We start from the raw sequence: 46,151 nt of genomic DNA, 5'->3' as shown, positions 1-46,151 counted from the left end.
CTCAGAAGTGAAACGCGGTAGCGCCGATGGTAGTGTGGCATTCGCCATGCGAGAGTAGGACACTGCCAGGCACCCAACACGAGAAACCCCGCTCATCGAGCGGGGTTTTTTATTTTCCAAAATCAGCAATTTATGGCTATAAACTGCTGATTTCTCTGCTTTATGTCTGCCCTTGACTGGCGCAGGGCAGCTCCATGTTGACCACCCCATCTTCCAGCTGGATATCGATCTTGAAGCCAAGCCGTTTGGCCAGGTTGATCATGCCGCGGTTGCTGGGCATGGTCATGCCCGACAGCTGGCCAATGCCGCGTTCTCTGGCATAGCGCACTATCTTCTCCATCATCAGCTTGCCAAGCCCCAATCCTTTCAGGTCGGAACGCACCAGGATGGCAAACTCTGCATCAGACAGGTCCGGGTTGGAAATGGCGCGTACTACCCCCAGGATCTGCTGGTCGAACGGACCATCCTGCCCCACGGCGACAAACGCCATCTCCCGGTCGTAATCGATCTGGGTCATGCGGGCCAGCTCTTCATGTCCCAGCTCCCCCACATCGGCGAAGAAGCGCTTGTACCTGTCTTCGTCCGATACCTTGAGTACAAACTGCTTGTGTGCCGGTTCATCCTCCGGCCGGATCGGGCGGAGCAGCACATGGCTCTGATCCTTGAGCCAGGCCCCCTCTTCCAGTTCGGTGGGATAGGGGCGGATAGCCAGTCTGCAGCGGCCTTCTTCAGCAGGTTGCAGAGTCAGGCTGGCATCCAGTACCACCATTTCGGCACCGCAGGCCTGCAGTGGGTGCAGATCCAGCTGCTGGATCTCGGGGAAGGCGAGCAGCAACTCCGACAATTGGCACAACACCTGGCCGAGGGCATCGATATCGAGTCGCTCCGGGCTGGCCTGCTCGCGGATCTTGCGGCTCTTGAGCGCCCCGATGATCTGGTAGCGTGCCAGTGCCTGGTTCAGCGGCGGCAAGGCCGCCATCATCTCCTGCGGCTCGGCGCCTGACTCGCCAAGCAGGATGACGGGGCCGAATACGGGGTCTTGTTGCAGCCGAATCCGCAGCTCCAGCCCCCCACTACGGCGCGCCATGCGCTGCACCAGCAGGCCTTCGATACGGGCGCCGGGATCGTGCTGCCTGACTCGATCCAGAATGGCATCCGCAGCCTGGGCGACTTCGGCCGAGGTCCGCAGGTTGAGCATGACGCCGTGTACCGCCGACTTGTGAAGGATGTCCGGCGAGCGCAGCTTGACTGCCACCGGATAGCCGATCTGCTCCGCGGTGAGGGTGGCTTCGATGGCATCGGAGACGATCCAGGTCGGCAGGGTGGAAAGCCCAGCGGCCTGCAAAATGGGGTGTGCCAGATGGGTGTCGAGGGTGAGCTGTTTGCGTTCCAGCGCCTGTCGAATCAACTGTTGGCACAGCTCGAGATTGAGCCTGTCACCCTGCAGGGAGGCGGGGGTCTCCATCAGCTGCTTCTGGTTGCGCCGGTATTCCACCATGTGCATGAAGGCGGCGACCGCGCTCTCCGGGGTGCGGTAGGTGGGGAAGCCTGCCTCGCTGAACAGACGACGCCCCTCCTGGGCGGAATATTCCCCCGCCCAGTTGGTGAGAATATTGAAGCGTCTGGCCCTGGGATGCTGTTTGACGTAGCCGATCAGACTGCGCGCCAGGGCGGCGCCACGGGCGGTGAGTGAAGGGGCATGGATGAGCAGGATGGCGTCAGCCTCATCCCCTTGCAGCAGGTCGTCGAGAGCCTGCTGATAGTCATTGATGTCGGCATCGCTGCCGATGTCCCGAGGCGGCATCGCCAGCTTGCCGCCCCGCTCCAGCAACTTGTCGATCGCCATGTTGGCCAAGCCACGGCCATTGGAGATGATGGCGAGCCGCTCCCCCTTGAGGGTCAAGGAGTGACTCAGGGTTTCGACGGCGGCAAACAGTTCGTGGGTATCCCGCACCCGCAGCATGCCGGCCCGACGGATAGCGGCGTCATAGACGTTGTCGAGCCCGTTGTCCGGCTCATGGCGGCCGCTCTTGAGCACCAGGATGGGTTTGTTGCGGGAGGCGGCGCGGGCGGCCGAGAGAAAATGGCGGGCGTCCTGCAGCTTGTCCATGTAGAGCAGGATGGCGCGGGTCACGCTGTCGCGGGAGAGCTGATCCAGCAGCTGGCCGAAGTTGATGTCGCAGTGATCGCCAAGGGAGATGAAGGCCGAGAAGCCGAGCTCATGTTGCTTGGCCCAATCCAGGATGGTGGTGCTGACGGCGGCCGACTGGGAGAGAAAGGCAACCTGACCGGGCTTGGCGGCAATCGGCGAGAAACTGGCATTGATGCCCTGGCCCGGCAGCAGCATCCCCATGCTGTTGGGGCCGAGCAGGCGGATGCCGTATTGCCGGCTGAGCTGCTGCAGTTGCTCCCGCTCCGGCACAGTGAAGTCTGCCGCCAGTATGATGGCGGCGCCCGTTCCACGCTTGCCAAGCGCTTCGATGAGGGTCAATACCCGTTCCCGCCGGGTACAGACGATGGCGAGATCCGGGGCCAGCGGCAGGCTGTCGATATCGGCATAGGCCAACACGCCGGCAACGGCCTTGCTGTGCGGGCTGACTGGCAGGATGGGGCCTTTGAACTGGCCCGCGAGCAGGTGTCTTATCACCACGTGACCCGCCTTCTGCGGGTCGGTTGAGGCACCGATGACGGCGATTGACTGGGGTTTGAAGAGCCGATCCAGGCCGCTTGGTTTCATGGGCACTCCCGTGGGTGGCGGATGGTGCCAGTGTAATACGCTTTCAGCGCCGGTTCTGTGACCGGTTGCGGATCACTGCCTGGTCAGAGCGCTGGCTCGCAGGTAAAACTTCAGCTCACCCTGGATCTGGCGTACCGCAGCCAGATGGCGCTCCTGCAGATAGATATCCTGCTCCTGATCAAGCTGTGTTTGCGGTACTCCCAGGCTCTGCAGGTACTCATCGAACAGCAGCGAGCTGTTGATTTCGATCAGATGGGGCATCATGGCGCGGCTCCTTGTTCCATTCAGGCTGAACATCCAGTCTAGTCGGTGAATCGCTCCTCAGGCTGACCAGTGTCAGATTTGACACGAAGTGGCTCACACATCTGCGGCGTCTTGCATCAAGGGGGCCAGGACTGAGGTTATAGTGAATGGATGGAGGGGGAGGTGCGCGATGATCAGGATCTGGTTGTGTTGCGTCATGTTGTTTGCCGGCAGCGTGGCGGCGGCAGAAGTGCCCATCAGGGCCTGGAACCTGCTGCTGGACCATCCCAATCCCGCCGTGGCCGGTCTGCTGCGACTCTCGCTCGATCTGACCGTACCCGAATACGGTCCCTATCGGCTGATTGCCAGCCCGCCGATGGAGCAGGGACGGGCGGTCAAGGAGTTGCAAAGCGGCGAGCTGGTGCAGATCGGGGTGTTTGCCCCCGACGAGGAGCGCGAGCGTACCCTGCTGGCCATCCATGTTCCATTGGCAAAAGGGTTGCTGGGCTGGCGGGTGTGCCTCATTCGGCAGGGGGACGAGGGGCGGTTCGCCAACATACGATCGCTGGCCGACTGGCAGCAGGCCGGGCTTCGCATCGGCCAGCACAGATCCTGGCCTGATACCCGTCTGCTCAAGGAGAACGGCCTCAACGTGGTGGTGGGCAGCCTCTACGACGCCCTGTTCAACATGCTGCGCAAGCAGCGCTTCGACTGCTTCTTGCGTTCGGTCATCGAGATCGAGGAGGAGCTCAAGCAGCACCCTGAGCTGGCCATCGAGCCGCACCTGGTGTTTCGCTATCCGCTGGCGCTGCTGTTCTTCGTCTCCCCCAAGTACCCGGAACTGGCCAAGCGCATCGAGCTCGGCCTGCAGCGAGCCCGTCAGTCCGGTGACTATGAGCGGGTATTCGAGGCGGGTTTTGGCAGCACCATCCGGCGGCTGCAGCTCGATCGGCGGGTGATGCTGGAGCTGAGCAATCCGGATCTGCCGGCCGGCAGCCGCGCCATGATGCAGGATCCCTCGCTCATTTATGCTCCGGCGCTGCCCGCCGTGTCAGCGCAGTGAGCCCTGGCCCCGTGCCGTATCCCAGAAGGCGCGGATCAGCGGCTCTTCCAGCCGCTTCTTGAGCACGGCGATGCCGACATCGAACGGTTTGAGCGCCGGCTTGGGCTCGACGATGCGCACCTTTTCGCCCATGGGGCTGTGGTCGATCACCGCCGCCGGCACCAGCCCCACTCCGAAGCCGAGCGCCACCATGGCGACAATCCCCTCGTTGCCCGCCACTTCGGCATAGATGTTGGGGGCGATCCCCTTGTTGCGCAGCCACTGATCGCAACGTTTGCGGGCCAGCCCCTGCTCCGAGAGGATCAGCGGCAGCCGCTCCCAGTCTGGCTCTCCCTGAGAGAACCACTGGCTCTGCTGCGGTGCGGTGCGAGGGGCGATGAACACCAGCGGCACCTGCTGCAGGCTGGCAAACTCCAGCTTGGCGGAGAGGGCATCCGGGCGGGCGGCGATGGCGAGATCGGCCTCGTCGGCCAGGATCTTGTCCACCGCCAGCGCCGGATCGCCGGTCTCCAGCTTGATCTCCAGCTGGGGATAACGGCGGCGAAAGCGCTCCAGTACCTCGGGCAGCAGAAAGTAGCTGGCGGTGACCGAGCAGAACACCCGCAACCGACCCTGCAGCGGCTCATCGCTGCGTTTGAGCTCCTGCTTGAGCTGACGCCACTCCTGCAACAGGGCGCCGCCAAATTCCCGCAGCTTCTCGCCCGCCGGGGTGAGTCGCACCGAGCGGTTGTCCCGCTCGAACAGCACGCAGCCGGTCTCCTGCTCCAGCCGCTGGATGGCGCGGCTGAGGGTGGAGGGGCTGACCGCCATGGCATCGGCGCTCTTGCCGAAGTGGAGGGAGTCGGCGAGGTGGAGAAACAGCTCGAGATTGCGAAGGTCCATCTTTTCAACTCTTGGTGCGGCATCGCTGCCCGAGATCCTGGGCGGCTGGCATCTGCCACTAGATCCTGACGGCGATGATGAAGGGTTAATGTTTCAATTATTGCAACGTACTGTTTCGAATATATCAGTTCAGGCAATAAGTGTCCCGCGCTATAGTGGTTTCGACAACGCCGCCATCCGGCATGGAATCAATCGAACGGAGCAATCACCATGGCTAACTATTTCAACACCTTGAACCTGCGTCAGCAGTTGGCCCAGCTGGGCAAGTGTCGTTTCATGCAGCGCGAAGAGTTCGCGGACGGCTGCAACGTGCTGAAGGGCAAGAAGGTGGTGATTGTGGGCTGTGGTGCCCAGGGTCTGAACCAGGGCCTGAACATGCGTGACTCCGGGCTGGACATCTCCTACGCCCTGCGCAAGGCCGCAATCACCGAGAAGCGCGCCTCCTGGCAGAAGGCCACCGACAACGGCTTCGCGGTCGGCACCTATGAAGAGCTGATCCCTACCGCCGATCTGGTGCTGAACCTGACCCCGGACAAGCAGCACTCCGACGTCGTCAAAACCGTGATGCCACTGATGAAGCAGGGCGCTGCGCTGGGCTACTCCCACGGCTTCAACGTGGTGGAAGAGGGTCAGCAGATCCGCTCCGACATCACGGTCGTGATGGTGGCGCCTAAGTGCCCGGGCACCGAGGTGCGCGAAGAGTACAAGCGCGGCTTCGGTGTACCGACCCTGATCGCCGTTCACCCGGAGAACGATCCCAAGGGTGAAGGCATGGCCATCGCCAAGGCGTGGGCCTCCGCCACCGGCGGCGACCGTGCCGGGGTGCTGGAGTCCTCCTTCGTGGCGGAAGTGAAATCCGACCTGATGGGCGAGCAGACCATCCTCTGCGGCATGCTGCAGGCCGGTTCCCTGCTCTGCTACGACAAGCTGGTTGCCGAAGGGACCGACAAGGCCTATGCAGGCAAGCTGATCCAGTTCGGCTGGGAGACCATCACCGAAGCCCTGAAGCAGGGCGGCATCAGCCTGATGATGGACCGTCTGTCCAACCCGGCCAAGCTGCGCGCCTTCGAGCTCTCCGAGCAGCTCAAGACCCTGATGCGCCCGCTGTTCGAGAAGCACATGGACGACATCATCGCCGGTGAGTTCTCCCGCGGCATGATGGCCGACTGGGCCGAAGACGATGCCAAGCTGTTCGGCTGGCGCGAAGAGACCGGCAAGTCCGCCTTCGAAAACGCGCCGGCGTTTGCAGGCAAGATTGCCGAGCAGGAGTACTTCGACAATGGCGTGGTGATGGTGGCCATGGTCAAGGCGGGTGTCGAGCTGGCGTTCGAGACCATGGTGGCCTCCGGCATCTATGAGGAGTCTGCCTACTACGAATCCCTGCACGAGCTGCCGCTGATCGCCAACACAGTTGCTCGCAAGCGTCTGTACGAGATGAACGTGGTCATCTCCGACACCGCCGAATACGGCAACTACCTGTTCGCCAACGCCGCCGTGCCCTTGCTGCGCGAGCACTTCATGCCGACTCTGAAAGCGGGCGACCTGGGTGCCAGCAAGGCGGAAGGGCAGAGCGTCGACAACCTGGCGCTGCTGGCGGCCAACGAAGCGACCCGCAACCACCCCATCGAAGCGATCGGTCAGGTACTGCGTGGTTACATGAAGGACATGAAACGCATCGCCGTCGGCGGTTAAGCCGGCATAGGGCAGGATGATGAAGGGGCGGGGATGACGATCCTCGTCGCCGGTCGGGCTGGACACCCGACCGGCCAGCCAGAAAATCCGGCCACAAAAAAGCCCCGCTCATCGAGCGGGGCTTTTGCATTCAGAAAGGCCGGCTAAATCAGGCTTTCCACGCTTTCCAGGTGTTGATCAGACCGTTGGTGGAGCAGTCGTGGCTGGTGACCGCCGCATCGGTGTTGAGCTCCGGCAGGATCTTGTTGGCCAGCTGTTTGCCCAGCTCCACGCCCCACTGGTCAAAGCTGAAGATGTTCCAGATTGCGCCCTGTACGAAGATCTTGTGCTCGTACATGGCAATCAAAGAGCCAAGCGTTTTCGGGGTCAGGCTCTTGAACAGGATGGAGTTGGTCGGGCGGTTGCCTTCGAACACCTTGAACGGCACCAGATCCTTGACCTGCTCCAAGGTTTTGCCAGCCGCCAGGAACTCGGCTTCGACCTGTTCCTTGCTCTTGCCGAACGCCAGCGCCTCGGTCTGGGCGAAGAAATTGGCCAGCAGTTTCGGGTGGTGGTCACCGATAGGGTTGTGGCTGATGGCCGGCGCCAGGAAGTCACAGGGGATCAGCTTGGTGCCCTGGTGGATCAGCTGGTAGAAGGCGTGCTGGCCGTTGGTGCCTGGCTCACCCCAGATGATGGGGCCGGTCTGGTAGTCAACCGGCTTGCCGTTGCGATCCACGTACTTGCCGTTGGACTCCATGTTGCCCTGCTGGAAGTAGGCAGGGAAGCGGTGCATGTACTGGTCGTACGGCAGGATGGCTTCGGACTCGGCACCGTAGAAGTTGTTGTACCACAGGCCGATCAGCGCCAGCAGCACCGGCACGTTCTGCTCATAGGAGGCAGTGGCGAAGTGCATGTCCATCTCGAAGGCGCCTTGCAGCAGGGCTTCGAAGTTCTCGAAACCGACGGACAGGGCGATGGGCATGCCGATGGCAGACCAGGAGGAGTAGCGACCGCCAACCCAGTCCCAGAACTCGAACATGTTGTTGGTGTCGATACCGAACTCGGCCACGGCTTTGCCGTTGGTGGAGAGCGCAGCGAAGTGCTTGGCAACGTGGGCCTTGTCACCGGCGATCTTGATGAACCAGTCGCGGGCGGTCAGGGCGTTGGTCATGGTCTCCTGAGTGGTGAAGGTCTTGGAGGCCACCAGGAACAGGGTGGTTTCCGGATCGATCTTCTTCAGAGTCTCGGCGATGTGGGTACCATCGACGTTGGAGACGAAGTGCATCTGCAGGTGGTTTTTGTAGGGGCGCAGCGCTTCGGTGATCATCACCGGGCCGAGATCGGAACCACCGATACCGATGTTGACCACGTGCTGGATTGCCTTGCCGGTGTAGCCTTTCCACTCGCCTGAGATGATCTTCTCGCAGAAGCCCTTCATCTTGGCCAGTACGGCGTTCACTTCCGGCATCACGTCCTTGCCATCGCTCTCGATGGGGCGGTCGGAGCGGTTGCGCAGGGCCACGTGCAGCACCGAGCGGCCTTCGGTCATGTTGATCTTGTCACCGTTGAACATGGCGTCGATCGCGCTGCGAAGATCGGTCTCTTTGGCCAGATCTACCAGCAACTTGAGGGTTTCTTCGGTGATCAGGTTCTTCGAGTAATCGACCAGGATGTCGCCGCCGAAGGTGAGGGAGAATTTGTCGAAACGCTGGGGATCCTGGGCAAACAGATCCTTGAGCCGGGTCTCTTTGTTCGCTGCAAAGTGGGCTTCCAGTGCCTGCCAGGCCTGGGTCTGGGTTGGATTGATGTTTTTCATAGGATTATCAGTCTTCCAAGTTGTGTATGAACCTTGCAGGCAAGGCTCCCGCCAAACCTTATTATTCGAGCATTATACCGGGCCAGCTGCGCCGCCCGTGTAACAGAGCTTTACCAATTGTCTGCCATCGACCGAGTTTACAACCAAAACGCTGCGATTATGAGTCACTGATGGCGGCCGGATCTTGCGTTTGCGCATACTTGGTCGGGCTTGCCGCCGCTGAAAGGGCTTTCAGGGGGAGGGGATGCAGCGAGTGGGGTGGCAGTTTGGCCTGGCAGCCAAAAGAGTATTCGAAAAGCGCCTTTTTGCTCATTTCATGCGCAGGCGCAAGTTGTTGGTAGTGGAGGCTGGCTAGCATATGAGCGAATGGACGAGATCTCCCAGGGATGGCCACTGTCTGGAATGAGGAGATCGCTATGAAAGCTGTGTTGTCCCTGTTTGCTCTGAGCCTGATCGCCACCGGCCTCATCGGCCTGCTGACCATGGTGCTGACCAGTGCGGCGCCTACCTTGCCGTTACGGGTGCTGGCGGTGATCGGTGCCGTGCTGGGAGGCTATGTGCTGGTGCAACCGCTGCTCAACCGGGTGGCTCGTCGGCTGGTGTAAGTCGACGTCCCGGCATGCTGAAACAAAGTCCGGCCCAGGGTGGCCGGATTTTTTATGCCCGTCAGGGGGCCGGAAACGACAATGCCAGCCCGGAGGCTGGCATTGTGTCATTCAGGAAAAGGCTCAGGCCTGCGGCTTTTGCATGTGCATGACCATCTGCGGGAAGGGGATCTCGATACCTTCGGCATCGAAGGTGAGCTTCACCTTCTCGTGGAAGTCGAACCAGACTCCCCAGTAGTCGCCGGTCTTGACCCAGGGGCGCACCACGATATTGACCGAGGAGTCGGCCAGCGCGGCGACGGCGATGGTGGCGGCCGGCTCCTTGAGGATGCGCGGCTCTTCGCTGACCAGCCGCTCCAGGATCTGCTTGGCCTTGCGCAGATCGGAGCCATAGCCGATGCCGAAGGTCATGTCGACCCGGCGGGTATCCATACGCGAGTAGTTGACGATGGTGCCGTTGAGGATGGCGGAGTTGGGCACCACCACCATCTTGTTGTCACCGGAGGTGAGGGTAGTGGTGAACAGCTGAACGGATTGCACCACGCCATTGGTGCCTGCCACCTCGATGAACTCACCCGCCTTGATGGGGCGGAAGATGATGAGCAGGAAGCCGGCGGCGAAGTTGGAGAGCGAACCTTGCAGCGCCAGACCGATGGCCAGACCGGCGGCACCGATGATGGCGACGAAGGAGGCGGTCTGTACCCCGACCCGGCCCAGCGCGGCGATCACCACGAACACCAGGATGGCGTACTTGAGGATGCTGCCGACGAAGTGGGTGACAGTGGTGTCCAGCTTGCGGGCCTGCATCACCTTGACCACGGCGCTGCTGATGAGGTTGGCGGCGATGTAGCCGACCAGCAGGGTGATCAGGGCGGCCGCGATGTTGACGGCATACTCGATCAGCAGGCCCTGGTTGTTGACCAGCCAGGTCTGCGCTTCGGTGATGATTTCGGGTTCCATAGGGTGTCCTGTCAGGCGATAAAAGGTTTATGACGCATGAATCTAACACTGGAATGCGACAATCCGGGTCGCATCTGGTGCTCATCGCTTCTTTTGTGCCATAAAAAACAAGGGAGGCCAAGGCCTCCCTCTTTACTGCAACCCGTCTGGAGCGGCGTTGCCGCTACTGATTGCAAATTGAGCGTGTCAGCTCTGTAGCAGCTGGCTGCGGATAAACTGCCACTGATCTTCAAACCCGGCGGTGGGCTTGATTTTGAACTCGGAGCGGACGAACTGGCTGATACGCCCCTCGGTGTAGGCCAGCAGCAGGTTGGCCAACATGGTCTCGTCGAGCTGGAAGCCCTGGCCTTCGCGCAGTCGTTTCTCGCGCAGCACCTGCTTGATCTGGGTCTCCAGCTTGTCGAACAGGACGCTGATGCGATCCCGCAGCCGGTCGTGCTCACCCAGCAGGGCATCGCCATTGAGGATGCGGGTGATGCCGGGATTGCGCTCGGCAAACACCAGCAGCAGCTGCAGTATGTGGTGGCAGCGGGCCATGGTGTCCTTCTCTTCGGCCATGATCAGGTTGACCCGTGACAGCAGGGAATCCTCGATAAAGTCGATCAGCCCCTCGAACATTCGCGCCTTGCTGGGAAAATGTCGATAGAGAGCGGCCTCGGATACCCCCACCTCAGCCGCCAGACGGGCCGTGGTGATGCGCTGGCCAGGGCTGGTCTCCAGCATGTGGGCGAGCGCCTGCAGGATCTGATCGCGCCGACTCTGTTTCTGATTACTGCTTGCCATGGATTCCCCTAAAAAAACAATGGCCTGATTCTGTTATTAGGCACCGCCGCGCGGGCTGGTGTGGTCTGTTATTGGCGACCAGAAGAACCAAAACCGCCTTCACCCCGTTCGCTCTGATTGAACTCATCGACCAGTTGGAAGCTGGCCTGAACGACCGGCATGATCACCAGCTGGGCGATGCGCTCGCCGGGCTGCATGGTGAAGCTGTCATTGCCACGGTTCCACACCGAGACCATCAGCTGGCCCTGGTAGTCGGAATCGATGAGGCCGACCAGGTTGCCCAGCACGATGCCGTGCTTATGACCGAGGCCGGAGCGGGGCAGGATGGTGGCACACAGGCCCGGATCCTGAATGTGGATGGCCAGCCCGGTCGGTACCAGGGTGGTATCACCCGGGGCCAGGGTCAGCGGGGCATCCAGCAGGGCGCGCAGATCCATGCCGGCGGAACCCGGTGTGGCATAGGCGGGCAGCGGGTAATCGGTGCCGATGCGGGCATCCAGAATCTTCAGTTCAATTTGTGTTGTCATAAATCGTTTTTAATGGAGTGGAGGTGGTCGATTGACTGGCTCAGTGCCGGTAGTGGTTTGCAATCAGGGCGATGAGATGACGAGCCAGCGTCAGCTTATCGGCCAGGGGCAGGGGGGCTTGACCCCCTTGCCAGAACACGGTCAGGGCGTTGTCATCGGCGTTGAAGCCCTGGCCCGCACGAGATACGTCGTTGGCGGCGATCATGTCCAGCCGCTTACGCTGCAGTTTGTCGAGGGCGTATTGTTCCACATCCACGGTTTCTGCGGCAAATCCGACGGTGAAGGGCTTGTCTGACAAAGCCCCCACGGCGGCGATGATGTCGGGGTTTTTGACCAGGGTCAGCTGCATCTGGTCGTTGTCACCGGTCTTCTTGATCTTCTGGTTGGCTACCTGCGCGGGGCGGTAGTCGGCGACGGCGGCGCAGCCGATGAAGAGGTCGCACTGGCCGACCCGGCTCATCACCGCCTGATGCATCTGCTCAGCGCTCTCCACGTCAACACGGGTGACGCCCGCCGGGGTGGCCAGTGCCACCGGGCCGCTCACCAGAGTCACCTCGGCGCCCGCTTCACGGGCGGCGCGGGCGATGGCGTAGCCCATCTTGCCGGAGCTGTGGTTGCTGATATAACGCACCGGATCCAGCGCTTCGCGGGTCGGTCCGGCGGTGAGCAACAGCCTGACCCCGGCCAGCAGTGGCTCGGCGGCGAGTTGCTGGCAGCAGCGCTCAACCAGTTCGAGGGGATCCAGCATCCGGCCCGGGCCTACGTCACCGCACGCCTGGCTGCCGGAATCCGGCCCCCACAGCAGGATGCCGCGGCTGGCCAGGGTCTTGAGGTTGGCCTGGGTGGCGGCGTTGAGGTACATCTGCTGGTTCATGGCGGGTGCCAGCGCCACCGGTGCCGGCGTGGCCAGGCAGAGGGTGGTCAGCAGCTCATCGGCCATGCCGGCGGCCATGCGGGCCATCAGGTTGGCGCTGGCCGGGGCGATCAGCACCAGATCGGCCCACTTGGCCAGCTCGATGTGACCCATACCCGCCTCGGCGGCGGGATCCAGCAGACTGTCGGCCACCGGGTGGCCGGAGACGGCCTGCAGGGTGAGCGGGGTGATGAACTCCTTGGCGGAACGGGTCATCACCACCCGTACCTCGGCCCCCTGATCTTTCAGGCGGCGTACCAGTTCGGCACTCTTGTAGGCGGCGATCCCGCCGCTGACACCCAACAGGATGCGTTTATCGGCCAATCTCATCTGCTGCTTCTCTTCCGGCTCACTCTGACTGGTCGGCTAAGATACCACAGGCAGCGGACGACGACAGAGGCTGACATGGGGGACTTGTGGTCGGGCTCCCGCGATTTTTTGCTATGTTTTCTCTCAATAGGCATGAGGGAGAGACAAATGAGCATCAAGGAGTGGCCGGAAGATGAACGCCCGCGCGAGAAGCTGTTGCGTCAGGGGCCTGGCGGTTTGTCCGACGCCGAGCTGCTGGCGATCTTCCTGCGCACCGGGGTCAGCGGTCTGAGTGCGGTCGATCTCTCCCGCCATCTGTTGCAGCAATTTGGTTCGTTGCGGGCGTTGCTTGGCGCTGAACAGCGGGCTTTTTGCGCGGCGCACGGCCTTGGACCGGCCAAATATGCCCAGCTGCAGGCGGTGCTGGAGATGGGCAAGCGCCATCTGGCCGAGCAGTTGCAAAGGGGCGATCCGCTCACCTCGCCCCAGTTGACCCGGGACTATCTGCAGGCTCAGCTGCGGGATCGACCGCGGGAGGTGTTTGCCCTGCTGCTGCTCGACAACCAGCATCGAGTGATTCAATTCGTTGAACTTTTTTACGGCACCCTCGACTCGGCGAGCGTCTGGCCCAGAGAAATCGTGCAGATCGCACTCAAACATAATGCAGCCGCCGTGATTCTGGCGCATAATCACCCGTCCGGCGTCGCCGAGCCCAGTCGGGCCGACCGCCAGATCACGGATCGGATCACGGCCGCCTTGGCCCTGATCGATATCAGAGTGCTGGATCACTTGGTGATCGGTGACGGCATCACGGTTTCTTTCGCCGAGCGCGGTTGGTTATGACTGTGCTCTGGCGCCGTATTAGTTGATCTTTGATCACGGATGCTGTATAAAATGCCGCCTTCTGTTTGCCCCGCAATCGAAGGCCAGCGGGGCAGATATTTGCTCGAGCAATGAAGTAAGATTTGGAGAGACTGACATGTCTAGAGTATGCCAAGTAACCGGCAAGCGCCCGGCAGTTGGTAACAACCGTTCGCACGCTAACAACGCTACCAAGCGTCGTTTCCTGCCGAACCTGCACACTCACCGTTTTTGGGTTGAGAGTGAAAAACGCTTCGTAAGCCTGCGCGTATCCGCAAAAGGCATGCGTATCATCGACAAGCGTGGCGTTGAAGTGGTTCTGGCTGAACTGCGCGCCAGCGGTGTTAAGGTATAAGGAATTAGATCATGGCTAAAGGTATTCGCGAGAAAATTCGCCTGAACTCCAGCGCCGGTACTGGTCACTTCTATACCACTACCAAGAACAAGCGCACCATGCCCGAAAAAATGGAGATCAAAAAGTTTGATCCCGTTGTTCGTCAGCATGTGATCTACAAGGAAGGCAAAATCAAGTAATTACTTGATGCTGCATTCCCAAAAACCCGGCCTAGTGCCGGGTTTTTTTATGGCCGAAATTCAGTACACTGCCGGTTCTAAGGGAGGCTTGCCATGTTCAAACTGAGCCGCAAAGGCTGGAACAACGTGATCATCGTGGTAGTGCTGATCGTGATCACCCTGTTGCACCGGCTGGAGCTGGCCCAGCAGGAGAACAGCGCCAAGCGGGCGCGTCCGCTGCTGCCTGACAGCGCCGTGGTGCTCACCTGGCAGGGGCCGAGCTGGCAGATCGAACGGATCGGGCAGGGCTGGCGCAGCGGGCCGGATCTGGGGCTCAGCAGTGCCCAGCTGGCGGCGCACATCGAGGCCTGGCAGGGCTGGTTGCTGCCGCCCGGCGAATCCGTGCGCGGCAACCCGGTTACCCTCAAGATCTGGGTCGCCGGCCAGAGCGATCCCATCGAGGTGGGCCTCTATCAGGACAGCGGCAAGTTTGCCGCCCTGCTGCCCCCCTCGACTTGGCTCAGCCTGAGCCAGGAGCAGTACCGCAGCCTGCTGCGTCCCGCTCCCTAACCCCTTTTTCAGCGTCAGCACGAGGATCCCATGCCTGAATTACCGGAAGTCGAAGTCAGCCGTCAGGGCATCTCGCCCTGGCTTACCGGCATCAAGGTCACCCGAGTGGTGGTGCGGGACGGCCGTCTGCGCTGGCCGGTGCCGGGGGAAATCCAGGAGCTGGTGGATCTCACCATCCACCGGGTCAGCCGCCGCGCCAAGTACCTGCTGCTTGAGACCGACTTCGGCACCGCCATCCTCCATCTGGGCATGTCGGGCAGCCTGCGGGTGCTGAACATCGGCACCCCGGCCGAGAAGCACGATCACGTGGATATCGAGCTGGCCAACGGCAAGCTGCTGCGGCTCAACGATCCGCGCCGTTTCGGCGCCCTACTGTGGACCCGCGAGCCGGCCGAGGCGCACGCGCTGCTGGCCAAGCTGGGGCCGGAGCCGCTCACCGACGCGTTCAACGCCGATTACCTGCGTGAGCGCGCCAAGGGGCGCAGCACCGCCATCAAGACCTTCCTGATGGACAACCAGGTGGTGGTCGGGGTGGGCAACATCTACGCCAACGAGGCGCTCTACGCCGCCGGCATTCATCCCAAGCGCGCGGCGGGTAACATCAGCGCCGAGCGGCTGGGCACCCTAGTGGCCGAGATCAAGCGGGTGCTGGCCGAAGCCATCCGGCAGGGCGGTACCACCCTCAAGGATTTCACCAGCGCAGACGGCAAACCGGGCTATTTCGTGCAGCAGTTGCAGGTGTACGGGCGGGGCGGCCAGCCCTGCTTCCACTGCCACACCCTGCTCAGTGAAATCCGGCTGGGGCAGCGTACCACCGTGTTCTGTTCCCACTGCCAGCGCTGAATCGCGGTTTTTTTGGCCTGACATGGCCAAGTTGTAAGAGAGTATTTCCAGTCTGTTGAAGATTTGCTCGCCTGTCACTACTATCTCGACCGTTCAGGCGGTTTGAGAAAATAAAATGACAGCTAAATCAATAGACTGGGACCATTTGTCCCGGCAGGGGCACTATTGTGCCCAAAAAATGGCGCGCTTCCTCTATCCCGACGACAGCGCCCGCAAAACCTTCAATCGCGCCAAGTTCGTGCTGCGCAGCCTGCTCTATCGGCAGCAGCTGAGCCGGGTGTTCGAGCTGTTTCAGGCCGAACCGCTAAAGGCCCTGCCTGCCCACTATCCCGAGCTGCTCGACAAGCCGATGCGGCCCTATCGCTTTGCCGGCTCCACCGCGACCGAGCGGGCCGAGATGCTGGAAAACCACTATCGGCTGATGCTGGCCCGCTACCCGGATCTGATCGACCCGCTCTATCTGGGGGATGGCATCGAACTCGGCCGTTATCCCGAGAGCGGCTGCCGCATCGTGCTGCGCCACGACGGCACCTTCCGCCGCGAGGCGGAGCTCGCCCTCTCCATCGTCGACCCGCAGGGCAAGCGGCTCTATAGTTGCGCCTTCTCGCTGGCTGGTACCCCCAACCGGCTGGCAGTGGTGATCGGTTCGGTACAGGGCCCGGAGCCCTGCATCGAGCAGGCACAGGACAAGGTGCGTGCGCTGACCAAGGAGGGCCACGGTCTGCGGCCCAAGTCGCTGGTGGTGATGCTGGTGATGCAGCTGGCCGAGGCGATGCAGGCCGAGCACATCTCGGCGGTGCGGATGAAGGCCCACATTTATCAGGCCCGCCGTTACAGCAAGAAGAAGAAAGCCTGTCTGCAGGCGGACTATGACGAGCTGTGGCAGGAGTTTGGCGCCATCGATCTGGATGACAACTTCGTGCGGCTGCAGCCCGCTCAGCGCAAGCCGCTGGAGGAGATCGCCTCCAAGAAGCGGGCCATGTACCGGCGCCGTTACGAGTGGCTCGATCAGCTGACCCTGGCGAGTCAGCAACTGCTGGGCCCGCGTCTGGCGGGCTGAGCCGCGCAGACCCCCAGCAGCAAACAGGCTACCCTCGGGTAGCCTGTTTCGTTGTTACTTGGTCTGTTTGGCTTTGATGGCGGCGGCCACGACGGGGTCGACGAACTGGCGGATGTCACCGCCGTGCAGGGCCACCTCCTTCACCAGGGTGGAGGAGATGAAAGAGTTCTCCTCGGCCGGGGTGAGGAACACGCTCTCCAACTCCGGCATCAGGCGGCGGTTCATGTTGGCCAGCTGGAATTCGTACTCGAAGTCGGAGACGGCGCGCAGACCGCGGATCAGCACGTTGGCCTGCTGCTCCCTGGCGAAATCCACCAAGAGGCCTGAGAAGCCGACCACCTTGACGTTGGGCAGATGGGCGGTCACCTGGCGGGCCAGCTGCACCCGCTCGTCCAGATCGAACAGCGGCCGCTTGCTCGGGCTGTTGGCCACCCCGACCACCACTTCATCAAACAGTTTGGCGGCCCGGCCGATGAGGTCGGAGTGGCCGTTGGTGACGGGATCGAAGGTGCCGGGATAGATTACCTTGTTGGTCATGCTGCTGATTCCTGCAACCGGGAAATTTGGTCGCATTATAGGGTCTGTTGGGGGATTGGCGCGACCGCCTTGGGGCGAGTTTTGGCGCCCCGATGCCGGCTTTGCCGATCCAAATCGGGGTCACCGGGTCTCTTCGCTTGAGAATAGCGATACATCAGGCAAGAATACCCGCACCGCGCATCAAGCCTCCTTGCATTGGTGACAGGGAGCAAAGGGATTTTTTATGAAACGTATTCTGGTAGTCCGCAATGACAAGATTGGTGACTTCATGCTGGCCTGGCCGAGCTTTGCCATGCTCAAGCGCTCCATGGAGTGTCATGTGACTGCCCTGGTTCCTGCCTACACGGCGCCGTTGGCCCGCCTCTGCCCCTGGATTGACGAGATCATCCTGGATCCGGGCTCACGGGCCGACAAGGAACAGCAACGCGCCTTGCAGGCGCGCATCAAGGCTGCCGCCTTTGATGCCTCCATCTGCCTCTTCTCCAACTCCCGCAACGCCATGCTGGTGTGGAAGGCGCACATTCCCTACCGGTTGGCACCGGCCACCAAGCTGGCCCAGGTACTCTACAACCAACGCCTGATCCAGCGCCGCTCCCGCTCCCAGAAGCCGGAGTACGAATACAACCTGGATCTGGTGCGCCGTTTCCTCGCCGACCAGCAGGTGAGCGCGGTGGAGCCGCAGGGCCCCTACCTCAGCTTCGATGCGAAGAGCCTGCAACAGGTGCGCGAGCAGGTCGCCGCCCGCCTGCGGCTCGATGCCGGCCGCCCCTGGCTGATGGTGCATGCCGGCAGCGGCGGCTCGGCCAACAACCTCTCCATCGAGCAGTACGCCCGCCTCATCATCAAGCTCAACCAGGCCTGTCCCGAGTTGCAGTGCATCCTGACCGCGGGGCCGGGGGAGGAGAAGATCGCCGAACAGCTGGCGGCCGAGCTGCTGGCCCACGGCGGCAACGGCTGGATCTACCGCTCCGACGAGGGGCTGCCCAAGTTCTGCCAGGTGATGGCCAACGCCGCCCTGTTCGTGGCGGGCAGCACCGGGCCGCTGCACATCGCCGCGGCGCTGGATGTGCCCACCATCGGCTTCTTCCCGGCCCACCGCTCGGCGACGCCGCTGCGCTGGCGTCCGCTCAACAGCGAGGGGCGCCATCTGGCGTTCAGCCCGCCGGAAGACAGCGATCACCCGGAAGACATGAGCCAGCTCGATCCCAAGACCATGGCGGCGGCGATCGCCCGCTGGGCGCCGCCGTTCTGGCGCACTGAACACTGATACCAGATGATGCAAATGCAGACAGGGCCCTTGAAGGGCCCTGTCTCGTATGAGGGGGAGTGCTGGCGGCTTACTTGTCCGCCTGATCCGGCGCTTGCGGCTGCTGGCGGATCCAGAGGTCGGCGTACTTCACGAAAGTGGAGTGGGCCGACAGGATGGCCAGCAAGAGCCCCTGCTTGCCATCGAGGAAGCCGGCCTTGAGCAGGTACATCTTGAGGAAGCAGCCCAGCGCGTGTACCAGCCCCTGGCCGAGGGAGCCCTTCTTGCCGCGGGCGGTGCGCTGATCGGCCCAGGCGCGGGCATAGCCGGCCGATTTGACCAGGTAGTGCTCCAGATCCCGATAGGTGAAGTGGAGCAGGTCGCCGTGCAGGTTGACGATCTTCATGTTGGCGCGCACTTCCACCTTCTCGTGCACCAGCACCTCGTTGTAGCTGGTGAGCGCCTTGGGATAGAGGCGCAGCACCCGGTCCGGATACCAGCCGCTGTGGCGGATGAAGCGGCCGAATACCCAGGAGAGGCGCGGGATCGAGTAGATGGTGTCGCTGGCCGGGTTGGTCATGACGGCGGCGATGGCTGCTTTCAGCTCGGGGGTGAGCCGCTCGTCCGCATCCAGCCACAGTACCCAGTCGGATTGCACGTGGGACTGGGCGAGGCGGCGTTGGCGGCCGAAGCCCGGCCACACCGGATTGACGAAGAAGCGGGCGCCGAATTCGGCGGCGATGGCCGGGGTCTCGTCCTGGCTGCCGGAGTCCATGATGACGATCTCGTCGACCAGTCCGTCGAGGGAGGCGAGGCAGGGGCGCAGGTTTTCGGCTTCATTCTTGACGATAAGGACAGCCGCCAGAGTCGGTTTGTTCACGGATTAAAGGCTCTTGTTGGCGCCCGGCTGGCGGGCCATGCTCAAATTGGCGCCCATTCTAGCCTAAAACGGCAGGCGGAGCATGGTTCCGGCTGCCGGGGCTGCGTCAGTTTCAAATGGGATGCTTTTTGGCATGAGAGCGGGTGGTGCGGGGATCTTCTGTTATTTCTCGGGCCATTCTTGGGGCATAATCTCGGCCAGCAACGATTAACCGCAGGGCTTGGCCCAAGAGACGCGCGAGATGAAGATATTGGTGATCGGCCCCTCCTGGGTCGGCGACATGGTGATGTCCCAGAGCCTCTACAAGGCGATCAAGGCCAATCACCCCGACAGCGAGCTGCACGTGATGGCGCCCGCCTGGTGTGGTGCCCTGCTGGAGCGGATGCCGGAGGTGGACAAAGCCATCCCGATGCCGCTTGGCCACGGCGACTTCAAGCTGGGGGCCCGCCGCCGGCTCGGCAAGCAGCTGGCGGCCGAGAAGTACGATCAGGCCATCATCCAGCCCAACTCCATGAAGTCGGCGCTGATCCCCTGGTTTGCCCGCATCCCGGTGCGCACCGGCTGGAAGGGGGAGCACCGTTTTGGTCTGCTCAACGACATGCGCAGCAACAAGTCCGCCTTTCCGCTGATGGTGGAGGCCTACCTGGCGCTGGCCTATCCCAAGGCGCAGATGAAGAGCCGGGCCGACATCCCGACCATTCCCCAGCCAGCCCTCAACGTCGATCTCATCAACCAGGAGAAGGCGCTGGAGCGGCTCGGACTGGATCGCGCCCGCCCGGTGTTGGTGCTCTGCCCGGGGGCCGAGTTCGGCCCGGCCAAGCGCTGGCCGGAGGGCCACTACGCCGTGGTGGCGCAAAAGCACCTCGACGAGGGCTGGCAGGTGTGGATCTTTGGTTCCGGCAAGGACGCGGCGGTGGCCAACACCATCCGTGACCGGATCAACCCGCTGTCGCGCCCCAACTGCCACGTGCTGGCGGGCAAGACCAATCTGTACGAGGCGATCGACCTGATGGCGCTGGCCGGGCGGGTGATCGCCAACGACTCCGGCCTGATGCACGTCGCCGCCGCCCTCAACCGGCCGCTGATCGGGGTCTATGGCTCCACTTCGCCGCTCTATACCCCGCCGCTGGCGGACCGGGTCGAGATCGTCCACACCGACATCGAGTGCCGCCCCTGCTTCAAGCGCACCTGCAAGTTCGGCCACCTCAAGTGCCTGATCGAGCTGATGCCGGAGCAGGTCATCGAGGCTGGCCGCCGGCTGGAGTGCAGCGAGACGCCGGCCCCGCCGCTGGCGCTGCCGCCCGGCGAACCGCCCCGTTTTGTCGCCGAGCCGGGCAAACGCGGGGAGCCGCACTAGCATGGGCTATCGGCTGCTCTACAACCTGCTGATCCACCTGGGCTTGCCGTTGGCATTGCTGGCGCTCTACAAGCCGAAGAAGGGCAAGCCCGGCTTTGGCAAGCGCTGGGGCGAGCACCTGGGGCGGACGCCCGCCACCGGGCAGGAGGCGCCGCTCTGGATCCATGCGGTGAGCGTGGGGGAGACGCTGGCCATCAGCCCCTTCATCCGCGTCCTCAAGGCCGAGCGGCCCGATCTGCCGATCCTGCTCACCACCACCACCCGCACCGGCGCCGAGCAGGCCGCCAAACTGGGGGAGCTGGTGGTGCACCGCTACGCGCCGCTCGACTACCCCTGGGCGGTGGCGGCGTTTCTCAATGCCGTCAAACCGCGCGCGCTCTGGGTGATGGAAACCGAACTGTGGCCGAACTGGCTGGCCGCCTGCGAGGCGCGCCACCTGCCGGTAACCATCATCAATGCCCGCCTCTCGGAGCGATCCTGCCAGCGCTATGCCCGTTTTCAGGGGGCGTTCGATGCCCTCAGCCGGCCGCTGACCCACCTGCTCTGCCAGCACCAGGACGACGCGGATCGCTTCCATCGGCTGGGGTTGGGGCGTGAGCGGCTGGCGGTGACCGGCTCCATCAAGTTCGACATCCAGCTCGATGAGCAGGTACAGACCAAAGGTCGTGCCCTGCGCCAGCTGCTGGGGGCGGAGCGGCCGGTCTGGATCGCTGCCAGCACCCATCAGGGGGAAGACGAGCAGGTGCTGGCCGCCTTCGATCGGGTGCTTGCGGCGCAGCCGTCGGCCCTGCTGATCCTGGTGCCGCGCCACCCCGAGCGGTTCGAGCGGGTGGCGGCGCTGTGCGCCCCCTACGGCTGCGTGCGGCGCACGGCGGGCAGTGTGGTGGGCGAGCGCGACAAGGTTTACCTCGGCGATACCATGGGCGAGCTGCCGCTGATGCTGGCGGCGGCCGACGTGGCCTTCGTCGGCGGCAGCCTGGTCAAGGTGGGCGGTCACAACCTGCTGGAGCCGGCGGCGCTCGGAAAACCCTGCCTGAGCGGCCCCGCCTACTTCAACTTCAGCGACATCACCCGCCAGCTGGTGGCCCAGGGTGGCGCCGCCGTGGTGGCCGATGCCGCCGAGCTGGGGGAGCAGGTGAGCGCGCTGCTGGCCGACGAGAGCCGGCGCCGGGAGATGGGGGAGCAGGCCCGCGCCGTGGTGCTGCGCAACCAGGGGGCGCTGGCGCGCACCTTGTCTCACTGCCTCGCCAGCCTGGAGAACGACTGAAGCCGGGCAGGCGGACATAAAAAAACGGAGCGCATGGCGCTCCGTTTTTGTTTGTCGTACAGGCTGAGGGCTAGCGCACGATCAGGCCAAGCAGGATCCCCACCACGCCGAAGTCGGCATCGCTGAAGGTGGTGTTGGCAAAGCCGAGATCCCCCAGTACTGGCAGCAGGAACACCGGCAGGAAGGTGATCAGCAGGCCATTGGCGAAGGCCCCCAGCAGGGCGCCACGACGGCCGCCGGTGGCATTGCCGAACACCCCGGCCGCCGCGCCGACGAAGAAGTGCGGCACCACCCCCGGAATGATGACGGTGAGCCCCAACAGGTAGAGCAGCACCATGCCCACCAGGCCGGCGGCAAAGCTCGACAGGAAGCCGATCAGCACCGCATTGGGGGCGTAGGGGAAGACGATGGGGCAGTCCAGCGCCGGCTTGGCGTTGGGCACCAGCTTGTCGGAGATCCCCTTGAAGGCCGGCACGATTTCGGCGATGACCATCCGCACCCCCTGCAGGATCACGTAGACCCCGGCGGCGAAGGTGATGGACTGCATCAGGGAGAACATGAACCAGTGCTTGCCCTTGGCGACGCTGGCGACGAACTCGGGCCCGGCGAAGGCGGAGGTGATGAGGAAGATGATGCCCATGGTGAAGGAGATGGCCACCGGGGTATCGCGCAGGAACAGCAGGCTCTTGGGCACCTGCACCTCTTCGCTGCTGTGGGCCTTGTTGCCGAACTTGGCGCCGATCCAGCCGGCCAGCACGTAGGAGCAGGTGGAGAAGTGGCCGAGTGCCACGTCATCGGAGCCGGTGATCTGCTTCATGTAGGGGTGGGCGAGGGCCGGGAACAGCACCATGGTCACGCCGACCACCAGGCTGCCTACCGCGATGAGCGGGATGCCGCTCATGCCGCCGGCGGAGAGGATGGCCGCCACCATCATCGACATGAACAGGGTGTGGTGACCGGTCAGGAAGATGAATTTCCACGGGGTGAGCCGGGCGATCAGGATATTCACCAGCATGGCGAAGAACATGATCATCGCCATCTCCTTGCCGAACGACTGCTGGGCGATGGAGACGATGGCCTCGTTGTTGGGCACCACCCCCTTGATGCCGAAGGCGTGCTGGAAGATGGTGGCGAAGTCGCCGAGGGAGTTCACCACCAGGGTGGCGCCGGCCCCCAGGATGACGAAGCCCATGATGGTCTTGACCGTGCCCTTGATGCACTCGGTCACCGGTTTCTTCTGGGCGATCAGGCCGATGAGGGCGATCAGGCCAACCAGCACGGCCGGCTCCGACAGCACGTCAAACATCAGAAAATTGAAAAATTCCATGGTCAGCTCCAAGCAGATGGAAGCGGCGGCTCACCGGCCGCCCAGACAGTCGCAAAGGGGTTAGAGTGCGCCCAGCTCGCGCAGGGCGATGGCGAGTTTTTCTTTCATGGCGGCCTTGTCGACCATGTTGTCCAGCGATACCAGCCGGCCGTCGACGCCCATGCTGACCAGCTGTTCGGCGATGTCGCGGGTGGCGACAAAGATCTCGGCGCGCTCGCTGCCGGCAGAGGCGAGATCCCGGTGATCCACCTCGGCCGTCACAGCCAGCTCCTTGAGAATGCTCTTGATGCTCATCTCCATCATCAGGCTGGTGCCCAGGCCGTGTCCGCATACAACCAGAATCTTCATGTTCTCTTCCTCTGTCGGGCGCAGGGCGCCACTCAATAACGCGCCAGGATGCGCAAGATGTCGTCTTTGCTGGTGGCCGCCATGATGGCCGCCACGTCTTCTTCATTCATGAACAGCTCGGCCAGCTGGGCGATGGTCTCCACGTGGGAGTTGCTGTCGCTGGCGGCCAGGGTGACCAGCAGTCGGACCGGGTCGTTGCCCTCGGAGCCGAAGTTGACCCCCTCCTTCAGCACGGTCAGCGCCAGTCCCAGCCGGTTGACCCCGTCTTCCGGGCGGGCGTGGGGCATGGCCAGGCCCGGGCCCAGCACGTAGTAGGGGCCGAGCTCTTCGTGGGAGCGGTAGAGCGCCGCCACATAGGAGGGCTCTATGGTGCCGTTGGCCAGCAGGGGGGCGGTGGCCAGCTCGATGGCGTGACGCCAGTCGCGGGCGCCCGCTTCGATGGAAATGACCTCCTCGGTCAGCAATTGGGTCAGCATGGCAATGTCCGGGCTGGATAAGATGGCGCCAATCTAGCGATCTTGCCGGCGGATAACTGTGAGCCTGATCGCGAAAGTTAGCGCTACCAGATAGCGCTAACATCGATCTGTGATAGCGCTATCATTTCTCCCATAGAAGGGATTCATCTTGCCCCTTCTCTGGCTCAAAGGAGGTAAAATCCGGTTTGAGCAAATAGTCAGTGCCCCGCTTTTGCCTTAAAGTGAGCACCCGTATGCCGAGGAAGGGAAAGGATGTCAGAAGCGAAGAAACGCCGTAGCACGGGTCGGGTGACCCTCAACGATGTGGCCCAGCTGGCCGGCGTGGGGGCCATGACGGTGTCGCGCGCCCTGCGCACCCCCGAGCTGGTGTCCGACAAGATGCGCGAGCGCATCGAGGCGGCGGTGGACGAACTCGGCTATATCCCCAATCGGGCGGCGGGGGCGCTGGCGTCCGCCACCTCCCAGACCATAGTGGTGATCGTGCCCAGCCTGACCGAGTGTGGCTGCGGCGAGGTGATCGCCGGGCTGCAACAGACGCTGCGGGGCGAGGGTTACCAGATCATGCTGGGGGATGCCCAGCACCTCAAGCAGCAGGAAGAGAGCCTGCTGACCAGTTTTTTGCAGCACAATCCGGCGGCCGTGGTGCTGTTTGGCAGCGATCCCGGCGAGACCATCCGCCAGCGGCTGCAGGCGGCCCGCCTGCCGGTGGTGGAGGTGGGGGCCATGGCCCGCAGCCCCATCGACATGAACGTCGGGGTCTCCAACTTCGATGCCGGCTACCAGCTGACCCGCCACCTCATCGAGCGCGGCTACCGCAATATCGGTTTTCTCTGCGCCCGCCAGGAGCAGTGGATGCTGCAGCAACGCATGCAGGGCTGGCAGAAGGCGCTGCTGGACAACTACCTCTCCCCCGACGCCATCATCAACACCTCGGAGCGGCCCAGCTTCAGCACGGGGGCGGCCATGCTGGGGGAGTTCCTGCTGCGCTGGCCCGAACTGGATGCGCTGGTCTGCGTCAACGACGAGCTGGCGGCCGGGGTGCTGTTCGAATGCCAGCGTCGCCACCTGAACGTGCCGGGCAAACTCGCCATCGCCGGTTTCGACGATCTGGACGTGGCGCGGGCCTGCTATCCGGCACTCACCTCGGTCCGCATCCCCTATCAGCGGATGGGGCAGGAGGCCGCCGATCTCATCTTGCGTCAGCTGGCCGGTGAACCCGTCATGGGCTCGGCGCTGACCCTCGATTTCCAGCTGCAGAAGCGGCAAAGCAGCTGACCCCTTTCACACTCATCAAAGAGGCAACCATGTTCAAGGCTCTGTTACTGGAAAACCAAGACGGCAAGACGGTGCCGACCCTGACCCGGCTGGACGAGAGCCAGCTGCCGGCCGGCGAGGTGCGGGTGGTGGTGAGCTACAGCTCCCTCAACTACAAGGACGGGCTGGCCATCACCGGCAAGGGCAAGATAGTGCGCCAGTGGCCGCTGGTGCCCGGCATCGACTTCGCCGGCACCGTGCTGGAATCTGCCGACGACCGCTATCAGCCGGGCGACAAAGTAGTGCTGACCGGCTGGGGCGTGGGGGAAGGCCACTGGGGCGGCATGGCCGAACAGGCGCGGGTCAAGGCCGACTGGCTGGTGCCGCTGCCGGCCGGGCTGGATGAGCGCCAGGCCATGTGCATCGGCACCGCCGGTCTGACCGCCATGCTCTGCGTGCTGGCGCTGGAAGAGGCGGGAGTGACCCCGCAGAGCGGCGAGATCCTGGTGACCGGCGCCGCCGGTGGGGTGGGCTCCACCGCCGTCGCCTTGCTGGCCGCGCTGGGTTATCAGGTGGCGGCCCTGACCGGCCGTCCAGAGGAGCAGGGCGAGCTGCTGACGGCGCTTGGCGCCAGTCGCATCGTGCCGCGCAGCGAGCTGCTGGAGCCCGCCAAGCCGCTGGAGAAGCAGCTGTGGGCCGGGGCGGTCGATACCGTCGGCAGTCAGGTGCTGGCCAAGCTGCTGGCTCAGATGAACTACGGCGGCGCCGTGGCGGCATGCGGGCTGGCAGGTGGCTTCGATCTGCCCACCAGCGTGATGCCCTTCATCCTGCGCAACGTGCGGTTGCAGGGGGTCGATTCGGTGATGTGCCCGCTGGCGCGCCGCCAATTGGCGTGGCAGCGACTGGCGCGGGATCTGCCTGCCAGCTTCTTTGCGCAGGCGGTCACCGAGATCGGGCTGGAGCAGGTGGCGGAGGCCGCCGAAGCCATCACCCAAGGGCAAATCGCAGGTCGCACCCTGGTCAAACTTTGATCCAGCCCTGACTGGCGAGCCCCATTTTTCTGGATAGACTTTGAGTGCGGGTGCACTATCCAAGGAGAATGAGCATGGGTGGACACAAGCCGGATTACGATCTCGATGACGATTGGGAGCCGGAATCCTGGGAAGAAGAGCTGGATGAATGGGAAGACGAGAGCTGGCAGGATGATGACCCTCTCGACGACCAGTAATCCGCGTATTGAATACACAGGCGGGCCTCGGGCCCGCCTGTTTTTTTGGGCGGCTCACAGGAATGGGGAGAGGCGCTTGGAGGGGGCTGCGGCTCTGGCTAGAATGAACTGCCCAAACGACACTCAAGGATGATTATGCGACTCTCGGTGATAGTGTTTGCCGTTCTGCTCGGGGGCTGCGCCTCCCATTCGGACGATCCGTGCGAGAAGGTGTGGAGCGAGGTGGGGGAGGCCGATGGCAAGCTGGGCTTTACCGCCGAGCGGGTCGAGTTTCATCAGGCCCAGTGCGGCGAGAAGGTGGATGCCGAGCTGTGGAAACAGGGGCATCAGAAGGGCCTGGCCTGGTATTGCCGGCCGGAGCACCTCTATCTGGCGGGCCGTTCCGGTGGCGAGTATCGCGGGGTCTGCCCCAATGACGTCCAGGCGCGCCGGCTGTTCGAGCAGGGCCGCCAGGGCTGGACCGATCAATAGCCGGGCTGGCGGCTCAGGCTTCTTTCTCTTTCAACCGCAGCGGCTGACACAGATAGCTCTTGTCGTTGGCGCTGCGGGCACACTTGCCGCAGACGAACTTGGGTTTGCGCACGATTTTGCGCAGGGTCTTGAGATCGGCCGGGATCTCGCTGCGACGCCATTCACACAGGGTCTTGTTGCCCATCTCGACTACCTCGACAACTCGGTGGGCCCTAGTGTAATCAATTTTCATTTCTAAAACAGCGAGCGGGCCCGGATGATCTCGCGGCCCGCTCGTGGTGACGGGAGATTACTGATAGAGGAACTTGGTAAAGATCAGCTCGCGCACCGCCTTCTTGCCGGTTTCCTTCACCAGCAGCTCGTTGGCCCTAGTCTGGCACTCCTTGCGCAGGTCTTCGCGGCTGACCAGCGACTTGATCTGGTCGGCACTCTTGCTGCCCATCAGGCGGATGATGGCGTCACGAATGAGGGGGTCATGCTGCTCCAGCAGCTTGAGGTCGGCCTCGTTCTCGGCCATCAGCTCCACCGTCACCCGGACGTAGCCGAGGGTTTTGCCATCGCTCAGGTAGTTGGTGATGATGTCGGGATCCAGCAGGTGATAGAAGAAACCCGGCTTGGCGGCGGCAGCTTCCCCTTCTGCAGGGGCTTCCCCCCCTTCGGAGGCATAGGCCTGAAGTGCACCGCAGCTTAGTAACAACACCAGCAGAAATTTGAATAGCTTCATAGGGATGGCTCATCAGCAAGAGATACCCCATTTTTGATGCTGCCATCGGGGCCGTCAAGCACGGATGTTCTTACAATTCTCGATTGATTTACGGATAATAAACCGGATTTTAACCTGATAACGGAAATCTCCGGATGGTGAAGCTGTGAAGTCCGAGTTGACTGTTCCCCTTGCCCGGCTCGTGCCCTGGCAGACGCCCGCGCAGTGCGAGCCGCCCGAGGCCTTGCTGCCCTGGTTGCTGGAGGCCGATTCCATGACCCGGCGCCTGCGCCGCCACAATCGCCACTTCTCGGTACAACTGTTTGGCAATCGCAGCGTCGCCCTCGACGCCGACGAGCAGCAGCTGGTGGTCGCCGAGCACCCCATGGGGCTGTGCCGCGAGGTGATCCTGCACGGCGATCATGGGCCGGCCGTGCTGGGCTGGACCCTGTTTGCCGAAGCGGCCCTGCAAGAGAGCGGTCTGCGCGAGCTGGGTGAGCAACCCCTGGGCGAACGTATCTTCGGTGACGAGCCTGCCCGGCGCGATAACCTGCAACTGGCCTGTTTCGAGATTGCGAGCAATCCCTGGTGTCCGGCCGGCACCGTCTGGGGACGTCGTTCCCGTCTGTTTCTGGGGCAATGGCCACTGCTGGTCCATGAACTCTTCTTGCCCTCTCTGTCATGCAACAAGGAGCTGGAGTGAATCTGTTAACCAAGGAGCGGGGACTGGCCTACGTGCAGTTGGCCCGCATCGACAAGCCCATCGGTACCCTGCTGCTGCTGTGGCCGACCCTGTGGGCACTGTGGCTGGCGGCTGACGGCCTGCCGGATCTCTGGACCCTGCTGGTGTTCGTGGTGGGGGTGTTTCTGATGCGCTCCGCCGGTTGCGTCATCAACGACTATGCGGATCGCAACTTCGACGGTCACGTGAAGCGCACCGCCGGCCGGCCGCTGCCCATGGGCAAGGTCAAGCCGCGGGAGGTGCTGGCGCTGTTTGCGGTGCTGGCGCTCATCTCGTTCGCCCTGGTGCTGACCATGAACCCGCTCACCATCGGCCTGTCGTTCGCGGCCCTACTGCTGGCGGTCTGCTACCCCTTCATGAAGCGCTACATCCCGATCCCCCAGCTGGTGCTCGGCATGGCCTTCTCCTGGTCGATTCCCATGGCCTATGCTGCTCAGGCCAACGCCTTGCCGGCGGTGGCCTGGCTGGTGTTTCTCGCCAACCTGCTGTGGACCATCGCCTACGACACCCAGTACGCCATGGTGGACCGGGACGACGACCTCAAGCTCGGCCTCAAGTCGAGCGCCATCCTGTTCGGCCGCCACGACAAGCGGATCATCGGCGCGCTGCAGCTGCTGACCCTGCTGATCCTGCTGCTGGTGGGGCAGCTGAGCGAGCTGGGCTCCAGCTACTACTGGTCGCTCTTGGCGGCGGCGGCGCTGTTCGTCTATCAGCAGCGGCTGATCCGTGAGCGGCAGCGGGAGGCCTGCTTCCAGGCGTTTCTCAACAACAACTACGTGGGGGCGCTGATCTTTGCCGGGGTAGTGATCAACTACCTGTAAGCCCGCTCCTGTCATGAAAAAAGGCCGCATGTTGCGGCCTTTTTTATGGTGTCGTGCGAGCGGGGTCAGAGCCGGTTGCCAGCCTGGATGGTGCGGCGGATCTTGGTGCTCAGCAGCGGCACTATGTTGTCTGCCAGCGCCTGGAAGCGGCCCAGATCCGGCTTGCAGCCCGGGTCGAGGTAGCCTTCGCTGCGCAGGGTGTGGATCAGGGTGCTGAACAGCTTTTGGTCGAAGAACTCGGGGGCGTTGATGCCGTGCAGGGTGCCGAGGCGCTCTGCCATCATCAGGCCGTCCGCCTCCAGCTGCTCGGCCTCGATGCGGGGCTGGGCCAGCACCCGGGTCAGCACGATGGCGTAGCGTTGCAGGGTCTCCTGAATGCTCTCCGCCAGCAACAGCAGGCGGGTCTGGTTGACCGGATTGACCCAGAAGCCGCCGTCGCGGGCCTCGATCAGCTGCTGGCGCTGCAGTTCGGCCAGCAGGGCATCGACCAGCTCCGGCAACTCGTCCTCTTCGTAGCGCAGGAACAGCTCGGTCTTGAGCAGCGGGTAGATGTCGATGCAACGGGCAACGATTTCGCTGCGGGAGATCCCCTCGCAGCGCTCGATCAGGGCCGCTACCAGGGAGGGCATGGCGAATAGATGGAGGATGTTGTTGCGGTAGTAGGTCAGCAGGATCGCCTGATAGCGGTCCAGGCTGACGATCTGGCCCAGCTTGTCCTCGCTCACCTCGAACTTGTTGAGCTCCATCGCCTGATCCAGCAGGGTCTTGGCATCCTCGTCCGGGATGGTGCTGTGCGGGCTGTAGGGCACCTGCTTGAGCAGGTCCAGATAGGTGTTGAGCTGGGCTTGCAGTTCGTCGCGGGTCAGGGCATGGCGCTCGGCGGCCAGCAGCGCCAGCGCGCTCAGGGTCAGGCCGTTGACGGCGGCAGCCCCGTTGATGCGGGTCATCAGCAGCTCGGCCAGCTGGTTGACGGTGCCCGCCATCCACTCCGGACGCTCCTCTTCTCCGATGTGCTGTTTCCAGTCGGGTATATGCTCGCTCAGGTAGCTGTTGAGGGTCAGCGGTTCGCCGAAGTTGACGAAGCCCCGGCCGTAGTTGCGCAGCTTGCGCAGGATGCCGAGCACCTGCAGGAAGCTCTCCTTCTCCTTGCGGCTGCCCTTGAGCTCGTTGTGGTAGGTGTTCACCTCCATCACGTGCTCGTAGCCCAGATAGACGGGCACCAGGGTCACCGGTCTGTCCAGCCCGCGCATCATGGCCTGCAGGGTCATCGCCAGCATGCCGGTCTTGGGCGGCAGCAGGCGGCCGGTACGCGAACGCCCGCCCTCGGTGAAGAACTCCACCGAATAACCTTTGGCAAACAGCAGGTTGAGGTATTCCCGGAATACCGTGCTGTAGAGCGGGTTGCCCTTGAAGGTGCGGCGGATGAAGAAGGCGCCGCCGTGGCGGAAGATCGGGCCCGCCGGCCAGAAGTTGAGGTTGATGCCCGCCGCGATGTGGGGCGGCACCATACCCTGGTGGTAGATGACGTAGGAGAGCAGCAGATAGTCCATGTGGCTGCGATGGCAGGGCACATAGACGATCTCGTGTCCTTCCTGGGCCAGCTGGCGCACTTTCTCGGCGCCGTTGACCGAGAGGCCGCGGTAGAGCTTGTTCCACAGCCAGCCGAGGAAGCTTTCGCCGAGCCGGATCAGCCGGTAGGAGAAGTCGGAGGCGATCTCGTCCATGTAGCCGTGGGCCCGTTTCTGGGCTTTCTCCAGGCTGATCCCCTCGCGCTGGGCCTCTTCCTCGATGGCTTGCTGAATGACGTTCGAATCGAGCAGCTGTTTGAACAGCAGGTTGCGGTTGGGCAGCTTGGGGCCGGTGGCGGCCAGCTGCTGGCGGCTGAAGTGGGTACGGGCGACCCGAGCCAGCTTGTGGGCGATGGCCTCGTCGGTGCCGTGCTTGTCCGCCATGTGACGCAGGGAGAGCGGCGGGGAGAAGCGCACCAGGTTCTCGCGTCCCTTGAGGATCACGATGAGCGCCTTCTTGAGGCGGTTTGGTGCCAGGCTGCTGATGATGTTCCAGCCGGAGGCCTCCTCGCCTTCCCGGCCGGGGGCACGGCCCCAGAACAGGGTGACGGGGACCACCTGGATATCCAGCGCCGGATCCTGCTTGTGCAGATCCAGCAGCTGGTGGAACTCCTGCAGGAAGGGCAGCGGCTTGCTGCGCTTGCCGAACAGGGGAGGCGGACGGTCCAGACAGACATAACGGGGCAGCAACTGGCCGTTCAGCTCCAGCGGGGTGAAGGGGCCGGGCAGGCCGAGATCCTCGCAGCACTGTTGCAGGGTCATCAGGTCGGTGATCGAGCTGGTCTTCAGGGCGTAGACGATGGGTCTGGCCGGATCCAGCTTGAGCTCGGTGATGGGATTTTCCGGCAGGCTCTTGTGATTGACCAAGCCGCTGACCGGCCATTGCAAGATGGCTCTGGAAATGTTCTGTCCAAGGGACATGTGCGTCTGCTCTCCAAAAAAATGCGGCGTGAGCATAGCAAATCACCGACAGCTTGTCGCCGAGAGGTACGATGAGTCGGCTGCGCGGGATCAAATCTGCAGCAAATGAGTGCCGGGCCGCGACAAATGTCAGCTGCGCCTTGCCTTGGCCACTGCACTGTATATACTGCCAGTGTGCTGTATAAAAAGACAGGTGCCCATGCTATGAAACCCCTTACTCCCCGCCAGGCCGAAGTGCTGGAGTTGATCAAGGCGAACATGAACGAAACCGGCATGCCGCCGACTCGCGCCGAGATAGCCCAGAAGCTTGGTTTCAAGTCGGCTAATGCGGCCGAGGAACATCTGAAGGCCCTGGCCAAAAAGGGGGTCATCGAGATCATGCCGGGCACGTCCCGCGGCATCCGCCTGTTGCTCGAAGAGGAAGAGCAACTGGAAGAGAGCGGTCTGCCGCTGATCGGCAAGGTGGCCGCCGGCGAACCCATCCTGGCGCAGGAACATATCGAGAGCCACTACCAGGTGGATCCGGCCCTGTTTCACCCGCGGGCTGACTTCCTGCTGCGGGTACAGGGCATGAGCATGAAGAACATCGGCATTCTGGATGGCGATCTGCTGGCGGTTCACAAGACCCAGGAGGTGCGCAACGGCCAGGTAGTGGTGGCACGGCTCGACGAAGATGTCACCGTCAAGCGCTTCCAGCGCAAGGGCAGCCAGGTGTGGCTGCTGCCGGAGAACGAAGAGCTCTCCCCCATTGAGGTGGATCTCTCCTGTCAGCAGCTCATCATCGAGGGGCTGGCGGTCGGCGTCATTCGCAACGCCGACTGGATGTAATCCTTGCCATGAAATGGCCTCCTGCGGGAGGCCGTTTCGTTTCTGTACTCCTTTCCCCATGATTTCAATCAGATCCTGATACCCGCTACTTTTGTCTGCGGGCGGTGACCGCAGGCGATTCATTTCAGATATATCATTTGGTAAGGCGGACTCGTTGGCTTGAGCCGCCCCCGCTGCTCGCCATGACGCGCGTTATCCAGATCGCTGATAGCAGGAACCCGGAGGGCAGCAGGGAAAAACAACAGCCTCGTGCGGTGTGCAGGCCACATCTGGCAAAGAGGCGCTTGCGGGATAGAAGGGAGAGTGGTCAGCAGGGTGCCGGCAGTCGGCACCGCAGCGGCACACTCGCGCAGTCGACACGCGGCAGTCATCGATTCATTCACCCTGGTGGTGATGGGCGGTGCCGGTTGGCGTGACCTGTTGATCGAGGAGGACAGGTATGGCTTCAAGCTCGCCATGGGATCCGGGTCTGGCATCGCCCGTTTCTTCCATCACCCGTTTCATCAAGGGTAACCGGATGACCCGTTTCTATGCCCTCTGGGTACACCACAAGGGCGCCTGCTGGACCATCTGGCTGGGGTGCCCCAAGGACAAGATTGTCCGGCTGGTGCGCCTGTTTCACAGCCATCATGACGGCGGGCTGGCCGACGCTCCCTGGACCGCCCCCGTCATTCCGCTGCGGGCACAGTCCAGACGCCCGCATGAGCGGCGTCGACAACAGCCCTGAGCGTCACTGCTTCTTGTGCAGCCCCACCTTATGGTGGGGCTGTTGTTTTGGGCGGGTTCGGGCCGGTATCACCGGCCCTTGCGTCATCTTCTGACGGAAGTTGGCCAGCGAACGGGCATCCGCTACAAGGGGGTGACCGGTCCGGCGCCGGCTGGGTTACAATGGCTCTTCCATTCGGGCCCGGTTGGCGGGTATGTCGAAGTGAAAGGGTCTGTTCTCTTATGGTTAAACCGCGTTACCCCTTGCTGTTTCTGCTGCTGGTCGGGGGCATGATGGCCGGATTTTACTGGAACCAGCCCTCCCTGCCCGAGCATGCCGACTACTATCCGGCGGGGCGGGACATCAATCCGTTCGCCTTCACCGATCAGGATGGCCAACCCTTCGTCCCTGCCAGCCTGACCGGCCACTGGACCTTCCTGTTCGTCGGCTACACCTTCTGCCCAGACATCTGCCCGACCACCCTGGCGGATCTGCGTTCCGTCTACCCCGAGCTGAAAAAGATCGCCCCGAACAGCCAGGTGGTGTTCATCTCGGCGGATCCGCAGCGGGACGACGTGGCCCGTCTCAAGACCTATACCGCTTTCTTCAACCCGGAGTTCAAGGCGGCGACCGGCCCCCACGACAAGTTGTTCCCGTTCGTGCGCAATCTGGGGCTCATCTACTCCATCGCCGACCAGGGTGAGAAGGATTACCTGATCGACCACTCCGCCTCCATTGTGCTGATCAATCCGGCCGGCAAGCTGGAGGCCGTGTTTCGCCCCCGTTTGAGCGAGGGCAGTGTGCCCAGGGTCGTCATGGCGAGCATGGTGTCGGACTTTGCCAAGATAGTGCGGCTGGACGACGCATGATGAGCAACGGATTCCCTCCGACATGCTGACCCCCGTCTGGTGGCGGGACGGGCGGCGCCACCGCGCCGTGTTTGCCCTGGCCCTGCCCATGGTGTTTTCCAATGTCACCACCCCGCTGCTGGGGCTGGTGGATACCTGGGTGATCGGTCATCTCGGTCAGGTCTGGTTCCTCGGCGGCGTGTCGGTCGGCGCCACCCTCATCAACCTGCTGTTCTGGCTGCTCGGCTTCCTGCGGATGTCCACCACGGGGCTGACCGCCCAGGCTCATGGCGCCAGCAGCCCGGCCGGCCAGCTCGACACCCTGGCCCGTGCGCTGGGGCTTGCCGTCGGGCTGGGGGTGGCGTTGCTGCTGCTGTTGCTGCCGCTGATCCCCACTCTCATCGCGCTCAGCGGTGGCTCTGCCGAGGTGCAGCACTATGCCGCCGAGTATGTTTCGGTGCGAGTCTGGAGCGCCCCGGCGGCGCTCTGCAACCTGGTGATCATGGGTTGGCTGCTGGGCATGCAGGATGCGCGCAGCCCCATGCTGCTGCTGATCTTCACCAATCTGGTCAACATGGGGCTCGATGCCTGGTTCGTGCTGGGGCTGGGTTGGCAGGTGAAAGGGGTCGCCGCTGCCTCGCTGCTGGCGGACTACAGCGCGCTCGGGTTGGGGCTTTGGCTGGTGAGCCGTCACCTGCGCCGGCTGGCCGCGTCGGTGTGGCAGGGTGCCTGGCAGCGCTGGCGCCAGTGGCCCGCGCTGCTGCGACTGCTGGCCCTGAACCGGGACATCTTCATCCGCTCCCTCTGCCTGCAACTCTGTTTCGCCTTCATGACCCTGCAGGGTGCCAGGCTGGGAGATGTGGCGGTGGCGGCCAATGCGGTGCTGCTCAACTTCCTGATGCTGATCTCCTATGGGCTGGATGGCTTCGCCTACGCGGTGGAGGCCATGGTGGGCCGCGCCATCGGGCGGCGTGATCGGCAGGGACTGCGGGAGGCCATCGTGCTCAATCTCGGCTGGGCGCTGCTGATTGCCCTGACGTTCAGCCTGCTGTTTGCGGTGGGAGGCAGTCGGCTGATCGCGCACATCACCGATCTGCCGGCGGTGATCGCCGCCGCCAACGCGCAGCTGCCCTGGCTCATCGCCATGCCGCTGCTGGCAGTCTGGTGCTTCTTGCTGGACGGGGTCTTCATCGGGGCGACCCGGGCGCGGGAGATGCGTAACAGCATGCTGGTGGCGGCACTGTGCGGCTTCTTCCCGGTCTGGTGGCTCTGTCAGGGTTGGGGCGTGGCGGCCTTGTGGGCCGCGATGGCGGCCCTGATGGCGGGGCGGGGGCTGACGCTGGGCTGGCTTTGCTGGCAGCTGGAGCGCGATGGCCGGCTGCTGCACTCAGCCCACGGGGTGGGAGAGGCGCAGCAGGCCTCCTGCTGACCTCAACGTCTGCCTGGATCTGTCGGGTTCATTCCTGCAGCGAGCCGGCGTAGCCCAGCTGGCGCCAGCTTTCGTAGACGAACACCGCCACCGCATTGGCGAGGTTCATGCTGCGGCTCTGGGGCAGCATGGGGATGCGCAGCCGCTGCTCGAACGGCAGGCTCTCGATGATCTCGATGGGCAGGCCGCGGCTCTCGGGCCCGAACAGCAGGGTATCGCCTGCGGCAAACTGCACCGCCGAATGGGCGGTGCGCCCCTTGGTGGTACAGGCGAATACCCGTGTCGGCGCCACCGCCTCCAGAAAGGCTTCGAAGCTTGGCCAGCGCTTTACCTCGGCAAACTCGTGGTAGTCGAGCCCCGCCCGCTTCACCCGCTTGTCATCCCACTCAAACCCCAGCGGTTCTATCAGGTGCAGTCGATAGCCGGTGTTGGCGCAGAGGCGGATGATGTTGCCGGTGTTGGGCGGAATTTCCGGTTGGTAGAGCACGATGTCGAGCATGACGGCGTCCTGATGGGGCGAAAAGGGCGCCAGCATACCCAGCGCCCGTACGGATGAAAAGAGCCTGCTCAGCCGATGGGCAGGCGGATGGTGATGGTCAGCCCGGCCGGTTGATTGCTGCTGGCGCGGATGGTGCCGCCGTGGCGCGCAATGGCCTCCGCGGCGATGGCCAGCCCCAGCCCGGTGCCGCCGGTCTTGGCGTTGCGGGCATCATCCACCCGGAAGAAGGGCAGGAACAGCTGGGCCTGCTGCTCCACCGGCACGCCGGGACCGTCGTCGCGGATGGTCATCACCCACTCCAGTCCCTCCCGATACCAGTCCACCTTGATGAACTCGCGGGCGTATTTGAGCGCGTTGCGCAGTGGATTCTCCAGTGCCCGGGCCAGCAGATCGGGCCACATCCGCAGCGATTCAGCCGGCAGCGGTGGCAGCCTGAGCTGCTTGCCGCTCTGGTTCGCCTCGAACATGGCGTCGTCCAGGATGGGCTCCAGCAGCTCGGCCAACGGCATCACCACCGGCGCTTCCACATGCTGCTGTACCCGCGACAGGTCGAGCAGGTCACCGATCAGCTTGTCGAGCCGGCCGATCTCCGATTCGATCCGTACCAGCTCGTTGCTGTCCCCCTGTTTGCGGCGGATCAGCGCCTGCGCCAGCTGGATGCGGGTGAGCGGGCTGCGCAGCTCGTGGGAGATGTCGGAGAGCAGCTGTTTCTGCTTCTGGATCATGTTCTTGAGGGTATCGACCATGTGGCTGACGTGATCCGCCAGCTGGCCGATCTCGTCCCGCCGCCCCAGGTTGGGGATCTGCGCCTCCAGATTGCCCTCCGCCAGCTGGGAGACCGACTGCTGCAACTGCAGGATGGGACGGGTCAGCCGCCAGGCCAGCAACAGGCAGAGCGGGGTGCTGACCAGCATGGCAATGCCGAGGATCTGGATCGGGTGATCCAGGATCTGGATGAACAGGAACAGATAGGAGTTCTCGACGTTGAGGCCGAAGTAGATGTGATAGATCTGGCCGTGATGCGTCATCTGGAAGGGGCCGGCGATGGCCCGCTTGTGCTCGCTGCCCAGCATGGGCTTGGCCGGGTTGTCCGAGTCGAGCATGAAACGGATCACGAACTTGCTCAGGCGGGTGCTGGACTGCATCTGTCCCTTGGCATCGCGCAAATAGATGTTGTCGACCGGCAGCAGGCCGGCGGCATCGATGGCCTGGGCCAGATCGAAATCCTGATTGGGGTCAGCCCCCTTCTGCAGCGCCTTCAGGTTGTTGTTGAGGCGGGTGATCTCGTGGGCCGGCAGCGGAATGATGTTGCGGGGATCCAGGGTCGGCAGGATCACCACGGCGGCCACCACCAGCAACAGCATGAACCAGAACCAGAGGAAGATCTGGGTGGAGAGACCGTTGAAGGTGCGGGCGGTTCTCATGCCTGTTCCAGCCACAGATAGCCCCTGCCGCGCACCGTCTTGAAGCGGGGCTGGCCATCGGTACGCTCAGGCAGTTTCTTGCGCAGGTTGCTCAGGTGCATGTCGATGGCGCGATCGAAGGGCTCGAGCTTCTTGCCGAGCACCAGCTCGGAGAGCTGGCTCTTGCTGACGATCTGGCCCGGGTTGCGCAGCAGGCACTCCAGCAGGCCGAATTCGGTGGCGGTCAGCTCCAGCAGTTCGCCGTGGCAGCTGGCCTGCTGCAGGCCGGGTTGCAGCACCAGATCCATGAAGCGCACCTCTTCCGAACTGCCGCCGCGCTGGGGTTGGGTGCCCTGGGTACGGCGCAGGATGGCGCGCACCCGGGCCAGCAGCTCCCGATCGTCGAACGGCTTGGCGAGATAGTCGTCAGCCCCCGCCTCCAGCCCGTTGACCCTATCCTGGCTGTCGCCACGGGCGGTCAGCATCAGCACCGGGGTGTCGTGGGTCTTGCGCAGTCGAGCCAGCATGGCGAAGCCGTTGAGCTTGGGCATCATCACGTCCAGCAGCACCAGGTTGAAGTGCTGTTCGGCCAGCCATTGCAAGCCCTCTTCGCCATCTTCGGCGACGGTCACCTGGAAGCCTTCCAGGGTCAGAATTTCGGTGAGCAACTGGGTCAGCTCGAGATCGTCGTCGACCAGGAGTATTTTGTGCATCTGAAGTCATTCCGCTGATTTTTCGCGCCAATCCGGCGTCGGGGTCAGGGTATAATAGATTTTTAACCGCAAGAGGAAAGCCGGTTTTGAGCCATCAACAATATTCCCGCTGGGTGACGCTGGCCAGCATGGCCGCCGTCACGACCGCCACCCTGCTGATCACCGGCAAGCTGATTGCCTGGCTGATGACCGACTCCTCGAGCCTGCTGGCTTCCCTCACCGACTCCTTCATGGACGTGAGCGCCTCCATCATCAACCTGCTGGCGATCCGCTACGCCCTGTCACCGGCTGACGACGAACACCGCTTCGGCCACGGCAAGGCGGAGTCGCTGGCCGGGCTGATCCAGGCGGCCTTTATCTCCGGTTCCGCCCTGCTGCTGGTGATGCACGGCATCTCCTCCCTGCTCAAGCAGGCGCCGCTGGAGCGACTCGAAGCGGGTCTGTGGGTCAGTGGTGGTTCCATCGTGCTGACCCTGCTGCTGGTCAGCTTCCAGAGCCTGGTGATCCGCAAGACCAACAGCGTGGCCATCAAGGCCGACATGCTGCACTACCGCTCCGACCTGCTGCTCAACGGCGGCGTGCTGCTGGCACTGGTGCTGGCGGGACAGGGCTGGTACTGGGCCGACGGCCTGTTTGCCATCCTGATCGGGTTGTTCCTGCTGTGGGGGGCGCTGCACATCGGCTATGAATCGGTGCAGGCGCTGCTCGATCGTCAGTTGCCAGCCGAGGAACAAGCGAGAATAATGGCCCTCTGCTGTGACGTCGAAGGTGTACACGGGGTGCATGATCTGCGCACCCGCCAATCCGGTCCGACCCGTTTCGTGCAGTTGCATCTGGAACTGGACGATCAGCTCCCTCTGGTCAAGGCCCATCAGATTGCCGATGAAGCCGAACTGGCGGTTCGTCAGGCGTTCGAGCGCATGGATGTCATCATTCATATGGACCCCATCTCCGTGGTGCACAAGGAACAGCAAGGCACTCCCTCAGAACAACAGTAGGCTGCAACATGGATGATCTGGTTGCCAGAACCTGGCAAAAAATTCAGCAAGAAGCGGCGAGCATGGCGACCGAAGAGCCCATGCTGGCCAGCTTCTTCCACTCCACCATTCTCAATCACAAGAACCTGCGTTCGGCCCTCAGCTTCCAGCTGGCCAACAAGCTCGACAGCGCCACCATGCCCGCCATCGCCCTGCGCGAGGTGATCGAGCTGGCCCTGCGCAGCGAGCCCGAGCTGCTGGCGGTCGTGGCGGCCGATATCTGCGCCGTGCAGGAGCGCGACCCGGCGGTCGATCTCTTCTCCACCCCGCTGCTCTACCTCAAGGGCTTCCATGCCCTGCAAGGCTACCGGGTCGCCAACTGGCTGTGGCGCCAGGGGCGTCGCTCGCTGGCGCTCTACCTGCAGAACCAGATTTCCGTGGTGTTCGGCGTGGACGTGCACCCGGCCGCCCGTATCGGCAAGGGCATCATGTTTGACCATGCCACCGGCATCGTGGTGGGCGAGACGGCGGTGATCGAGGACGATGTCTCCATCCTGCAGAGCGTCACCCTGGGTGGTACCGGCAAGGAGAGCGGCGATCGCCACCCCAAGATCCGGGAAGGGGTGATGATAGGGGCGGGTGCCAAGGTGCTCGGCAATATCGAGGTGGGCATGGGGGCCAAGATTGGCGCCGGCAGCGTGGTGATCAACCCGGTGCCACCGCACACCACGGTGGCGGGCGTACCCGCCAAGATCGTGGGTCGTCCGGAGTGCGACAAGCCGTCGCTGGACATGGATCAGTGTCTCTGATCCCCTGACCGAGGTGCATCGATGGCCAAGCGCTGGTCGGGTTATCTGATCCTGGGGATGTGGCTGCTCAATCTGCTGCACCTCTATCTGGGATTCTCCCCCTGGCCGGCGGCCATCGCGGCCTGGGGGGCCTCGCTGCTCACCTGGCCCTGGCTGGTGGGCGCGGCACGGCGCCAGGCGCTGGCCCTGTACGGGGCGGCGCTGGCACTGCTGATTTTCTCCTGCTGGCGGGGGGCAAGCCTCACCGCCGGTGACTGGCTGCTGCCCAACATCAACATGCTCACCATGTTTGCGGCGGTGAGTACCCTCAATCTCGCCACCTCGGGCCTCTTGATCGGCACCACCTCATGGCAAGGGCGCAAGGGGCTGTGGAGCACCATGGCCAGCCTCAACCTGCTGGGGGCCGTCATCAACCTCTCGGTGCTGTTCATCATCGGCGATCGGCTGGAACGGGGCGGTACGCTGGAGCGGCGTCAGGTGCTGGTACTGAGCCGGATCTTCTGCGCGGCGGCCTTCTGGTCCCCCTTCTTCGTCGCCATGGCGGTGGCGCTCACCTATGCGCCCGGCCTGCAGCTGTCGCGCATCCTGCCGTTCGGGGTGGTGGCGACCCTGCTGGCGATGGGGCTGACCGCCTGGCAGGTGGAACGGCTGGGGGTGGCGGACTTTGCCGGCTATCCGCTGCGGCTGCAGACTCTGGGATTGCCGGTGGCCCTGGCCCTGCTGGTGCTGCTGATCAAGCAGATCTGGCCGGATCTCGGCATCCTGGCGGTGATCGCCCTGGTGGCACCACTGCTGGCCTTTGCCTTCATGCCGAGCGCGGGGCGCGGCCCGGCCCTCAAGCGGCAGGTGGTGGAACGCTTCCCCGCCATCGGTGGCCAACTGGTGCTGTTTCTGGGGGCGGGTCTGCTGGCCGCCGGCATCAACAGTGCGTTGTCGGTGTTCGAGCTGGGTGGCGGCCACGGTTTGCCCTTCTTCCATCACTTCGGCTGGCTGGAGTCTTCGCTCACCCTGTTGCTGATCCTGTTGGTGGCCATCGTCGGGGTGCACCCGCTCATCAGCATCTCAGGATTGGCGCCGCTGTTGTGGCCGCTCTCGCCGGATCCCAGCCTGCTCGGCATGTGCTTCCTGCTGGGCTGGGGGCTGGCCACCGGTACCAGTCCGCTCTCCGGCTCCAACCTGGCGCTGGCCTCCCGCTACAACCTGAGTGCCGGGGCGATTCTGCGCGGCAACCTGCTCTACGGCCTGCTGATGTACGGGGTCGCCTGTCTGCTGCTGGGGGCCTATATCGCCCTGCACGCCTGATGATGCGGGCTTTCGGGAAGGGCGTGCAGGGCGGTTGCGCAGGGGCTAGGTGGCGACTTGTGCGGGGCCGGCTGTGGCCCGGGCGCAGGATGCGAGAAAAATAGACGCATATTTAGGCAATACATCCATGGAAGGCGCATTTTACAGCGCACCGGCTTGTTTGTGCCGATAGGCTCGGGGTATGCTGGCTTCACGCGCTTGAATCGCCCTCTGTGGGGCATCGCAATTGAACATACAGGTATGCATATGTCACTAGAAGTCCTTGAGCAACTCGAATCCAAAGTACAATCCGCCGTCGACAACATCTCCCTGCTGAAGATGGAGCTGGACGAGCTGAAAGAGCAGAACAACAAGCTGCAAGACGAGAACCATCAGCTGCGCAACGAGCACGTCGCCTGGCAAGAACGTCTGCGTGCCCTGCTGGGCAAGATGGACCAGATGGGCGAAAGCATCTGAGTCATCGCCATCCGCGAGAATTGAAAACGGGCCGCTCCATGAGCGGCCCGTTTGTTTGGGTCAGTCTGGCAATCAGAGTGCCAGCAGCTGTTTGACGGTCTTCTCGATGCCGTCTGCTGCTTCCACTATGTTGTTGGCCAGCATGTAGGCGGGGGTGGAGATCACCTTGCGCTCCTGATCCACCACGAACTCATTGACCGGGCAGTTGAGGTGGCTGCCCCCCATCGCCTCGATGGCGTTGGCGGTGCCCTCGTCGTGGCCTATGGTGGCCAGGGTGCCGGCGCCATAGATGAGCGGGATCATGGCCGGTGCGATGCAGATGTAGGCGGCCGGCTTGCCGGCCCTGGCGAAGCTCTGGCACGCCTTCAGTACATCCGGCTGGATTTGGCACTCGGCCCCCTTGATGGCGAAGTCGCACAGGTTCTTGGCGGCTCCAAAGCCACCCGGCACCAGCAGGGCATCGTAGTCGGCTGCATCCAGCTCGGCCACGTCCCTTATCTGGCCGCGGCAGAGGCGGGCCGCTTCAACCAGCACGTTGCGGCGCTCGCCTTCACTCACTTCCCCGGTCAGGTGGTTGATCACATGGAGCTGTGGAACATTGGGGGCGAAGCACTGGACTACAGCGCCCTGCCTGGCCAGCGCCAGCAGACTGATGACGGCCTCGTGGATTTCGGCCCCGTCAAAGACGCCACAGCCACTCAAGATCACGGCCACTTTTTTCATGACAGACTCCTCGTTGTTGAAAATGTGAGCCAGAATGGATTGTTGTACTTTTGTATGGTTATCGTTCGTCCTCAGCTGGTCAAGTCATCTTGCTGTGCTAGGATTGTTTCGTTTTGGATCCTGCCGTACTTACTCCCTTAAATTTTTTTCCACATTGATCGAGATCATTCAAGTCGTCTTGCGATCGGTTTTTACATGCGCAACCAATTGTTATTTATTGGTTTTTATATTTTTGTGCACAGTTTAATCACTGTGGTTCATACTGCCCCCCATTTTTGAGCACAGAGTTATCCACAGATTGATGGCCTGTGAGGATCCGCCGGCAGGGTCTTTGCCCCTCTTGGTGTGAGGGGGGCCCTGTGGCATCCTAGCGGCTGTTTATCTCTGGCAGGACGATTTCATGGCCCCTAGCAATCCCCTTATTCTGGTCGACGGCTCTTCATATCTTTACCGCGCCTTCTTTGCCTCCCAGCAGGCCGATCTGCGCACCTCGACCGGTTTGCCGAGCGGCGCCGTCCGTGTCATGGCCAACATGATGCGCAGCCTGCGCAAGCAGTACCCCGACTGCCACGTGGCCGTGGTGTTCGATGCCAAGGGCAAGACCTTCCGCGACGACATCTATCCCGAATACAAGGCCAACCGGGCCAGCATGCCGGACGATCTGCGCAGCCAGGTTGCCCCCATCCACCAGATGATCAAGGCGATGGGTTTCCCCTTCCTGATGGTGGAAGGGGTGGAGGCCGACGACGTGATCGGCACTCTGGCCCGTCAGGCGACCGAGAAGCAGCTGCCGGTGCTGATCAGCACCGGCGACAAGGACATGGCGCAGCTGGTTTCCGACCATGTCACCCTGATCGACACCATGAAGGACGTGAAGACCGATCGGGAAGGGGTGATCGAGAAGTTCGGCGTACCGCCCGAGCTCATCATCGACTACCTGGCCCTGATGGGGGACAAGGTGGACAACATCCCCGGCATGACCGGGGTTGGCGAGAAGACCGCACTGGCCTTGCTGCAGGGGATCGGCAGCATCGACGAGATCGCCGCCAACCTCGACAAGGTGGCTGCGCTCGGCTTCCGTGGCTCCAAGGCGTTCGCCGACAAGTTCCGCGAACAGGAAGAGCAGGTGCGCCTCTCCTATATGCTGGCCACCATCAAGACCGATGTGGCGCTGGATCAGAGTTTGGAAGAGCTGCAGCTCGGCCCCATCGACAAGGAGGCTCTGCTGGCGGTCTATCGTGAGTACGAGCTGCGCAACCTGATCAAAGAGTTGGAGTCCGGTGGCGCTGAGGGGAGCGAAGCCGAGGGTGATGATGAAGGTGCTGCTCCGGTAGCCGCCATCGAAACCGACTATCGCTGCATCCTGGATGAGGCGGAATTCGATGAGTGGCTGGCCCGTCTGCAGGCGGCGCCGCTGTTTGCCTTCGATACCGAGACCACCAGTCTCGACTATATGGAAGCACGCGTTGTTGGCGTCTCCTTTGCCATCGAGCCGGGCAAGGCGGCCTACGTGCCTTTCGGCCACGACTATCTGGGGGCGCCGGTGCAGCTGACCGAGGCCGTGGTGCTCGGCAAGCTCAAACCGCTGCTGGAAGATCCGGCCCGCCTCAAGGTGGGGCAGAACCTCAAGTACGATCGCAACGTGCTGCTCAACCACGGTATCGAGCTGCAGGGCATCGCCTACGACACCATGCTCGAGTCCTATGTGCTCAACTCCACTGCCAGCCGCCACGACATGGATTCGCTGGCCCGCAGATATCTGAATGCCGAGACCATCTCGTTCGAGGATATCGCCGGCAAGGGGGTCAAGCAGCTCACCTTCAACCAGATTGAACTGGAGCAGGCGGCTCCTTACGCGGCGGAAGATGCCGACATCACCCTGCGTCTGCATCAGACGCTGTGGGGCAAGCTCTCTGCCGAGCCGAGCCTCGCCAAGGTGTTCAGCGAGATCGAACTGCCGCTGCTGCCGGTGCTGGCGCGGATGGAGCGACTCGGTACCACCATCGAACCCAAGCTGCTGCACCAGCAGAGTCAGGAGATCGAAGCGCGTCTGGCAGAGCTGGAGAAACAGGCTCACGAGCTGGCCGGGCAGGAGTTCAACCTCTCCTCGCCCAAGCAGCTGGGGGAGATCCTCTTCACCAAGCTGGGGCTGCCGATCATCAAAAAGACCCCCAAGGGAGCGCCATCCACTGCGGAAGAGGTGCTTGCCGAGCTGGCGGAGACCTATGAGCTGCCGCAACTGCTGATGGAGCACCGTGGGCTGGCCAAGCTCAAGTCCACCTACACCGACAAGCTGCCGCTGATGATCAAGCTGCAGACCGGGCGGGTACACACCTCCTATCATCAGGCGGTGGCGGCGACCGGTCGGCTCTCGTCCACCGATCCCAACCTGCAGAACATCCCGGTACGCAACGAACAGGGTCGCCGCATCCGGCAGGCCTTCATCCCGTGCGCCGGTTACAAGCTGGTGGCGGCGGACTACTCCCAGATCGAGCTGCGCATCATGGCGCACCTCTCCGGCGACAAGGGGTTGCTGACTGCCTTCGCCGAGGGCAAGGACATCCACAAGGCGACCGCCGCCGAGGTGTTCGGGGTCGCGCTCGAGGCGGTGACCAGCGACATGCGCCGCAGTGCCAAGGCGATCAACTTTGGCCTCATCTATGGCATGAGTGCCTTCGGTCTGGCCAAGCAACTGGGGATCGGCCGTGCCGAAGCGCAGAAGTACATGGATCTCTACTTCGAACGCTACCCGGGTGTGCTGGAGTACATGGAGCGCACCCGCCAGCAGGCGGATGCTCAGGGTTACGTCGAAACCCTGTTTGGCCGTCGCCTCTATCTGCCGGATATCAAGTCACGCAACGCCGGTCTGCGCAAGGCGGCTGAACGGGCCGCCATCAACGCCCCCATGCAGGGTACGGCCGCCGACATCATCAAGCGCGCCATGATCAACGTGGATGGCTGGATCCGCGGGATTGAAGACCAGTCGATCCGCATGCTGATGCAGGTGCACGATGAACTGGTGTTCGAGATCCGCGAAGAGAAGCTGGATGAGTACATCGCCATCATCAAGGAGAAGATGTCAGCCGCAGCCGAGCTGCATGTGCCGCTGGTGGTGGAAGCGGGTACCGGTGACAACTGGGATCAGGCCCACTGACCTCGTCTGACGGTCATATAGCTATATAAGAAGAGAAGCCCGGCATAATGCCGGGCTTCCTGTTTGTGGCTGCCGGGGGTCAGGCCTCCTGCAGGTATTCGTCCTTGAGCAGTACATAGTTGTCGGCCGAGGTCTTGAGGAAGGCGATCTCGGCCGGCTTGAGGGCGCGGGCCTGCTGGACCGGATTGCCCATATAAAGAAAACCGGCCTCGAGCCGCTTGCCTGGCGGTACCAGACTGCCCGCCCCGATCATCACATCGTCTTCAACGATCACCCCATCCAGCAGGATGGCACCCATGCCGACCAATACCCGGTCGCCGATGGTGCAACCGTGCAGCATGGCTTTATGACCGACCGTGACATCCTCGCCGATCAGCAGCGGATAGCCGCCGGGGTTGCTGGCGCTCTTGCGGGTCAGGTGCAGCACGGTACCGTCTTGAATGTTGCTGCGCGCCCCGATGCGGATATGGTTCACATCCCCCCGTGCCGCCACCATGGGCCAGATGCTGGCATCGTCACCCAGCTGGATATCCCCCACCAGGGTGGCGCAGGGGTCCACATATACCCGTTTGCCCAATTGCGGGCGTTTTCCCTTGTAAGGTCTCAGTCGCAAGTCCATCTCGGCCTCCTTGTTTTCGGCCATTCTAGCAATTCGAGACCGGTTTCTGTGGATAAGTTTGTATAAAAGCTGTGCCTGGATATGAATAACTAAAAAAGTGTGCTTTTTTGCAATTTTATTGCCGATGAGGGGTTGCCAGAAAGAATCCGTTCCCTATAATGCGCCTCCATCGACACGGCA

At 62.9% G+C, this 46,151-nt stretch carries 48 protein-coding genes; 27 read left to right on the top strand and 21 right to left on the bottom strand.

The features are described 5' to 3' along the window. Positions 1-160: 160 nt before the first annotated feature. Both PG899_RS19535 and PG899_RS19530 read right to left on the bottom strand, forming a co-directional pair. Positions 161-2,737 (bottom strand): bifunctional acetate--CoA ligase family protein/GNAT family N-acetyltransferase, encoded by a 2,577-nt coding sequence (locus PG899_RS19535; RefSeq protein ID WP_077097061.1) that lies wholly within the window; start codon positions 2,735-2,737, stop codon positions 161-163. 72 nt (positions 2,738-2,809) lie between these two features. Continuing rightward, complete coding sequence (locus PG899_RS19530; RefSeq protein ID WP_011704172.1) at positions 2,810-3,001, bottom strand: hypothetical protein; 192 nt, start codon at positions 2,999-3,001, stop codon at positions 2,810-2,812. Between the two features lie 169 nt (positions 3,002-3,170). On the opposite strand from PG899_RS19530, the gene PG899_RS19525 reads away from it, so the two are divergent. Beyond that, a complete protein-coding gene (locus PG899_RS19525) occupies positions 3,171-4,043 on the top strand; it encodes a substrate-binding periplasmic protein (protein ID WP_077097059.1) in 873 nt (290 codons plus the stop codon). Here the strand turns inward: PG899_RS19525 and ilvY are convergent. Next, entirely contained in the window at positions 4,032-4,925 is an 894-nt protein-coding gene (gene ilvY / locus PG899_RS19520) for an HTH-type transcriptional activator IlvY (protein WP_017411123.1), read from the bottom strand. The two genes, PG899_RS19525 and ilvY, sit on opposite strands and share 12 nt — an antisense overlap. A gap of 210 nt (positions 4,926-5,135) precedes the next feature. On the opposite strand from ilvY, the gene ilvC reads away from it, so the two are divergent. Next, on the top strand, positions 5,136-6,617 hold the full coding sequence (ilvC, locus tag PG899_RS19515; protein WP_005307463.1) for a ketol-acid reductoisomerase: 1,482 nt from the start codon (positions 5,136-5,138) through the stop codon (positions 6,615-6,617). A 148-nt stretch (positions 6,618-6,765) separates the two neighbouring features. On the opposite strand, the gene pgi is transcribed toward ilvC, so the two are convergent. Further along, positions 6,766-8,415, bottom strand: a complete 1,650-nt coding sequence (gene pgi, locus PG899_RS19510; RefSeq protein WP_017411125.1) for a glucose-6-phosphate isomerase — start codon at positions 8,413-8,415, stop codon at positions 6,766-6,768. Positions 8,416-8,831: 416 nt separating this feature from the next. On the opposite strand from pgi, the gene PG899_RS19505 reads away from it, so the two are divergent. After that, complete coding sequence (locus tag PG899_RS19505) at positions 8,832-9,020, top strand: holin (RefSeq protein ID WP_005323764.1); 189 nt, start codon at positions 8,832-8,834, stop codon at positions 9,018-9,020. Between the two features lie 123 nt (positions 9,021-9,143). Here PG899_RS19505 and PG899_RS19500 read toward each other — a convergent pair whose 3' ends face one another. From PG899_RS19500 to coaBC, 4 genes are all read right to left on the bottom strand, one after another. Further along, complete coding sequence (locus tag PG899_RS19500; RefSeq protein WP_011704177.1) at positions 9,144-9,980, bottom strand: mechanosensitive ion channel domain-containing protein; 837 nt, start codon at positions 9,978-9,980, stop codon at positions 9,144-9,146. 186 nt (positions 9,981-10,166) lie between these two features. Further along, complete coding sequence (slmA, locus tag PG899_RS19495) at positions 10,167-10,763, bottom strand: nucleoid occlusion factor SlmA (RefSeq protein ID WP_011704178.1); 597 nt, start codon at positions 10,761-10,763, stop codon at positions 10,167-10,169. 68 nt (positions 10,764-10,831) lie between these two features. Then, positions 10,832-11,290 (bottom strand): dUTP diphosphatase, encoded by a 459-nt coding sequence (gene dut, locus PG899_RS19490; RefSeq protein ID WP_017411128.1) that lies wholly within the window; start codon positions 11,288-11,290, stop codon positions 10,832-10,834. A gap of 40 nt (positions 11,291-11,330) precedes the next feature. Next, complete coding sequence (coaBC, locus tag PG899_RS19485; RefSeq protein ID WP_190283817.1) at positions 11,331-12,533, bottom strand: bifunctional phosphopantothenoylcysteine decarboxylase/phosphopantothenate--cysteine ligase CoaBC; 1,203 nt, start codon at positions 12,531-12,533, stop codon at positions 11,331-11,333. 147 nt (positions 12,534-12,680) lie between these two features. On the opposite strand from coaBC, the gene radC reads away from it, so the two are divergent. The 6 genes from radC (at position 12,681) to PG899_RS19455 (ending at position 16,359) form a co-directional block, all read left to right on the top strand. Then, positions 12,681-13,355, top strand: a complete 675-nt coding sequence (gene radC / locus PG899_RS19480; RefSeq protein ID WP_011704181.1) for a RadC family protein — start codon at positions 12,681-12,683, stop codon at positions 13,353-13,355. A gap of 136 nt (positions 13,356-13,491) precedes the next feature. Further along, entirely contained in the window at positions 13,492-13,728 is a 237-nt protein-coding gene (gene rpmB, locus PG899_RS19475) for a 50S ribosomal protein L28 (protein ID WP_005307492.1), read from the top strand. Positions 13,729-13,739: 11 nt separating this feature from the next. Next, a complete protein-coding gene (rpmG, locus tag PG899_RS19470) occupies positions 13,740-13,907 on the top strand; it encodes a 50S ribosomal protein L33 (protein WP_005307500.1) in 168 nt (55 codons plus the stop codon). Between the two features lie 93 nt (positions 13,908-14,000). After that, positions 14,001-14,456, top strand: coding sequence for a hypothetical protein (locus tag PG899_RS19465; protein ID WP_043126411.1), 456 nt, complete (start codon positions 14,001-14,003; stop codon positions 14,454-14,456). A 30-nt stretch (positions 14,457-14,486) separates the two neighbouring features. Then, on the top strand, positions 14,487-15,299 hold the full coding sequence (gene mutM, locus PG899_RS19460) for a bifunctional DNA-formamidopyrimidine glycosylase/DNA-(apurinic or apyrimidinic site) lyase (RefSeq protein WP_077097053.1): 813 nt from the start codon (positions 14,487-14,489) through the stop codon (positions 15,297-15,299). A gap of 178 nt (positions 15,300-15,477) precedes the next feature. Further along, on the top strand, positions 15,478-16,359 hold the full coding sequence (locus PG899_RS19455; protein WP_045790919.1) for a VirK/YbjX family protein: 882 nt from the start codon (positions 15,478-15,480) through the stop codon (positions 16,357-16,359). Between the two features lie 54 nt (positions 16,360-16,413). Here PG899_RS19455 and coaD read toward each other — a convergent pair whose 3' ends face one another. Then, positions 16,414-16,896, bottom strand: a complete 483-nt coding sequence (coaD, locus tag PG899_RS19450; RefSeq protein ID WP_077097051.1) for a pantetheine-phosphate adenylyltransferase — start codon at positions 16,894-16,896, stop codon at positions 16,414-16,416. 223 nt (positions 16,897-17,119) lie between these two features. Between coaD and PG899_RS19445 the strand changes: the two genes are divergently transcribed. Beyond that, complete coding sequence (locus PG899_RS19445; RefSeq protein WP_045528605.1) at positions 17,120-18,163, top strand: glycosyltransferase family 9 protein; 1,044 nt, start codon at positions 17,120-17,122, stop codon at positions 18,161-18,163. 70 nt (positions 18,164-18,233) lie between these two features. Here PG899_RS19445 and PG899_RS19440 read toward each other — a convergent pair whose 3' ends face one another. Beyond that, the gene (locus PG899_RS19440; RefSeq protein ID WP_016349009.1) at positions 18,234-19,022 is read right to left on the bottom strand and encodes a glycosyltransferase family 2 protein; all 789 of its coding nucleotides are present in this window, start codon (positions 19,020-19,022) and stop codon (positions 18,234-18,236) included. A 241-nt stretch (positions 19,023-19,263) separates the two neighbouring features. Here PG899_RS19440 and waaF point away from each other — a divergent pair, with 241 nt between their 5' ends. Further along, the gene (waaF, locus tag PG899_RS19435; RefSeq protein WP_077097049.1) at positions 19,264-20,379 is read left to right on the top strand and encodes a lipopolysaccharide heptosyltransferase II; all 1,116 of its coding nucleotides are present in this window, start codon (positions 19,264-19,266) and stop codon (positions 20,377-20,379) included. A 1-nt stretch (position 20,380) separates the two neighbouring features. After that, positions 20,381-21,646 (top strand): lipid IV(A) 3-deoxy-D-manno-octulosonic acid transferase, encoded by a 1,266-nt coding sequence (gene waaA / locus PG899_RS19430; RefSeq protein ID WP_077097047.1) that lies wholly within the window; start codon positions 20,381-20,383, stop codon positions 21,644-21,646. A gap of 70 nt (positions 21,647-21,716) precedes the next feature. Here waaA and PG899_RS19425 read toward each other — a convergent pair whose 3' ends face one another. From PG899_RS19425 to PG899_RS19415, 3 genes are read right to left on the bottom strand one after another with little or no spacing between them, the layout of a single operon-like run. Then, positions 21,717-22,973: a PTS ascorbate transporter subunit IIC gene (locus PG899_RS19425; protein ID WP_011704190.1), complete on the bottom strand. Its 1,257-nt coding sequence runs from the start codon at positions 22,971-22,973 to the stop codon at positions 21,717-21,719. 60 nt (positions 22,974-23,033) lie between these two features. After that, positions 23,034-23,321 carry a PTS sugar transporter subunit IIB gene (locus PG899_RS19420; protein WP_026142047.1) on the bottom strand — a complete coding sequence of 96 codons (288 nt, stop codon included), beginning with the start codon at positions 23,319-23,321 and terminating at the stop codon, positions 23,034-23,036. Between the two features lie 32 nt (positions 23,322-23,353). Next, positions 23,354-23,797 (bottom strand): PTS sugar transporter subunit IIA, encoded by a 444-nt coding sequence (locus tag PG899_RS19415; RefSeq protein ID WP_005307534.1) that lies wholly within the window; start codon positions 23,795-23,797, stop codon positions 23,354-23,356. 252 nt (positions 23,798-24,049) lie between these two features. On the opposite strand from PG899_RS19415, the gene PG899_RS19410 reads away from it, so the two are divergent. The 4 genes from PG899_RS19410 (at position 24,050) to PG899_RS19395 (ending at position 26,750) form a co-directional block, all read left to right on the top strand. Further along, positions 24,050-25,072 (top strand): LacI family DNA-binding transcriptional regulator, encoded by a 1,023-nt coding sequence (locus PG899_RS19410; RefSeq protein ID WP_024946139.1) that lies wholly within the window; start codon positions 24,050-24,052, stop codon positions 25,070-25,072. 29 nt (positions 25,073-25,101) lie between these two features. Further along, positions 25,102-26,082, top strand: coding sequence for an acrylyl-CoA reductase (NADPH) (gene acuI / locus PG899_RS19405; RefSeq protein WP_077097043.1), 981 nt, complete (start codon positions 25,102-25,104; stop codon positions 26,080-26,082). 74 nt (positions 26,083-26,156) lie between these two features. Beyond that, the gene (locus PG899_RS19400) at positions 26,157-26,279 is read left to right on the top strand and encodes a hypothetical protein (RefSeq protein ID WP_016349017.1); all 123 of its coding nucleotides are present in this window, start codon (positions 26,157-26,159) and stop codon (positions 26,277-26,279) included. 129 nt (positions 26,280-26,408) lie between these two features. Further along, a complete protein-coding gene (locus PG899_RS19395; RefSeq protein ID WP_011704195.1) occupies positions 26,409-26,750 on the top strand; it encodes a DUF2799 domain-containing protein in 342 nt (113 codons plus the stop codon). A 13-nt stretch (positions 26,751-26,763) separates the two neighbouring features. Here PG899_RS19395 and PG899_RS19390 read toward each other — a convergent pair whose 3' ends face one another. Together PG899_RS19390 and PG899_RS19385 are read right to left on the bottom strand one after the other, a co-directional pair. After that, on the bottom strand, positions 26,764-26,934 hold the full coding sequence (locus PG899_RS19390; RefSeq protein WP_005307551.1) for a hypothetical protein: 171 nt from the start codon (positions 26,932-26,934) through the stop codon (positions 26,764-26,766). 105 nt (positions 26,935-27,039) lie between these two features. Next, complete coding sequence (locus PG899_RS19385) at positions 27,040-27,474, bottom strand: flagellar basal body-associated FliL family protein (RefSeq protein WP_011704197.1); 435 nt, start codon at positions 27,472-27,474, stop codon at positions 27,040-27,042. Between the two features lie 145 nt (positions 27,475-27,619). Here PG899_RS19385 and PG899_RS19380 point away from each other — a divergent pair, with 145 nt between their 5' ends. Both PG899_RS19380 and ubiA read left to right on the top strand, forming a co-directional pair. Continuing rightward, positions 27,620-28,156, top strand: coding sequence for a chorismate--pyruvate lyase family protein (locus PG899_RS19380; protein ID WP_077097041.1), 537 nt, complete (start codon positions 27,620-27,622; stop codon positions 28,154-28,156). Then, positions 28,153-29,016 carry a 4-hydroxybenzoate octaprenyltransferase gene (gene ubiA, locus PG899_RS19375; RefSeq protein ID WP_011704199.1) on the top strand — a complete coding sequence of 288 codons (864 nt, stop codon included), beginning with the start codon at positions 28,153-28,155 and terminating at the stop codon, positions 29,014-29,016. Before PG899_RS19380 ends, ubiA begins: the two co-directional genes overlap by 4 nt. Before the next feature lie 65 nt (positions 29,017-29,081). Here ubiA and plsB read toward each other — a convergent pair whose 3' ends face one another. Further along, a complete protein-coding gene (gene plsB / locus PG899_RS19370; protein WP_077097039.1) occupies positions 29,082-31,505 on the bottom strand; it encodes a glycerol-3-phosphate 1-O-acyltransferase PlsB in 2,424 nt (807 codons plus the stop codon). Between the two features lie 204 nt (positions 31,506-31,709). Here plsB and lexA point away from each other — a divergent pair, with 204 nt between their 5' ends. The 4 genes from lexA (at position 31,710) to dinF (ending at position 35,316) form a co-directional block, all read left to right on the top strand. Beyond that, a complete protein-coding gene (lexA, locus tag PG899_RS19365) occupies positions 31,710-32,333 on the top strand; it encodes a transcriptional repressor LexA (protein WP_077097037.1) in 624 nt (207 codons plus the stop codon). A 439-nt stretch (positions 32,334-32,772) separates the two neighbouring features. Then, positions 32,773-33,060, top strand: coding sequence for a hypothetical protein (locus PG899_RS19360; RefSeq protein WP_011704202.1), 288 nt, complete (start codon positions 32,773-32,775; stop codon positions 33,058-33,060). Positions 33,061-33,281: 221 nt separating this feature from the next. Next, on the top strand, positions 33,282-33,908 hold the full coding sequence (locus PG899_RS19355) for an SCO family protein (RefSeq protein ID WP_016349021.1): 627 nt from the start codon (positions 33,282-33,284) through the stop codon (positions 33,906-33,908). Between the two features lie 22 nt (positions 33,909-33,930). Beyond that, positions 33,931-35,316, top strand: coding sequence for an MATE family efflux transporter DinF (dinF, locus tag PG899_RS19350; protein WP_077097033.1), 1,386 nt, complete (start codon positions 33,931-33,933; stop codon positions 35,314-35,316). Between the two features lie 28 nt (positions 35,317-35,344). Here dinF and trmL read toward each other — a convergent pair whose 3' ends face one another. The 3 genes from trmL to PG899_RS19335 form a co-directional block, all read right to left on the bottom strand. Further along, entirely contained in the window at positions 35,345-35,815 is a 471-nt protein-coding gene (gene trmL, locus PG899_RS19345) for a tRNA (uridine(34)/cytosine(34)/5-carboxymethylaminomethyluridine(34)-2'-O)-methyltransferase TrmL (RefSeq protein ID WP_190284341.1), read from the bottom strand. 68 nt (positions 35,816-35,883) lie between these two features. Then, positions 35,884-37,239, bottom strand: a complete 1,356-nt coding sequence (locus tag PG899_RS19340) for an ATP-binding protein (protein WP_016349024.1) — start codon at positions 37,237-37,239, stop codon at positions 35,884-35,886. After that, positions 37,236-37,931 carry a response regulator gene (locus PG899_RS19335; protein ID WP_065480266.1) on the bottom strand — a complete coding sequence of 232 codons (696 nt, stop codon included), beginning with the start codon at positions 37,929-37,931 and terminating at the stop codon, positions 37,236-37,238. Before PG899_RS19335 ends, PG899_RS19340 begins: the two co-directional genes overlap by 4 nt. An 86-nt stretch (positions 37,932-38,017) precedes the next feature. On the opposite strand from PG899_RS19335, the gene fieF reads away from it, so the two are divergent. From fieF to PG899_RS19315, 4 genes are all read left to right on the top strand, one after another. After that, positions 38,018-38,929 (top strand): cation efflux pump FieF, encoded by a 912-nt coding sequence (gene fieF / locus PG899_RS19330; protein ID WP_016349026.1) that lies wholly within the window; start codon positions 38,018-38,020, stop codon positions 38,927-38,929. A gap of 8 nt (positions 38,930-38,937) precedes the next feature. Next, positions 38,938-39,717, top strand: a complete 780-nt coding sequence (cysE, locus tag PG899_RS19325) for a serine O-acetyltransferase (RefSeq protein WP_011704210.1) — start codon at positions 38,938-38,940, stop codon at positions 39,715-39,717. Positions 39,718-39,738: 21 nt separating this feature from the next. After that, positions 39,739-41,019 (top strand): hypothetical protein, encoded by a 1,281-nt coding sequence (locus PG899_RS19320; protein ID WP_077098144.1) that lies wholly within the window; start codon positions 39,739-39,741, stop codon positions 41,017-41,019. A 246-nt stretch (positions 41,020-41,265) separates the two neighbouring features. Further along, positions 41,266-41,475: a cell division protein ZapB gene (locus PG899_RS19315; protein WP_016349028.1), complete on the top strand. Its 210-nt coding sequence runs from the start codon at positions 41,266-41,268 to the stop codon at positions 41,473-41,475. Positions 41,476-41,547: 72 nt separating this feature from the next. On the opposite strand, the gene elbB is transcribed toward PG899_RS19315, so the two are convergent. Next, a complete protein-coding gene (gene elbB / locus PG899_RS19310) occupies positions 41,548-42,198 on the bottom strand; it encodes an isoprenoid biosynthesis glyoxalase ElbB (protein ID WP_077098148.1) in 651 nt (216 codons plus the stop codon). Positions 42,199-42,598: 400 nt separating this feature from the next. Here elbB and polA point away from each other — a divergent pair, with 400 nt between their 5' ends. Further along, positions 42,599-45,352: a DNA polymerase I gene (gene polA / locus PG899_RS19305; protein WP_077098150.1), complete on the top strand. Its 2,754-nt coding sequence runs from the start codon at positions 42,599-42,601 to the stop codon at positions 45,350-45,352. A 79-nt stretch (positions 45,353-45,431) separates the two neighbouring features. Here polA and PG899_RS19300 read toward each other — a convergent pair whose 3' ends face one another. Beyond that, positions 45,432-45,971 (bottom strand): gamma carbonic anhydrase family protein, encoded by a 540-nt coding sequence (locus PG899_RS19300; protein WP_041216372.1) that lies wholly within the window; start codon positions 45,969-45,971, stop codon positions 45,432-45,434. Positions 45,972-46,151: the final 180 nt, after the last annotated feature.

The sequence above is a fragment of the Aeromonas sp. QDB39 genome, from assembly GCF_027707585.1.
GTDB classification, from domain to species: Bacteria; Pseudomonadota; Gammaproteobacteria; order Enterobacterales; family Aeromonadaceae; genus Aeromonas; species Aeromonas hydrophila.
This window is presented reverse-complemented; position numbering and strand designations above follow the sequence as displayed.

Coding starts and splice junctions, on each gene's coding strand:
- coaD (WP_077097051.1), bottom strand. CDS start 16,896: ATGACCAACAAGGTAATCTATCCCGGCACCTTCGATCCCGTCACCAAC.
- PG899_RS19455 (WP_045790919.1), top strand. CDS start 15,478: ATGGCGCGCTTCCTCTATCCCGACGACAGCGCCCGCAAAACCTTCAAT.
- PG899_RS19465 (WP_043126411.1), top strand. CDS start 14,001: ATGTTCAAACTGAGCCGCAAAGGCTGGAACAACGTGATCATCGTGGTA.
- waaA (WP_077097047.1), top strand. CDS start 20,381: ATGGGCTATCGGCTGCTCTACAACCTGCTGATCCACCTGGGCTTGCCG.
- PG899_RS19425 (WP_011704190.1), bottom strand. CDS start 22,973: ATGGAATTTTTCAATTTTCTGATGTTTGACGTGCTGTCGGAGCCGGCC.
- ilvY (WP_017411123.1), bottom strand. CDS start 4,925: ATGGACCTTCGCAATCTCGAGCTGTTTCTCCACCTCGCCGACTCCCTC.
- PG899_RS19385 (WP_011704197.1), bottom strand. CDS start 27,474: ATGAAGCTATTCAAATTTCTGCTGGTGTTGTTACTAAGCTGCGGTGCA.
- trmL (WP_190284341.1), bottom strand. CDS start 35,815: ATGCTCGACATCGTGCTCTACCAACCGGAAATTCCGCCCAACACCGGC.
- coaBC (WP_190283817.1), bottom strand. CDS start 12,533: ATGAGATTGGCCGATAAACGCATCCTGTTGGGTGTCAGCGGCGGGATC.
- PG899_RS19355 (WP_016349021.1), top strand. CDS start 33,282: ATGGTTAAACCGCGTTACCCCTTGCTGTTTCTGCTGCTGGTCGGGGGC.
- PG899_RS19500 (WP_011704177.1), bottom strand. CDS start 9,980: ATGGAACCCGAAATCATCACCGAAGCGCAGACCTGGCTGGTCAACAAC.
- elbB (WP_077098148.1), bottom strand. CDS start 42,198: ATGAAAAAAGTGGCCGTGATCTTGAGTGGCTGTGGCGTCTTTGACGGG.
- slmA (WP_011704178.1), bottom strand. CDS start 10,763: ATGGCAAGCAGTAATCAGAAACAGAGTCGGCGCGATCAGATCCTGCAG.
- lexA (WP_077097037.1), top strand. CDS start 31,710: ATGAAACCCCTTACTCCCCGCCAGGCCGAAGTGCTGGAGTTGATCAAG.
- PG899_RS19360 (WP_011704202.1), top strand. CDS start 32,773: ATGGCTTCAAGCTCGCCATGGGATCCGGGTCTGGCATCGCCCGTTTCT.
- PG899_RS19400 (WP_016349017.1), top strand. CDS start 26,157: ATGGGTGGACACAAGCCGGATTACGATCTCGATGACGATTGGGAGCCG.
- polA (WP_077098150.1), top strand. CDS start 42,599: ATGGCCCCTAGCAATCCCCTTATTCTGGTCGACGGCTCTTCATATCTT.
- PG899_RS19445 (WP_045528605.1), top strand. CDS start 17,120: ATGAAACGTATTCTGGTAGTCCGCAATGACAAGATTGGTGACTTCATG.
- PG899_RS19315 (WP_016349028.1), top strand. CDS start 41,266: ATGTCACTAGAAGTCCTTGAGCAACTCGAATCCAAAGTACAATCCGCC.
- PG899_RS19525 (WP_077097059.1), top strand. CDS start 3,171: ATGATCAGGATCTGGTTGTGTTGCGTCATGTTGTTTGCCGGCAGCGTG.
- PG899_RS19415 (WP_005307534.1), bottom strand. CDS start 23,797: ATGCTGACCCAATTGCTGACCGAGGAGGTCATTTCCATCGAAGCGGGC.
- PG899_RS19535 (WP_077097061.1), bottom strand. CDS start 2,737: ATGAAACCAAGCGGCCTGGATCGGCTCTTCAAACCCCAGTCAATCGCC.
- PG899_RS19320 (WP_077098144.1), top strand. CDS start 39,739: ATGGCCAAGCGCTGGTCGGGTTATCTGATCCTGGGGATGTGGCTGCTC.
- cysE (WP_011704210.1), top strand. CDS start 38,938: ATGGATGATCTGGTTGCCAGAACCTGGCAAAAAATTCAGCAAGAAGCG.
- PG899_RS19410 (WP_024946139.1), top strand. CDS start 24,050: ATGTCAGAAGCGAAGAAACGCCGTAGCACGGGTCGGGTGACCCTCAAC.
- PG899_RS19335 (WP_065480266.1), bottom strand. CDS start 37,931: ATGCACAAAATACTCCTGGTCGACGACGATCTCGAGCTGACCCAGTTG.
- dut (WP_017411128.1), bottom strand. CDS start 11,290: ATGACAACACAAATTGAACTGAAGATTCTGGATGCCCGCATCGGCACC.
- mutM (WP_077097053.1), top strand. CDS start 14,487: ATGCCTGAATTACCGGAAGTCGAAGTCAGCCGTCAGGGCATCTCGCCC.
- PG899_RS19390 (WP_005307551.1), bottom strand. CDS start 26,934: ATGGGCAACAAGACCCTGTGTGAATGGCGTCGCAGCGAGATCCCGGCC.
- rpmG (WP_005307500.1), top strand. CDS start 13,740: ATGGCTAAAGGTATTCGCGAGAAAATTCGCCTGAACTCCAGCGCCGGT.
- PG899_RS19340 (WP_016349024.1), bottom strand. CDS start 37,239: ATGAGAACCGCCCGCACCTTCAACGGTCTCTCCACCCAGATCTTCCTC.
- PG899_RS19420 (WP_026142047.1), bottom strand. CDS start 23,321: ATGAAGATTCTGGTTGTATGCGGACACGGCCTGGGCACCAGCCTGATG.
- PG899_RS19530 (WP_011704172.1), bottom strand. CDS start 3,001: ATGATGCCCCATCTGATCGAAATCAACAGCTCGCTGCTGTTCGATGAG.
- PG899_RS19395 (WP_011704195.1), top strand. CDS start 26,409: ATGATTATGCGACTCTCGGTGATAGTGTTTGCCGTTCTGCTCGGGGGC.
- ilvC (WP_005307463.1), top strand. CDS start 5,136: ATGGCTAACTATTTCAACACCTTGAACCTGCGTCAGCAGTTGGCCCAG.
- acuI (WP_077097043.1), top strand. CDS start 25,102: ATGTTCAAGGCTCTGTTACTGGAAAACCAAGACGGCAAGACGGTGCCG.
- rpmB (WP_005307492.1), top strand. CDS start 13,492: ATGTCTAGAGTATGCCAAGTAACCGGCAAGCGCCCGGCAGTTGGTAAC.
- radC (WP_011704181.1), top strand. CDS start 12,681: ATGAGCATCAAGGAGTGGCCGGAAGATGAACGCCCGCGCGAGAAGCTG.
- plsB (WP_077097039.1), bottom strand. CDS start 31,505: ATGTCCCTTGGACAGAACATTTCCAGAGCCATCTTGCAATGGCCGGTC.
- pgi (WP_017411125.1), bottom strand. CDS start 8,415: ATGAAAAACATCAATCCAACCCAGACCCAGGCCTGGCAGGCACTGGAA.
- dinF (WP_077097033.1), top strand. CDS start 33,931: ATGCTGACCCCCGTCTGGTGGCGGGACGGGCGGCGCCACCGCGCCGTG.
- PG899_RS19300 (WP_041216372.1), bottom strand. CDS start 45,971: ATGGACTTGCGACTGAGACCTTACAAGGGAAAACGCCCGCAATTGGGC.
- waaF (WP_077097049.1), top strand. CDS start 19,264: ATGAAGATATTGGTGATCGGCCCCTCCTGGGTCGGCGACATGGTGATG.
- PG899_RS19505 (WP_005323764.1), top strand. CDS start 8,832: ATGAAAGCTGTGTTGTCCCTGTTTGCTCTGAGCCTGATCGCCACCGGC.